Annotated in this window: 64 protein-coding genes and 1 pseudogene (2 of these 65 only partly in view); 9 read left to right on the top strand and 56 right to left on the bottom strand. The window is 33.3% G+C overall.

Annotated elements, in window-relative coordinates; all coding sequences use genetic code 11:
* From csx2 to Q2T46_RS09175, 8 genes are all read right to left on the bottom strand, one after another.
* On the bottom strand, positions 1–20 hold the 5' end (the start) of the coding sequence (gene csx2 / locus Q2T46_RS09210) for a TIGR02221 family CRISPR-associated protein (RefSeq protein ID WP_303263198.1). 1,276 nt of this gene lie to the left of the window's left edge; only the first 20 of its 1,296 coding nucleotides appear in the window; it begins with the start codon at positions 18–20; its stop codon lies off the left edge, out of view.
* Complete coding sequence (gene csx20 / locus Q2T46_RS09205; protein WP_303263200.1) at positions 20–415, bottom strand: CRISPR-associated protein Csx20; 396 nt, start codon at positions 413–415, stop codon at positions 20–22. The genes csx2 and csx20 overlap by 1 nt, the downstream gene beginning before the upstream one ends.
* A 184-nt stretch (positions 416–599) precedes the next feature.
* A complete protein-coding gene (sufU, locus tag Q2T46_RS09200) occupies positions 600–1,013 on the bottom strand; it encodes a Fe-S cluster assembly sulfur transfer protein SufU (RefSeq protein ID WP_303263201.1) in 414 nt (137 codons plus the stop codon).
* A complete protein-coding gene (locus Q2T46_RS09195) occupies positions 1,010–2,236 on the bottom strand; it encodes a cysteine desulfurase (protein ID WP_303263202.1) in 1,227 nt (408 codons plus the stop codon). Before Q2T46_RS09195 ends, sufU begins: the two co-directional genes overlap by 4 nt.
* Positions 2,236–3,402 carry a Fe-S cluster assembly protein SufD gene (gene sufD, locus Q2T46_RS09190; protein WP_303263203.1) on the bottom strand — a complete coding sequence of 389 codons (1,167 nt, stop codon included), beginning with the start codon at positions 3,400–3,402 and terminating at the stop codon, positions 2,236–2,238. Before sufD ends, Q2T46_RS09195 begins: the two co-directional genes overlap by 1 nt.
* Before the next feature lie 13 nt (positions 3,403–3,415).
* Positions 3,416–4,819, bottom strand: a complete 1,404-nt coding sequence (gene sufB, locus Q2T46_RS09185) for a Fe-S cluster assembly protein SufB (RefSeq protein ID WP_303263205.1) — start codon at positions 4,817–4,819, stop codon at positions 3,416–3,418.
* A gap of 13 nt (positions 4,820–4,832) precedes the next feature.
* Positions 4,833–5,585 carry a Fe-S cluster assembly ATPase SufC gene (sufC, locus tag Q2T46_RS09180; protein ID WP_303263207.1) on the bottom strand — a complete coding sequence of 251 codons (753 nt, stop codon included), beginning with the start codon at positions 5,583–5,585 and terminating at the stop codon, positions 4,833–4,835.
* 238 nt (positions 5,586–5,823) lie between these two features.
* Positions 5,824–6,120: a hypothetical protein gene (locus tag Q2T46_RS09175; protein ID WP_303263208.1), complete on the bottom strand. Its 297-nt coding sequence runs from the start codon at positions 6,118–6,120 to the stop codon at positions 5,824–5,826.
* Between the two features lie 551 nt (positions 6,121–6,671).
* On the opposite strand from Q2T46_RS09175, the gene Q2T46_RS09170 reads away from it, so the two are divergent.
* From Q2T46_RS09170 to Q2T46_RS09155, 4 genes are all read left to right on the top strand, one after another.
* Positions 6,672–6,821 (top strand): hypothetical protein, encoded by a 150-nt coding sequence (locus Q2T46_RS09170; protein WP_303263210.1) that lies wholly within the window; start codon positions 6,672–6,674, stop codon positions 6,819–6,821.
* A gap of 140 nt (positions 6,822–6,961) precedes the next feature.
* A complete protein-coding gene (locus tag Q2T46_RS09165) occupies positions 6,962–7,525 on the top strand; it encodes a histidine phosphatase family protein (RefSeq protein WP_303263211.1) in 564 nt (187 codons plus the stop codon).
* Between the two features lie 241 nt (positions 7,526–7,766).
* Positions 7,767–7,934: an RDD family protein gene (locus Q2T46_RS09160; RefSeq protein ID WP_311062232.1), complete on the top strand. Its 168-nt coding sequence runs from the start codon at positions 7,767–7,769 to the stop codon at positions 7,932–7,934.
* A gap of 236 nt (positions 7,935–8,170) precedes the next feature.
* Positions 8,171–8,716: a DUF5673 domain-containing protein gene (locus tag Q2T46_RS09155; protein WP_303263212.1), complete on the top strand. Its 546-nt coding sequence runs from the start codon at positions 8,171–8,173 to the stop codon at positions 8,714–8,716.
* 53 nt (positions 8,717–8,769) lie between these two features.
* Here Q2T46_RS09155 and Q2T46_RS09150 read toward each other — a convergent pair whose 3' ends face one another.
* Positions 8,770–9,054 (bottom strand): co-chaperone GroES, encoded by a 285-nt coding sequence (locus tag Q2T46_RS09150; protein WP_303263213.1) that lies wholly within the window; start codon positions 9,052–9,054, stop codon positions 8,770–8,772.
* Positions 9,055–9,093: 39 nt separating this feature from the next.
* Positions 9,094–9,672 (bottom strand): glutaredoxin domain-containing protein, encoded by a 579-nt coding sequence (locus Q2T46_RS09145; RefSeq protein ID WP_303263214.1) that lies wholly within the window; start codon positions 9,670–9,672, stop codon positions 9,094–9,096.
* A 179-nt stretch (positions 9,673–9,851) separates the two neighbouring features.
* Here Q2T46_RS09145 and Q2T46_RS09140 point away from each other — a divergent pair, with 179 nt between their 5' ends.
* Positions 9,852–10,043: an H-type small acid-soluble spore protein gene (locus Q2T46_RS09140; RefSeq protein ID WP_303263215.1), complete on the top strand. Its 192-nt coding sequence runs from the start codon at positions 9,852–9,854 to the stop codon at positions 10,041–10,043.
* Positions 10,044–10,087: 44 nt separating this feature from the next.
* Here the strand turns inward: Q2T46_RS09140 and Q2T46_RS09135 are convergent.
* The 3 genes and pseudogenes from Q2T46_RS09135 to Q2T46_RS09125 all read right to left on the bottom strand — a co-directional run.
* Positions 10,088–10,408: pseudogene (locus tag Q2T46_RS09135) on the bottom strand (PAS domain-containing protein); the annotation flags it as partial.
* A gap of 22 nt (positions 10,409–10,430) precedes the next feature.
* Positions 10,431–11,408, bottom strand: a complete 978-nt coding sequence (locus tag Q2T46_RS09130; RefSeq protein WP_303263218.1) for a spore photoproduct lyase family protein — start codon at positions 11,406–11,408, stop codon at positions 10,431–10,433.
* Between the two features lie 60 nt (positions 11,409–11,468).
* Positions 11,469–11,927, bottom strand: coding sequence for a hypothetical protein (locus Q2T46_RS09125; protein ID WP_303263219.1), 459 nt, complete (start codon positions 11,925–11,927; stop codon positions 11,469–11,471).
* 362 nt (positions 11,928–12,289) lie between these two features.
* On the opposite strand from Q2T46_RS09125, the gene adhE reads away from it, so the two are divergent.
* Entirely contained in the window at positions 12,290–14,869 is a 2,580-nt protein-coding gene (gene adhE / locus Q2T46_RS09120; protein ID WP_303263220.1) for a bifunctional acetaldehyde-CoA/alcohol dehydrogenase, read from the top strand.
* Between the two features lie 199 nt (positions 14,870–15,068).
* On the opposite strand, the gene Q2T46_RS09115 is transcribed toward adhE, so the two are convergent.
* From Q2T46_RS09115 to Q2T46_RS09015, 21 genes are all read right to left on the bottom strand, one after another.
* Positions 15,069–16,187 (bottom strand): hypothetical protein, encoded by a 1,119-nt coding sequence (locus Q2T46_RS09115; RefSeq protein WP_311062231.1) that lies wholly within the window; start codon positions 16,185–16,187, stop codon positions 15,069–15,071.
* A gap of 75 nt (positions 16,188–16,262) precedes the next feature.
* Entirely contained in the window at positions 16,263–16,712 is a 450-nt protein-coding gene (locus tag Q2T46_RS09110; RefSeq protein WP_303263222.1) for a hypothetical protein, read from the bottom strand.
* A 204-nt stretch (positions 16,713–16,916) separates the two neighbouring features.
* Positions 16,917–18,557: a hydroxylamine reductase gene (gene hcp / locus Q2T46_RS09105; protein ID WP_303263223.1), complete on the bottom strand. Its 1,641-nt coding sequence runs from the start codon at positions 18,555–18,557 to the stop codon at positions 16,917–16,919.
* Positions 18,558–18,720: 163 nt separating this feature from the next.
* Complete coding sequence (gene mgrA / locus Q2T46_RS09100) at positions 18,721–19,704, bottom strand: L-glyceraldehyde 3-phosphate reductase (RefSeq protein WP_303263224.1); 984 nt, start codon at positions 19,702–19,704, stop codon at positions 18,721–18,723.
* A 228-nt stretch (positions 19,705–19,932) separates the two neighbouring features.
* The gene (locus tag Q2T46_RS09095) at positions 19,933–21,144 is read right to left on the bottom strand and encodes an MFS transporter (RefSeq protein ID WP_399388584.1); all 1,212 of its coding nucleotides are present in this window, start codon (positions 21,142–21,144) and stop codon (positions 19,933–19,935) included.
* A 227-nt stretch (positions 21,145–21,371) separates the two neighbouring features.
* The gene (locus tag Q2T46_RS09090) at positions 21,372–21,542 is read right to left on the bottom strand and encodes a zinc-ribbon domain-containing protein (protein WP_015312673.1); all 171 of its coding nucleotides are present in this window, start codon (positions 21,540–21,542) and stop codon (positions 21,372–21,374) included.
* 158 nt (positions 21,543–21,700) lie between these two features.
* Positions 21,701–21,907: an XkdF gene (locus Q2T46_RS09085; protein WP_303263228.1), complete on the bottom strand. Its 207-nt coding sequence runs from the start codon at positions 21,905–21,907 to the stop codon at positions 21,701–21,703.
* A 47-nt stretch (positions 21,908–21,954) separates the two neighbouring features.
* A complete protein-coding gene (locus Q2T46_RS09080; RefSeq protein ID WP_303263229.1) occupies positions 21,955–26,217 on the bottom strand; it encodes a 2-hydroxyacyl-CoA dehydratase in 4,263 nt (1,420 codons plus the stop codon).
* Between the two features lie 210 nt (positions 26,218–26,427).
* Complete coding sequence (locus Q2T46_RS09075) at positions 26,428–27,105, bottom strand: hypothetical protein (RefSeq protein WP_303263231.1); 678 nt, start codon at positions 27,103–27,105, stop codon at positions 26,428–26,430.
* Positions 27,106–27,177: 72 nt separating this feature from the next.
* Entirely contained in the window at positions 27,178–28,320 is a 1,143-nt protein-coding gene (locus tag Q2T46_RS09070) for a hypothetical protein (protein WP_303263232.1), read from the bottom strand.
* A 347-nt stretch (positions 28,321–28,667) separates the two neighbouring features.
* Positions 28,668–29,000, bottom strand: coding sequence for a hypothetical protein (locus tag Q2T46_RS09065; protein ID WP_303263233.1), 333 nt, complete (start codon positions 28,998–29,000; stop codon positions 28,668–28,670).
* A gap of 286 nt (positions 29,001–29,286) precedes the next feature.
* Positions 29,287–29,835 (bottom strand): response regulator transcription factor, encoded by a 549-nt coding sequence (locus Q2T46_RS09060; protein ID WP_311062230.1) that lies wholly within the window; start codon positions 29,833–29,835, stop codon positions 29,287–29,289.
* On the bottom strand, positions 29,763–30,047 hold the full coding sequence (locus Q2T46_RS09055; RefSeq protein WP_303263236.1) for a hypothetical protein: 285 nt from the start codon (positions 30,045–30,047) through the stop codon (positions 29,763–29,765). The genes Q2T46_RS09060 and Q2T46_RS09055 overlap by 73 nt, the downstream gene beginning before the upstream one ends.
* A gap of 43 nt (positions 30,048–30,090) precedes the next feature.
* Positions 30,091–30,291, bottom strand: a complete 201-nt coding sequence (locus Q2T46_RS09050) for a hypothetical protein (protein WP_311062229.1) — start codon at positions 30,289–30,291, stop codon at positions 30,091–30,093.
* A gap of 6 nt (positions 30,292–30,297) precedes the next feature.
* Positions 30,298–30,864, bottom strand: coding sequence for a VanZ family protein (locus Q2T46_RS09045; protein ID WP_303263237.1), 567 nt, complete (start codon positions 30,862–30,864; stop codon positions 30,298–30,300).
* 44 nt (positions 30,865–30,908) lie between these two features.
* Positions 30,909–31,574, bottom strand: coding sequence for a hypothetical protein (locus Q2T46_RS09040; RefSeq protein WP_303263239.1), 666 nt, complete (start codon positions 31,572–31,574; stop codon positions 30,909–30,911).
* The gene (locus Q2T46_RS09035; protein WP_303263240.1) at positions 31,567–32,223 is read right to left on the bottom strand and encodes an ABC transporter ATP-binding protein; all 657 of its coding nucleotides are present in this window, start codon (positions 32,221–32,223) and stop codon (positions 31,567–31,569) included. The genes Q2T46_RS09040 and Q2T46_RS09035 overlap by 8 nt, the downstream gene beginning before the upstream one ends.
* A 21-nt stretch (positions 32,224–32,244) precedes the next feature.
* Positions 32,245–32,967, bottom strand: a complete 723-nt coding sequence (locus Q2T46_RS09030; RefSeq protein WP_303263241.1) for a hypothetical protein — start codon at positions 32,965–32,967, stop codon at positions 32,245–32,247.
* A gap of 62 nt (positions 32,968–33,029) precedes the next feature.
* Positions 33,030–33,782 carry a hypothetical protein gene (locus tag Q2T46_RS09025; protein WP_303263242.1) on the bottom strand — a complete coding sequence of 251 codons (753 nt, stop codon included), beginning with the start codon at positions 33,780–33,782 and terminating at the stop codon, positions 33,030–33,032.
* Between the two features lie 220 nt (positions 33,783–34,002).
* Positions 34,003–34,620 (bottom strand): hypothetical protein, encoded by a 618-nt coding sequence (locus tag Q2T46_RS09020; RefSeq protein ID WP_303263243.1) that lies wholly within the window; start codon positions 34,618–34,620, stop codon positions 34,003–34,005.
* A gap of 79 nt (positions 34,621–34,699) precedes the next feature.
* Entirely contained in the window at positions 34,700–35,098 is a 399-nt protein-coding gene (locus tag Q2T46_RS09015) for a DUF2712 domain-containing protein (protein WP_303263245.1), read from the bottom strand.
* Between the two features lie 261 nt (positions 35,099–35,359).
* Here Q2T46_RS09015 and Q2T46_RS09010 point away from each other — a divergent pair, with 261 nt between their 5' ends.
* On the top strand, positions 35,360–35,497 hold the full coding sequence (locus Q2T46_RS09010; RefSeq protein WP_311062228.1) for a hypothetical protein: 138 nt from the start codon (positions 35,360–35,362) through the stop codon (positions 35,495–35,497).
* A gap of 510 nt (positions 35,498–36,007) precedes the next feature.
* On the opposite strand, the gene Q2T46_RS09005 is transcribed toward Q2T46_RS09010, so the two are convergent.
* Together Q2T46_RS09005 and Q2T46_RS09000 are read right to left on the bottom strand one after the other, a co-directional pair.
* Positions 36,008–36,373 (bottom strand): hypothetical protein, encoded by a 366-nt coding sequence (locus tag Q2T46_RS09005; protein WP_303263246.1) that lies wholly within the window; start codon positions 36,371–36,373, stop codon positions 36,008–36,010.
* Positions 36,374–36,393: 20 nt separating this feature from the next.
* Positions 36,394–36,969, bottom strand: coding sequence for a hypothetical protein (locus Q2T46_RS09000; protein WP_303263247.1), 576 nt, complete (start codon positions 36,967–36,969; stop codon positions 36,394–36,396).
* Between the two features lie 357 nt (positions 36,970–37,326).
* On the opposite strand from Q2T46_RS09000, the gene Q2T46_RS08995 reads away from it, so the two are divergent.
* Complete coding sequence (locus Q2T46_RS08995) at positions 37,327–37,836, top strand: hypothetical protein (RefSeq protein WP_303263248.1); 510 nt, start codon at positions 37,327–37,329, stop codon at positions 37,834–37,836.
* Positions 37,837–37,936: 100 nt separating this feature from the next.
* Here the strand turns inward: Q2T46_RS08995 and Q2T46_RS08990 are convergent, their stop codons facing one another.
* Positions 37,937–39,100, bottom strand: coding sequence for an amidase domain-containing protein (locus tag Q2T46_RS08990; protein ID WP_311062227.1), 1,164 nt, complete (start codon positions 39,098–39,100; stop codon positions 37,937–37,939).
* Between the two features lie 293 nt (positions 39,101–39,393).
* Between Q2T46_RS08990 and Q2T46_RS08985 the strand changes: the two genes are divergently transcribed.
* On the top strand, positions 39,394–40,461 hold the full coding sequence (locus tag Q2T46_RS08985; RefSeq protein WP_303263250.1) for an ERCC4 domain-containing protein: 1,068 nt from the start codon (positions 39,394–39,396) through the stop codon (positions 40,459–40,461).
* 7 nt (positions 40,462–40,468) lie between these two features.
* On the opposite strand, the gene Q2T46_RS08980 is transcribed toward Q2T46_RS08985, so the two are convergent.
* The 19 genes from Q2T46_RS08980 to Q2T46_RS08890 form a co-directional block, all read right to left on the bottom strand.
* The gene (locus tag Q2T46_RS08980; protein ID WP_013299076.1) at positions 40,469–40,867 is read right to left on the bottom strand and encodes a PIN domain nuclease; all 399 of its coding nucleotides are present in this window, start codon (positions 40,865–40,867) and stop codon (positions 40,469–40,471) included.
* Positions 40,854–41,063, bottom strand: a complete 210-nt coding sequence (locus Q2T46_RS08975) for a type II toxin-antitoxin system VapB family antitoxin (RefSeq protein ID WP_013299077.1) — start codon at positions 41,061–41,063, stop codon at positions 40,854–40,856. Before Q2T46_RS08975 ends, Q2T46_RS08980 begins: the two co-directional genes overlap by 14 nt.
* Positions 41,064–41,190: 127 nt before the next feature.
* Positions 41,191–41,910: a hypothetical protein gene (locus Q2T46_RS08970; protein ID WP_303263252.1), complete on the bottom strand. Its 720-nt coding sequence runs from the start codon at positions 41,908–41,910 to the stop codon at positions 41,191–41,193.
* A gap of 192 nt (positions 41,911–42,102) precedes the next feature.
* Entirely contained in the window at positions 42,103–42,459 is a 357-nt protein-coding gene (locus Q2T46_RS08965; RefSeq protein ID WP_303263253.1) for a helix-turn-helix domain-containing protein, read from the bottom strand.
* Positions 42,460–42,643: 184 nt separating this feature from the next.
* On the bottom strand, positions 42,644–44,503 hold the full coding sequence (locus tag Q2T46_RS08960; RefSeq protein WP_303263254.1) for an FtsX-like permease family protein: 1,860 nt from the start codon (positions 44,501–44,503) through the stop codon (positions 42,644–42,646).
* The gene (locus Q2T46_RS08955; RefSeq protein ID WP_303263255.1) at positions 44,490–45,254 is read right to left on the bottom strand and encodes an ABC transporter ATP-binding protein; all 765 of its coding nucleotides are present in this window, start codon (positions 45,252–45,254) and stop codon (positions 44,490–44,492) included. Before Q2T46_RS08955 ends, Q2T46_RS08960 begins: the two co-directional genes overlap by 14 nt.
* Before the next feature lie 132 nt (positions 45,255–45,386).
* Positions 45,387–46,349, bottom strand: coding sequence for a HAMP domain-containing sensor histidine kinase (locus tag Q2T46_RS08950; protein WP_311062226.1), 963 nt, complete (start codon positions 46,347–46,349; stop codon positions 45,387–45,389).
* Positions 46,350–46,414: 65 nt separating this feature from the next.
* Positions 46,415–47,089 carry a response regulator transcription factor gene (locus tag Q2T46_RS08945; protein WP_303263258.1) on the bottom strand — a complete coding sequence of 225 codons (675 nt, stop codon included), beginning with the start codon at positions 47,087–47,089 and terminating at the stop codon, positions 46,415–46,417.
* A 195-nt stretch (positions 47,090–47,284) separates the two neighbouring features.
* Positions 47,285–47,764, bottom strand: a complete 480-nt coding sequence (gene rlmH / locus Q2T46_RS08940; protein ID WP_303263259.1) for a 23S rRNA (pseudouridine(1915)-N(3))-methyltransferase RlmH — start codon at positions 47,762–47,764, stop codon at positions 47,285–47,287.
* Positions 47,765–47,777: 13 nt separating this feature from the next.
* A complete protein-coding gene (locus Q2T46_RS08935) occupies positions 47,778–47,945 on the bottom strand; it encodes a CxxH/CxxC protein (RefSeq protein ID WP_303263260.1) in 168 nt (55 codons plus the stop codon).
* A gap of 11 nt (positions 47,946–47,956) precedes the next feature.
* Positions 47,957–49,078 (bottom strand): S1C family serine protease, encoded by a 1,122-nt coding sequence (locus tag Q2T46_RS08930; protein WP_311062225.1) that lies wholly within the window; start codon positions 49,076–49,078, stop codon positions 47,957–47,959.
* Between the two features lie 82 nt (positions 49,079–49,160).
* A complete protein-coding gene (locus tag Q2T46_RS08925; RefSeq protein WP_303263262.1) occupies positions 49,161–50,411 on the bottom strand; it encodes a UDP-N-acetylglucosamine 1-carboxyvinyltransferase in 1,251 nt (416 codons plus the stop codon).
* A 120-nt stretch (positions 50,412–50,531) separates the two neighbouring features.
* Complete coding sequence (locus Q2T46_RS08920; protein ID WP_303263264.1) at positions 50,532–51,350, bottom strand: two-component system regulatory protein YycI; 819 nt, start codon at positions 51,348–51,350, stop codon at positions 50,532–50,534.
* A 15-nt stretch (positions 51,351–51,365) separates the two neighbouring features.
* Positions 51,366–52,619, bottom strand: coding sequence for a hypothetical protein (locus Q2T46_RS08915; protein ID WP_303263265.1), 1,254 nt, complete (start codon positions 52,617–52,619; stop codon positions 51,366–51,368).
* Positions 52,620–52,631: 12 nt separating this feature from the next.
* On the bottom strand, positions 52,632–53,027 hold the full coding sequence (locus tag Q2T46_RS08910) for a hypothetical protein (protein ID WP_303263267.1): 396 nt from the start codon (positions 53,025–53,027) through the stop codon (positions 52,632–52,634).
* A 146-nt stretch (positions 53,028–53,173) separates the two neighbouring features.
* On the bottom strand, positions 53,174–54,871 hold the full coding sequence (locus Q2T46_RS08905; protein WP_311062425.1) for an ATP-binding protein: 1,698 nt from the start codon (positions 54,869–54,871) through the stop codon (positions 53,174–53,176).
* On the bottom strand, positions 54,861–55,559 hold the full coding sequence (locus Q2T46_RS08900) for a response regulator (protein ID WP_303263269.1): 699 nt from the start codon (positions 55,557–55,559) through the stop codon (positions 54,861–54,863). The genes Q2T46_RS08905 and Q2T46_RS08900 overlap by 11 nt, the downstream gene beginning before the upstream one ends.
* Before the next feature lie 6 nt (positions 55,560–55,565).
* Positions 55,566–56,381: a peptidase MA family metallohydrolase gene (locus tag Q2T46_RS08895; protein ID WP_303263270.1), complete on the bottom strand. Its 816-nt coding sequence runs from the start codon at positions 56,379–56,381 to the stop codon at positions 55,566–55,568.
* 146 nt (positions 56,382–56,527) lie between these two features.
* On the bottom strand, positions 56,528–57,671 hold the 3' portion of the coding sequence (locus tag Q2T46_RS08890; protein ID WP_311062223.1) for a LysM peptidoglycan-binding domain-containing M23 family metallopeptidase. The gene runs 122 nt beyond the window's last position; only the last 1,144 of its 1,266 coding nucleotides appear in the window; the start codon falls outside the window, past its right edge; its stop codon occupies positions 56,528–56,530.

Below are 57,671 nucleotides of genomic sequence, written 5' to 3'. Positions count from 1 at the left end.
GAAAAAAACTTTGTTGCCATCACTTCCACCTCTCATATTTTCTAAATCTGACGTGTTTAAATGTCCTCTGCACTTTTACAGTGCCATCAGCAAATGTTTTTTCGTCTGCATCTCGTGCAGTCGTAGAATATACGGGTATCAATCCGCTTTCAAAGCAAAAATCTACTAATAAAAATGTAGCTCCAAAATCGCCCTGCACAAGAACATAATCACCTTGACTGGAATTTTGCTTTATCCACTCAGCAATCTTGTCCACGCAAAGGCGTATAGATTTTGCCTCCGGTGGTATAGATGCCCATATTTTTTTAAGTTCATCTGGAAGAGTTACAAATTCATCAATGCCAAAATTAGAAACAGCATCTTCCCTTTGACTTTGAGTCAAGGAATGAGAGAAAATCAAAAACATCTTTTTCATTTGTGTACTGAACCTCTTTCTGTTACATTATGGAAATTAGACTAAAAGAAATGACAATCCTCATAGGTAAACTAAATGTGACATTTATATTCATACTTCTACATAAATTAAAAATTTCCTGCAAAAAAATTAAAATTTTAACAATAAAAAAACGCCTTAACAAATTGTTAAAGCGCAATATATTCTATATAATCTTCTCTAGTGTCTTCCACGCCAGTAGCGCACATTTCACTCTGGCTGGAAAATCTGACACACCTTGCAAGATTTGTGCATCTCCTAGTTCGTCAAGGTCCACATCTTTTTTGTGAATCATATCGATAAACTTCTCAACCAATTTTAAGGCTTCTTTTTTATTTTTCCCTTTAATTAGATCGCACATCATAGATGTAGAAGCTTGGCTTATGGCGCAGCCATGTCCCACAAATGAAGCGTCTTCTATCACATCGCCATTCATCTTTAGCTCCAGCGTTATGTCATCACCACAGATGGGATTGTGGCCTCTCTCTTTTATCGTAGGGTTTTCCAGCTCTCTTCTATTTGGTGAGTTTTCATAGTGTTCCATTATTATCTCTGAGTAAAGCTGATTTAAATCGCTCATCTAAACCACTTCCTAACATCTTTTAATCCATCCACAAATGCATCGACTTCGCTTTTGTCGTTGTAGATGTAAAAACTTGCCCTCACTGTAGCTGGAACACCTAAATACCTCATGAGAGGCTGACAACAGTGATGACCGCTTCTTACCGCTATGCCATCCTGGTCAAGTATCGTGGCAACGTCATGTGGATGGACATTTAAAACGTTAAAAGATATTATGCCCGTCCTATTTTCAGCATTTTTCGGTCCGTACAGTTTCACATAGTCTATCTCAACTAATTTGCTTAGTGCATATTCTGTAAGCTCTTGCTCATGCTTTAAAATATTGTCAAGCCCTATACCCTCAATATACTCAATCGCCTTTATAAGGCCATATACGCCTTCTACGTTTGGGGTCCCTGCCTCAAATTTAAGAGGTGATGGTGCAAATGTAGAATGGTCCTCAAAAACCTCATCTATCATTTCTCCTCCACTTAAAAATGGAGGAACGTCATCCAGCAGATCTTCTTTTATATACAGCACACCTATTCCCATAGGTCCTAACATTTTATGACCGGAAAATGCGTAAAAATCGCATCCAAGCTTCTCTACATCTATCTTCATATTAGGTATGCTTTGTGCACCATCTATTAAGACTTTTGCACCATTTCTATGAGACAAATCTATGATTTCATCGACTGGATTTATTATGCCTAATACATTCGATGCGTGCTGTACTGCAACTAATTTCACATGCCCTGCTGAGATAGTCCTTTTAAACTCATCTAAGTCAAGCCTAGAATCTTCATCAAGGTGGACATACTTAAGCTTTGCACCTTTTTTCTCCGCAACCATCTGCCATGGAAGGATGTTGCTGTGATGCTCAGCTATTGTTAATACTATCACATCTCCTTCACCAATATGTTTAAGCCCCCATGTGTAGGCAATGAAGTTTATGGACTCTGTAGCATTGCGAGTAAAAACTATTGATTCAGATGTTTTCGCATTTATAAACCTTTTTACGGCTTCTCTGGCTTCTTCATAGCTTTCTGTCGACAAAGTGCTTAAATAGTGAGGGCTTCTGTACACATTGGCATTGTACTTTTTATAGTAGTCAGCAACAGCCTCTACAACCTGCGTTGGCTTTTGTGTCGTTGCCGCATTATCAAAATAGATGAGCTTTTTCCCATGTGGAGATGTCTTTAAAATAGGAAAATCGTCTTTTATCTTTAAAATATCAAGCATCAGCCCGAAATCCTCCTTCCAATGTAGTCTCTAATAGATTCCCTCATAGTATCACTTGGCAGTGTGTCAATAACAGGATTAAAACTTGCCTCAACCATTAAAAGTTTTGCTTCGTCAATGCTTAAACCTCTTGACATCATGTAGTAAAGCTTATTTTCGTCGATTTGTCCTGCACTGGCAGAATGGTTTGCTTGGACATCGTCCTCAGAACACCAAAGAGCAGGTATGGCATCAGATCTAACTGTCTTATCAAGCAAAAGAACTACTTCGCTTTCATTTCCCTTTGCCTTTTTAGCACCTCGCTTCATATCTAAGTTTCCTCTAAATACAGCCTTCGACGTATCCTTCAAGGCACCTTTTACATCAACATTGCTTTCCGTTCTGGGCGCTATGTGATTTACCTTGTATGACATGTCATGACTTTGATTCTTTGTACCTAAAAATATTGAGTTTAAGTAAGCGCTGCTACCAGTCCCTTCAAGTTCTGCCGTTATATCGTATGCGTCTACTCTTGAACCAAGATCAACCTGCGTCCATCTAACTGATGCATCATTTCCTGTTATTATTATATTATTGTCAAAATTCGAAGAATCATCACTGAGCCTTTGGATTTTTACGATGTTTACATTAGAACCGTCTTTGGCTATGACGACGGTTAATCCATTGTGAAACCCTCTTTTTTCAGAGCTGTAGTCAAACACTACTGTCATGTTTGATGCCCTCTCCGCTATTATGAGATTTAAGTCTATTATCGTATCATCGTCACCATTTACAGCGTAATTAACCGCGATAGGCAATTTTATATTTGAATTAGGCAATGCCCTTATACTGAAGCCAGTATTGTAAAATGCCAATACCATATTTTTAAATTTATCATCTACGCCGAAATTCCGTTTTAAGGCTGTGTTTAATGAGTTTAAGTCATCATCCATCAAAGCCTTTGTTATAAGATTTGTAACAAGGCCATCTTGCTCTTCATTCTTTATTATTGCACTTTTGTATTCTTTGTAGTAAGGAATATGGACATCATCAAGCTTTACTCTCTTCCACATAGGCATAGGCACTTTTGAAAAAACTTCGTATCCCTTTACTCTAAGTTCTTTCTCTTCGCTTCCACTGCTTTTTATAAGCTCTTGTATTGTATTGTAATCTAACGATTTAATCATAGAAACATCTCCTTTATCCGATTGTGCCTTCAAGCTCAAGCTTTATAAGACGATTAAGCTCAACTGCGTATTCAAGTGGAAGTGACTTCGCCACAGGCTCTACAAATCCTCTAACTATCATTGACCTTGCTTCATCTTCACTTAAACCTCTCGTCATAAGGTAAAATATCTGTTCATCGCTGATTCTTCCTACTTTTGCCTCATGTCCTATATCAACATTGTCATTTAATACTTCTATAATAGGCATAGTATCTGATCTCGATATCTCATCAATCATAAGTCCTTCGCATTGTACAGACGCCTTTGCACCTTCGGCATTTGGACCTATTTTTAAAAGCCCTCTGTAGTTTGTAATTCCTCCATCTTTTGAAATACTCTTTGCCAACACCTTTGATGATGTGTACGGTGCTAAATGTATCATCTTTGAACCCGTATCTAAATGCTGACCTTTTGCTGCAAATGTTACACCCGTGTATTCAGACTTAGCACCTTTTCCTCTTAGGACAGAACAAGGATAAAGCATCGTCTTGTGGCTTCCAAATGAGCCTGATATCCACTCTATTACGCCATCTTTATCAACCAGTGCTCTCTTTGTATTTAAGTTGTACGTGTTCTTGCTCCAGTTCTCAATCGTTGAATATATAAGCCTTGCGCCTTCTTTTACAAAAAGCTCAACACATCCTGCATGTAAATTGGATACTGCATACTGTGGTGCTGAACACCCTTCTATGAATCTTACTTCGCTTCCTCTATCAGCTATTATAAGGGTGTGCTCAAATTGACCTGTTCCAGGTGCATTCATCCTAAAGTACGCTTGCAGCGGCACCTCTACTTTTACATTCTCAGGGACGTACACGAATGTTCCGCCGCTCCATATGGCACCGTGAAGGGCTGCAAACTTGTGGTCATTTGGTGTAACATTCTTAGTCATGAAATGCTCTTTTATTATGTCAGGGTACTTCTTTAAAGCCGTATCCATATCTTCAAATATTACGCCTTGTTTAGCAAGATTATCTTTTATGCTGTGATACACGACTTCCGAATCGTACTGTGCTCCAACGCCGGACAGCGCTTTTTTCTCTGCCTCAGGGATGCCAAGCTTCTCAAACGTATTTCGTATGTCTTCAGGCACTTCATCCCATGAGTTTTTCATCTTCGTATCAGGGCTTAAATATGCCACAATTGAATTTATGTCAAGCTGGCTTATATCAACGCCCCAGGTAGGCATAGGTTTACTTTCATATATTTCAAGAGACTTTAAACGAAAGTCCCTCATCCATTTAGGCTCATTTTTTCTCTCCGATATCTCCTCAACGATCTTTTTAGAAAGACCTTTCTCTGTCTTGTACGAGTATCTAACTTCGTTTTTGATATTGTACCTGGAAAAATCTATATCATTTACAATGGTTTTTTTCATTTGATTCACCCCTTTACGACAGGACTTCGTCTAAGATGCTTTCATATCCTGTCTTCTCAAGCTCCTTTGCAAGATTTTTATCTCCTTCTTTTACGATTCTACCATTTGCAAGGACAGAGATAACATCCGGCTCCAGATAATCCAGTATTCTATTGTAGTGAGTTATTATAAGTATTGACATATCATCTGTCTTCAACTTCCTGACTGTCTCAGCCACAACCCTTAAGGCATCTATGTCAAGGCCAGAATCTATCTCATCTAGTATAACCAGCTTCGGATTTAACATGGCCATCTGTAAAATCTCGCTTTTCTTTTTTTCACCGCCAGAAAAACCCACATTTAAATATCTTGTCCTGTATTCCGGTTTCATATCCAGCATATCCATTTTTTCCTTCATGCTTTTTGCAAATTGAAGCATAGGCATATTTTTATTTGTAACTGCACTTAATGAAGTCCTTATGAAATTATCTACCGTAATCCCCGGTATCTCTTCCGGTGACTGAAAAGACAAGAATATTCCCTTCTTTGCCCTCTCATTTACTTTAAGTTTGACAATATCCTCGCCTTCAAACAGTATCTCGCCGTTTGTTACTTTGTAATGAGGATTTCCCATTATTACATTGCACAGCGTGCTTTTTCCACTGCCATTAGGCCCCATGATAGCATGTATTTCACCTTTTTTAATAGTTAAATTTAACCCCTTCAATATCTCTTTGCCATCCACTTCTGCTTTAACATTTTTTATTTCTAACAAATTATCCTTCATATTTACACTCCCTTTTTAATTCCTACTATTTTAATGGGATTACTTCCATGTTTTAATTATACCCTAATATAAAAAAAAATCAACAAATATATGAAAAATATACTCATTGTTTATTTTTGCCTTGTGTGACACAATCTATAGCAGAGAAAAATAATATGAATTTAAAAAAACACATACCACAAGGGTTGCTATGATATACCATCACAATCCATTTCCTGATTTTAGATTGAAACATTTTTCATTTTTTATTATTGTTTAGTTTTTTAAAGACTAATTTAATACCGTTCTTTTTATTATAACGATGAATCCAATATATAAAAAATAAAACAATTAAAATTATATAGGCGATAAAAATATGTATTTCTAGAGAATTAAGCTTATTTTTACTTAAGTTAAAGAAATGTAAAATTCCTATTGCCACAACGAATAATATTGTAATTAAATCTGCACCTATCATATCAATTTTTCTCTTTATTACTCCCCTTATTAATTGAATCAGTATAACTAATGCCATGAAAAACCACACATATGCCATGTACTTACAGCACCCTTTCTATTTTTAACTTTTAATGCCCGTAACTATTCCTATACTTTTTATAAAGCTGCAACCAATATGATAAATATCTGTCGACCAAGCTAAGGGTCCTGAAATGCAGTTTAAATGTCATATATTAACCATTAGACTGTCGCTTTAAATTCTCTCTTAATACTATTTATTCTTTATCAAATTTATTGACTTAAATTTTATTGTTTTATTGCTTTCTTGTCAAGAATTATTTTTAACAGCACGTCTAATTTCTCGAAAAATGCCGAAATTTGCGAAAATTTTTTTTGCAATCATAACTAAAGCTGATAAAAAAAATAACCGAAATAAATAACATAAAATTACTGAAAAGGCTAATTCACATATTTTTGGAATTAAACTAAGCATATTTTTTAACAATGGAACAAAAAATATTATAAACAATTCAAGGATTGACACACTTGCAGGAGATTTAAGCAGAAATATATATATGGGGAATACCGGGACAATTTGATCCTTTTTCTGATTTCTGGTTAGAACAAAATGAAGAAGGAATTTGGATAGTGTATGACCAAGATGAAAGAGGTAATAAATATACAATAAAAACTTTTACATCAGAGGAAGAAGCATGTGAGTTTTTTTACGATTTAGTGACCAAAGAATATGAAAAGGCGAAACCGTATATAGGAAAGGAAAAGATTTATAAAGTTTAGCACCATAGTTTTAAGCTATGGTGCTGTTTTAAAAATATTTCATTACCACATAAAACAAATTTTTTATCAGTATAGTATAATATAAGTAGTATCTGAAATGCAAAAAAACAATAATATCTATAAATAAAGGAGTAAATCATATGACAAAAGTATATTTTGTAAGACATTGTAAACCAGATTTTTCAATTAAAGATGATTTAATGCGTCCACTCACTAAAGATGGTCAAAAAGATTGCAAAAAAGTTACAGAATTTTTGTCAGATAAAAATATTACAAAGATATTTTCAAGTCCTTATAAAAGAGCCATTGACACTATAAAAGATTTTGCAGAAAGTGCAAACTTAAAGATTAATGTTATTGACGATTTTAAAGAAAGAAAGATTGGCAATGCCTGGATAGAAGATTTTGATAAATTTGCAAAAGAACAATGGCATAATTTTGATTATAAATTGCCTGGAGGAGAAAGTTTAAATGATGTTCAAAGAAGAAATATAAAAGCACTTATGAATATACTTGAAGAAAATGTGGATCATAATATTGCGATATCTTCTCATGGAACTGCTTTAAGTACGATAATAAACTATTTTAATAAAGAATTCGATTATGCTGAATTTGAAAAAATTAAAGATCTTATGCCATTTATTGTTTGTTTTACTTTCGACGGTCAAGATATTTTGAATATCGAAAAATTTATTTTTGACTAACAATTAAAAAATTTATTTCTTTTACTTTTATCAATATAAAATCTTTGATAAAATAAAATTAAGTTTTTATTTTTCAAAATTATACAAAAACGGGGTATGATGATGGAAAAGCCATTAATTAGAATTTTAATTGATCGACTATTATATTTGTTAATTGCATTATATGGAATTATCAAGGTATTTATCGTTAAAGGTGTTATAGACAAAATATTTTTATTTGCAATATTCATTACATTCTCTTATGAATTTTACAAAACTTTTAATCAACAAGCCAAATTCAAGTGATAAAAGAATTGATTCTATTTTATCCACTGTAATAATTTTCATAGGTTTTGCTATGGCTGGCTGGACGAGATACAAGCAAGCTTTGCACGATATAATTGCTGGTACCTTTGTAATAAAAAGTTGAATTTTTCAAATGAAGGGATGAACAAAATGTTCAAACTTTTTATAAGAGCATTGATTTCTAGTTTAATTTTTACACTGTTAATGTTTCTGTTATTTAAAAAAGAAAAAAGTGACTTTAAAAAGAAGAGTTTAAAGCAATTCGTCTTTATGTTCTTAGTTTATTTCATTACATATATGATTATTAGCTTACTCATCAAGTAAAAATTTTAAAATTTTTCTGAAGGAGTATCATTGTAAATGAATAGAAAGAACATTATAACAATAATTATTGCTGTATTAATTATGGCTTTTGGATTAATTATAGGATCATTAAGTAGATATAACATCTTAGAAAAATTTTTTTCTGTTCTCTTAGTGGCAGTAATACTTGCTGTAATATGTGATATATATCTTCTTTTCAAAGACAAAAGATATTTTGGAAAAGCAAAATGGATAGTAAAAACAAGCAATAATACATTACTACTTACAATCAGTTTGTATTGCATCTTAATACCAAATTTAAGCAATAATTCTAAAAACTTTCTCCACACTATTCTTATTTTAATCATCTTTGTATCTGGGCTAATTCCCTTTTTTCATTCCATATTAAAAGACGGAATAAACGAAAAAGGCATATTTCATTGGGGCACTTTATACACATGGAATAAAATTCAAAGCTACAGTTTTACAGACAATTTCTTAGTCATTGCTTTAAATTTCTCCACCAATAAAATCAAATTAATTGTTAAAAAAGAAGATAAAGAAAATATTAAACTTTTATTAAAAGAGCATATAAACCGCTAACGTCAATCAACAAATAAAAAAATAGGTCGAAAAAAACCGAGAATAAGTCTCGGCTATATCTCATCAACATCAACATATTTAGCTATTATATCATCTACTGGCACTATCAAATACTCAACATCTCCGTGCTTTATTTTTGTGCCAGAAAATTCTTTGTATATGACTCTATCACCTATGGATATCTCGTCTGTGGCACCTGCAGCAAGGCCTTCCACAATACCTTCATGAAGCTTTTCTTGGGCATTCCTTGGTATTATTATGCCACCTACTTTTTTGTCACCTTCTGTGTCTTCTAATCTTATCAGCGCATTGCCGTTAACTGGCTGTATCTTTTCCATAATACATCATCCTTTCTTCATTGTTATTATAAATAATTTTTATCCTTGAATACCTAAAAGCGCATTTAATCTTGACTTATCAAAGCCTACCACAATAGTTCCATCAATGTCTGTCTGCGGTACGCCTCTCTGTCCACTTCTCCTTACAAGCTCTTCAGCAGCAGCAGGATTTTTCGTCACATCGACTTCTCTAAATGGTATATTATTCTGCCTTAAGTATGACTTTGTGGCGCTGCACCACGGGCACGAAGGCGATGTGTATACTATGACCCTATGATATTTTTTTGACCCATCGCTTGACTTTACAGGGGATGTAGAAAGAAGTCTCTCATAATAATCTTCTGTCTGTACACCGTAGACTACCTGCTGCACTTTTCCATCACCATAAGCAATTAAAGCAGGTACAGCAGTAATGCCAAATTCTGTATGAACATCTCTAACATCTGATGCATTTACTGCATAGACTTTTACATCTTTGTTTTTATCACTGAATTTCTTTAAATTATCTAATGCCTCTAAGCTTTTCTGAGATTTATTAGAGTAAAACAACAGCATGAAAAAATCTGCTGACTTTTTTATGTCTTCAAATTCACTCCTATCCTTTATGAAGCTTAACATACGCAACACCTCTTACAATTATATATAAATCGCGGGATTATACCCCCCAATGGTAGCTGGCCAATCTACAATATATTATATTCACACTGCATTAAAATGTCAACATATCAAACATCATGAGAAAAGTATATGTTTATATAAGCTAATGTATACTATCTATAAGGAAAGGAGTTGTTTTTATGAAATATGAAAGAGCTGAAGAAATATATAATTCTCCATCGAATTATGAAGTTATTTATGATGGCAATCCTGTATGGATAAATTCTCTAAATCCAAATAAAAAATCTGCCAATATCAAATTTTTAAATGATAACGCAGTAATGGATGTGCCTGTTGGTTTTTTAATAGAAGGAAAAAAATTAAGCTCATAATATAAGGGCAGCCTATTCTTTTATAGAATATAGCTGCCCTTAACTTACGACATAAGTCGCTTCTCACCTTCTAAAGCTTTAATTGGTGCTATGTCTTGCGTAACTTCCAGTGTCCCTAAATAATCTCCATTTTCATCTCTTACAGCAAAATATCTTATATATACGTATTTGTCCCCCATCATTATCCAGAAGTCTTCATGGCTCTTTTCCCCCGATTTAAAGTCCCTCAACAGCTCTTCCACCACATGGACACTGGCAGGTGGATGACAATACTGGACTTTCCTTCCTATTACAGCCTTCGTCCTTGCAAATATCCTGTCATTGCTATTTGAGAAATATCTCACTACATCATCTTTATCAATGAAATTATTACTGTGATATAAATCACTATTTTACAAATACTCTTTCTTTGTCAATGTATTTTACTAATTCGTTGTAGACAAAGTCTTTCATGTATTCGTCATTTTTATACGTGCAAATGCCATTTTTTATTTCTGTCTCATAACAAAAGATAGGAGATGTTTCCCTGAGCTTTTCTATTTTTTTGGCCTGCCCCTTTACCATCCTGAATGCACCTATATTAAAGTCGTGTATGCTTTCAAGTGGTAATTCACTATGCAATTTATCTATAAAATCTGAATATATCTTTTCAAAACCCTCCAGGTACATAATAGGTTCTAATGATATTCTCACTTTTACACCTTTTTCAATGGCCTTTTTTATTGCCAATATCCTTTTATCAATGGATGGCGTAAGTTTCTCATACATCGAAATCACTGGTTGAGGTAAAAGGGACCAAGAAAATATTACATTATCAGGAATTTCTATGTTTTCAAATATGTTGACATTGGCGCTTTTAGTCCTTACCTCCATCGTCAAATTCTTATTTTTCTTTGCATAGTCTATCCACATCGACAAAAACCCCGTAAATGGCTCAAATGCCATTAAATCCGTCTCATACGATATGCTTAAATATATTTTCTTATTCTTCGTCAGTTTGTCCACTTCATCAAAAAAATCCTCTATGTTTACAAATACAACAATGTTAGCAGATGGATACATCCCCTGAAGATAACAATAATCGCAAGAATAGATGCAGTTTAAAATGTTTGAAGTGTGGTAAAACTCATCGTTACCAAAATCTTCGCACATATAAGAGCCTCTGTATATAAAATCGTACCTTTTCTTGGCAAGTATAATATTTAAAGATTTTTTCTGCATCAGGTAGCTTTGCCTCGGCCTATTGAAGAAATGCCCATACCTTTCTATTTCAATTACAACGCTTCTTTTTAAAGTATTTAAAATCTTCTTAGCTATTGGATTATCAACAACATCTTTCTCAACGTAAACATGAGAAAACCTCATACCACCTTTCCATCCTTTCACAGTACATCATGATAAACAAAAAAGCGCCCATAGCGCCACTTAAACATCATTAAGATTGTGTATATCTAAAAGCAGCTTTACATCTGCTTCTCTTTCTAAAATATGATCATTTAAAACGTCAAATTTCTTATCTATTCTCTTAAAATTCAATTCAAATTTGGCAAGCAGGCTTGTATGTTTTGTAACCTCTTCAAATGTCTGTTTTAAAATATAGTCAACATCGCTTTGCTGTCTTTCAAGATTGCCAAGCCTCTTATCAACACTGTCAAGTCTTTTGTCTACAGCGTCAAGCCTATTTTCTACATTGTCTAGCCTCTTCTCTACATTGTCTAATCTCTTTCCAACATTTTCCAATCTTCTATCTACGTTGTCCAATCGGTTTTCAACATTTTCCAATCTTGTATCCAAATTGTCCAGTCTTTTATCTACGCTATATAGTTTTTCATCGATTGAGTCAAATCTTTGAAGCACAAGGGTCATGAATTCTTCATTTGTCAAAATCCCTTCCCTCCCCTTTACCTTTTTGTCCATTATACCATACTGCAAATTCACAAGCAACAATTCAGAAATACAGTATTAAAGCGTGTGTAAAGAATTTCAATTCATTTTAAGGCTTACTATATAAAAAAAAATTTTTTAGTTAATCGTTTATAAAAAATTTTCTATATTGACAAAATAATATTGATAATATATCATATAAATGTAAGGTGATTGTTAAATGTATAACAAAATTTATTTACATCATCCAGTTCAAAGTTCAATTTATTCAAGCAATTCCTTGTTAAAACGCTTGAATAATTGGTACAATCGCCTGTAAAATAAGTGTTTATTGTTAATTTATTAACACGGAGGTGTTTATTATGGCAACGACAAAAACGGAATTAAACATTCAGAAGCAGATAGATTTACTTGTGTCAAGAGCACAAGAAGCCCAGAAGAAATTCATGTCTTACACTCAAGAGCAAATTGACGCCATCGTAAAGGCAATGGCTTTAGCAGGTGTTGACAAACACGTTGAGCTGGCAAAGATGGCCTACGAAGAGACAAAAATGGGTGTGTATGAAGATAAGATTACAAAAAACCTTTTTGCAACAGAGTACGTGTACCACGACATAAAAAATGAAAAGACAGTAGGCATAATTAATGAAAACATAGAAGAAAACTACATGGAAGTAGCAGAGCCAATAGGAGTCATTGCAGGCGTCACACCTGTCACAAACCCAACATCCACAACAATGTTTAAATGCTTAATATCCATAAAGACAAGAAATCCTATAATATTCAGTTTCCATCCAAAGGCTATAAAATGCAGCATAGCGGCAGCAAAAGTCATGTATGAAGCAGCGTTAAAGGCAGGTGCACCTGAAGGTTGCATAGGCTGGATAGAAACACCATCAATTGAGGCAACACAGCTTCTCATGACACATCCTGGTGTATCGCTAATCCTTGCAACAGGCGGTGCGGGAATGGTAAAAGCAGCATACAGCTCAGGCAAACCAGCATTAGGCGTAGGTCCTGGCAATGTGCCATGCTACATCGAAAAATCAGCAAACATAAAGAGAGCTGTATCAGACCTCATATTAAGTAAGACATTTGACAATGGCGTTATATGCGCATCAGAACAAGCTGTGATAATAGACGAAGAAATAGCAGATGAAGTAAAGAAGCTTATGAAGGAGTACGGTTGCTACTTCTTAAATAAAGACGAGATAAAGAAGCTTGAGAAATTTGCAATTGACGAGCAAAGCTGCGCAATGAGCCCTGCAGTCGTAGGTCAGCCGGCAACAAAGATTGCTGAAATGGCAGGTTTTAAAGTCCCTGACGGCACAAAGATATTAGTTGCAGAATACGAAGGTGTAGGTCCAAAGTATCCGCTGTCAAGAGAGAAATTAAGCCCTATACTTGCTTGCTACACTGTTAAAGACTACAATGAGGGAATCAAAAAGTGCGAAGAAATGACTGAATTTGGAGGTTTAGGACACTCCGCTGTAATACACTCTGAAAATCAAGACGTAATAAACGAATTTGCAAGGCGAGTCCGCACAGGAAGACTTATCGTAAATTCACCATCATCACAGGGAGCAATAGGAGATATATACAATACAAACACGCCATCACTTACGTTAGGCTGCGGTTCTATGGGAAGAAACTCAACAACAGACAACGTAAGTGTCAATAACCTTTTAAATATTAAGCGTGTTGTGATAAGGAAGGATAGAATGAAATGGTTCAAGATTCCACCAAAGATATACTTTGAAAACGGGTCACTGCAGTATCTGTGCAAAGTAAAGAAGAAAAAGGCTTTCATAGTGACAGATCCATTCATGGTTAAGCTTGGCTTCGTAGACAAAGTGACATATCAATTAGATAAAGCAAACATCGAATACGAAATATTCTCAGAAGTTGAGCCAGATCCATCTGTTGATACAGTAATGAACGGCGTAAAAATAATGAATTCATACAATCCTGACCTAATAATCGCTGTAGGCGGTGGATCTGCAATAGATGCAGCAAAGGGAATGTGGCTTTTCTACGAGTATCCTGATACCGAGTTTGAAACATTAAGACTTAAATTCGCAGACATCAGAAAGAGAGCATTTAAATTCCCAGAGCTTGGCAAAAAAGCGCTGTTCATCGCAATACCGACAACAAGTGGTACAGGTTCAGAAGTGACAGCATTTGCCGTTATAACTGATAAAAAGAGAAACATCAAATACCAACTGGCAGACTACGAACTCACACCAGATATAGCTATAATAGATCCTGACCTTACAAAGACAGTGCCACCATCTGTAACAGCAGACACAGGTATGGATGTGCTGACACACGCCATAGAAGCATACGTATCGGTAATGGCATCAGACTACACAGATGCGCTGGCAGAGAAAGCCATAAAGATCGTATTTGAATATCTGCCAAGGGCTTATAAAAATGGCAACGATGAAGAAGCCCGCGAAAAGATGCACAATGCTTCCTGCATGGCTGGTATGGCATTTACAAATGCATTTTTAGGAATAAACCACAGTATGGCACACATACTAGGCGGTAAGTTCCACATACCACACGGAAGAGCTAATGCTATACTTCTGCCGTATGTAATAAGGTACAATGCAGAAAAGCCTACAAAATTTGTGGCATTCCCACAATATGAATATCCAAAAGCAGCAGAAAGATATGCAGAAATCGCCAAATTCTTAGGACTGCCTGCATCAACTGTTGAAGAAGGCGTGGAAAGCTTAATCGAAGCTATAAAGAACCTTATGAAAGAGCTTAATATCCCACTTACGCTTAAAGACGCCGGCATAAACAAAGAACAATTTGAAAAAGAAATCGAGGAAATGTCAGACATCGCCTTCAATGATCAGTGCACAGGAACAAATCCAAGAATGCCTCTCACAAAAGAAATCGCAGAGATTTACAGGAAAGCGTACGGCGCATAATTAAAAAAGGACGGCTTTTAAGTAGATGAAACCAAAAGCCGTCTTTTTTCATCACCTTTTAGACACATACATCAAAATCTTATACAGCAAATATATTACAAAAGCCAGAGCACCGACATTTATTATTAAAAAAATAGTTGTAATTAAATCCATAGAATTTCCCCTCAATCTAAAATTGTATTATAAGTTTAAAAATTTGTCAGTATTTAAAATCGGCGATGGTTTTATTTTTTTTATTATCAGTATCTACTAAAACAATACTAAAACCATTTTCATCTTTTTTAATTTGAACTATTTCATTTAAATCTAATGGTATATTCCTATATATGTCAATGCTAAATTTCCTGTCAGAATCCGTATATGGAATAAAATTCTTTAATATTTTAGAAGTGCCATCTCTTGTATCAATAAGCTCAGTGTAATCTGAAGAAACAAATTTAATTGATATATCTCCATTCCTTGATAAAACAGGAAAAACATCTATATTACCTGAACCATTCTTTATTGAAATGTGTTTCGATGTCTTTAAATTTATCAATTCATAGTCAGCATATCGCATTCCTTTATCGCCTTTCGTCATAGCAATGAATAAGTTGCCGTAAATTCTGTTGTAGATAACCGGTTCATCTATATATGCAATTTCTTTTTCGCTGCCATGCTTATCTACTTTATAAATTTTTGTTTCTTTCATGTTAAGATTGCGATATAAATATATATTATATTTATCATCAACAGACAACAAGTATCCATTTGTTATAAATTGCGGCTGTGAATCATTTGCAATTTTATATATTTTCCCCTTGCTTTCGAAGTACAAAAGACTGCCGATGCAAATAGCATTCTGCGCTTCTACATCAAGATTTTTCGTATTTGTTTTCAGAGTCCTTAAGTCAACAATTTTAATTGTATTTCCTTCTGCTAATGTAAGAAATTTATTATCAGCAGACCATGGGTAATACTTAGTTGTGTACAATATGATATCTTTATCTATCTCAGTTTTACTCCCATCATTCAAGTTGACAACGTATGGATTATCGATATTGCCTATAATAGCATAGTTGCCATCACAGCTTGGCAGAAAAACTACATCATCTTTTCTAAAATCGTAAGATATATTGGGGATTTTGTACAGCTTGCCTTCTCTTTCTAATACCACATTGTCGCCATCGTTTAAGATGATTTTACCATTGTCTACATAAAGCAAAATAGGATCCGATGATTTATTAAAACAGTACCTGTCCAATTTAACATCAGAACAAGAAACAAAAAAAAATGAAAGAACTGTCAATATAATAAGAAAATATAACTTTGCCTTCATCATAACAGCAAATAATAACCTCCCCTCAAATTTCATCATCAAACATACTAAATTCACATGACTATTTACATAAAATCAATATAGATGGTATATATACCCTTCTTCACTTCCAGGTAATGCACCATACCTTGGGTTTATCCATATATCATAGTAATATCCTAAAGCAACATTATAATGTAAAACTTCTTTATATATATCACTTTCGTATGCCCATACGTCATATCCTGTTGATTCATATAAAGAAGCACCGCAATACTTACATGTCCACAATGTATATTTTGAACTCATAGTTTTTCCATTTTCTATCCAATATAAAATATTGTAACCTCCAGGGCTTGGCCACATCGAGTGATACCCGTCTGGACTATTTGGACAGAAAGGAACCCACTCAGGATTAATTGTATTATTTTTGTCATTCTTAGTTATGCTATTATTATGTTGTGTATTATTATCAATATTTGCTAAAACTGCTGTTGTCTGAAATAGCAAAACGAAACACAATAAAAATAATACAATTTTTTTCATACTATCAATCCTTCCTTAATTAATATTTTATCTATATTATACACTATTCTCACTTTTTGGCAACTAATTTTAATTGAAAATTTTGCGACATTTTTCAACAATTTAATGCATTAATAAATAATATTCTTCAATAATAATGAAAATTCTTAATTTAGCCATCATTAAAAAAAACGGCTCATTTAAAAGCCGTCTTTTTTTCTATATTTAATTCCCCATAAACATCCTTATATCGTCTTCTACGTTTGTAATTCCGCCAATGCCGAAGTTTTCAACTAAAACTTTTGCAACATTAGGTGACAAGAATGCTGGAAGTGTCGGTCCTAAGTGAATATTCTTTACCCCCAGGTACAGAAGTGCTAGTAATACTATTACAGCTTTTTGCTCATACCATGCAATGTTAAATGATATTGGAAGCTCATTTATATCTTTAAGTCCAAACACTTCTTTAAGCTTCAGAGCTATAACAGCTAATGAATACGAGTCATTGCACTGTCCTGCATCAAGTACTCTTGGTATGCCGTTTATGTCGCCAAGATTTAATTTATTGTATCTATACTTTGCACATCCTGCCGTCAATATAACTGTATCTTTTGGAAGTTCTTTTGCAAATTCTGTGTAATATTCTCTTGACTTCATCCTTCCGTCGCAGCCTGCCATTACAAAGAATCTCTTTATAGCTCCAGTCTTTACTGCATCAACTACTTTATCTGCCAGCGCCAAAACTTGGTTGTGGGCAAATCCTCCTACTATCTCTCCACTCTCAATTTCAACTGGCGGTTTGCATCTCTTTGCATGCTCTATTATCTCTGTAAAGTCTTTTTTTCCATCTGGGCCAGCATCAATATGCTTTACACCTTCAAATCCTACAACACCAGTTGTGTAAAGTCTATCTTTATAAGAATCCTTTGGCGGTGTTAAGCAGTTTGTGGTCATGAGTATTGGACCGTTAAAGCTTTCAAATTCTTTATCCTGCTGCCACCATGCATTGCCGTAGTTTCCTGCAAAGTGTGAATACTTCTTAAATGCCGGATAGTAGTGGGCAGGAAGCATTTCACCGTGTGTATATACGTCAACACCTGTTCCCTCTGTTTGTTCAAGCAGTTCTTCCAAATCTTTTAAGTCGTGTCCGCTTATTAAGATACCAGGATTGTTTCTGACGCCGATATTTACCTTTGTGATCTCAGGATTGCCGTATGTGGATGTATTTGCTTTGTCCAAAAGTGCCATCACATCCACGCCGTATTTACCAGCCTCTAATGCAAGTGATACATAGTCATTTGCACCTAAGCTGTCATCCAATGTTGCAACTAACGCCTTTTCAATAAACTCTGATATATTAGGATCTTTAAAGCCAAGGTTTGCAGCATGGAATGCATAAGCAGCCATACCCTTTATGCCGTAAGTTATAAGCTCCCTTAATGATCTTATGTCTTCATTTTCAGTAGCAAGAACGCCCACTGATAAAGCCTTCTCATCAAATTCGCTTTCATCTTTTGTCCATTTAGCTGCATCATGCAAATTATTTATTTCAACTCCATTATCTCTCAATTTACTTTTTATTGACTCTCTAAGATTTAAGCCTTCTTTTATTTTGCCAACGAAGTAATTTTTGTCAAAGTTGACGTTTGTTATAGTCGAAAATAGTCCATCGATTACGAAAGAATCTGTATTTTCACTGTTTAAGCCGTGTTTTCTAGCTTCTTGATTTACTATTGCTAACCCTTTTAATGTGTATATGAGCAAATCCTGAAGTCTAGCTGTATCATCAGTCTTACCGCATACGCCTCTTAATGTACAGCCAACGCCTTTTGATGCCTCTTGGCATTGATAGCAAAACATTCCCATGTTTTTTCCTCCTTCTTATTTTAAATTTATAAATAGCATATTGTTCACTATATTCAATACGCTTATTATTATATGGCACTCTATCCATTATTTCTGTGACAAATATCACAAAGCATAAAAAATAGAGGGCAAACTGTAATCCCTCTATGCTCTAACGCATAATCTATTTAGATAATATCTCATCTATTTCTTTCAATTCATCATCGCTAAATTCAAGATTATCTAGCGCTCTTACATTTTCTTCTATCTGACTTACTCTGCTGGCGCCTATTATTGCAGATGTGACTTTTCTCAAGTCCCAAGCCAAAGCCATCTGAGCAATGCTCTGGCCTCTTCTATCTGCGATTTTTTTCAATTCTCTAACTTTATTTATGTTCTCTTCAGTGAGATTTCCTTTTAAGGATGTATTTTTCTTTGCAGCTCTAGAATCATCAGGGATTCCATTTAGGTACTTATCAGTCAATAATCCTTGTGCCAATGGGCTAAACGCTATGCTGCCAATACCTTCTTCTTCAAGGACATCTGTAAGTCCATCTTCTATCCATCTATTAAACATAGAATAACTTGGCTGGTTTATTAAAAGAGGAGTTCCAAACTTTCTCAGTATTTCTGCAGCTTTTTTAGTGTCTTCAGCATTGTAGTTTGAAATACCGACGTACAAGGCTTTACCTTGTCGTACAGCCTGATCTAGTGCCATCATGGTCTCTTCTAATGGTGTATTTGGATCTCTTCTGTGGGAATAAAATATGTCAACATAGTCAATACCCATTCTTTTTAAGCTCTGGTCTAAACTAGAAAGTAAGTATTTCCTTGAACCCCAGTCTCCATAAGGGCCGGGCCACATAGTATAGCCAGCTTTTGTAGAAATCAATAATTCATCTCTATAACCTCTAAAATCCGTCTTTAAAATCCTGCCGAAATTTTCTTCTGCAGAACCTGGTGGCGGTCCGTAATTGTTTGCTAAGTCAAAATGCGTTATACCAAGGTCAAACGCTCTCCTCGCCATTGCCCTCATGTTTTCAAACACATCATATCCGCCAAAGTTGTGCCATAGTCCAAGAGATATTGCAGGAAGCATAAGGCCACTTCTTCCGCATCTTCTATATATCATATTGTTGTATCTATTTTCATCAGGTATGTAGCTCATTTTTCTCCCTCCTTAAACGATATCTTAATTTAATTATATAATAATTATTATTAAAAACAAAATATTAAACTGTAGTTTTTAAATCATAATGACGTCATAAACTTATTTCGCATTTTCTTATAAATTTCATAATCGTTACTGCTAATATTATATTTACAAAAAATAGTACAATATTAAAGACTACAAAAATAATAGGAATAAATAGCATAAAGGTGCCATAAATAACATTTAACACTGATTTAATTCTACATTTTTTCTTTCATCGTATCTCTCTAGACCATACATCAGCAATGTAGCAAAAGATACGAATGCACCGAGTATCATCCATGCAGGTTTTACTTCAACATAATTTAGTACATTTCCCATTACCAGTGGTCCAATCATATATCCTGCTCCCATGATTATTTGCAGAACTGCATTCATCCTGCCTCTGTGAGATGATGGTGTACGATTTGCTATAAACGGTGATGTGCTTATAGCCAAAATTATTTCGCCAAGCGTAAATATAAAAGTTGACAAGAAGAAAAAAGGCAATAAATTGACAAAGCCCAGCATGCCAAAACCTACCGTATACATTATTCCGCCAAGTACCGCCCGCATTAGTTCATTTATTTTTTCTGTCATCTTTGTTATTACAGGCGTAAAAGACATAACGACCAATCCATTCAAGCTTGCCATCATTCCAAAATACTTTGCACCTGCATCTTTAAACACATCAACTACCTGAATAGGCAACATAAAAGACCACTGACTATATACAAAATTGTAGCAGAAGAGAATCAAAGCAAAAAAAATTAATATAGGTCTTTTTAAAATAACTGATACAATTGAACCTTGCTCACTTTTCTCTGATGCTCTCTCATTTCCAACTATGCCTTCATCTTTAATGTGAATAGTTTCTTTCACAAAGATGATAATAAGGCAAAGGGCTATCAGTGCTGTCGTTGCATCACCTATAAAAACAAGCGGAAGGTGGTCTTTAAATAAAAAGCCTCCTATAGTAGGTCCTACTGCATACCCTGTATTCCACCCCATGTACAAAAGAGAATAAGCACTTTTTCTATTTGCTGGATTTGTGATATCTGCCACCAATGAATCATGGGCAGGACCTGTCGCAGTAAAACATGCTCCAGCTATCATTATCAAGTACACCATTGTGATCGATGGCCTTAAAAATCCAGCAATAATATATAAAGTAGCTCCTACAATATTAAAGACAGCAATTATAACTTTTCGGCCACATACATCGGCCAGCTTTCCTCCAATTATCAATGCAGGTATATATAAAATCCCTGAAATGCTTATATAATATCCAGCTTTGCTGTCGGAAAGACCTATTTTTTCTGTAAGAATTAATGTAAGCAATGGCATGACAAAACTGCCCATTGCATTGATGATTTTTGATATAAATAATATATAAATTTCTCTTGGAAGACCCATATACGGTTTGAACAACTTTTTTATATACAATTTTATACCTCCAAGGATTTTTTAAACATTTGTAACTATTGTTGTTTCATATAAAAGTGCAAAGCAGTATTTCAAAAATAAATATAAACTATTACCATAAGTGCATTAACTAATATTTTAATACATCTGCCAATTTTTATCAATAAATTAGATAACAAAAAACCTTATAGAAAAATCTATAAGGTTTTTTACGCTGTTTATCTTCTATAGCCTCTGTTGTTATTGTACTGCTGCTTTCTTGCTCTTCTGCATTCAGGACATCTTTGAGGCTCATTCTCGAAGCCTTTTTCTTTGTAGAAAGCTTGCTCGCCTTCTGTAAAGACAAATTCCTTACCGCAGTCTTTGCATACTAATGTCTTATCAGCCACAACACTTTCCTCCTTTTTAAGATTTTAAGATTTAAACAGACCACATTTCATCCTAAAAAGGGGAAATGTTGTTAAATCTCTTGTTTAAACTACGAGTTACAGTATACCACGTTTCATCACAATATGCAATACTTTTGTTTATGAAAACCAAATTTTTCTTATTCCTCACTGGTAAAATAGTCCATAAACGCCTTGTCAGCGGCGCTTACTTCCATTCCGTTAAATACAATAGTCTTTTTGTCACCATCTTCTGATATGAGAGTAAGCTTAGAATCAAATGTTGCAGGTATGCTTTTGCTGGGCTTAAAATAGTACGGTTTATAACCATCTTTAATAAGTTTCACTGCATAAGAAATCTTATCCATTCATAAAAACCTCCCATACTATTTATGATGCCCACATTTTAAAAAAACTATATTTTCTCTGTGGCAGCAATCTGCTCAAATGCTTCGCTGCTTTTTTCTAATTTTTTGAAAGCTACAGACAGCATAAGCTTGATTCTATTTAGCTGGTTCACTTCGCTGGCACCGGGATCGTAATCAACTGCCACTATGTTTGCTTCTCTGTAAAGCTCTCTTAAGGCTTTGATAACCCCTTTTCCTGTTATATGGTTTGGAAGACACGCGAAAGGCTGTATGCAGACAATGTTTGATATGCCCTCTTTCAATAATTCCACCATCTCCGCAGTAAGATACCATCCTTCGCCAGTTATGTTACCGAGAGATACTATAGGTGCTGCCAACTCTTTTAGCTCATTGAGAGTTTTCGGCGAGATAAATCTTTTACTTTTTTCTAAAGCCTTTCGCATCTCCTTTCGATAAAACTCAAGTCCTGCAATTCCTATATTTTGTAAAACTTGCCTTATCTTGCTACCTGAAAGATATTTATACTTTTCATTTGCATGATCCAGTATAAACAGCAAAAAGTCAATGAGATTAGGCAATATAACTTCAGCACCTTCTTTTTCAAGCACATCCACAATGCTGTTATTTGCGGTAGGATGGTACTTCACAAGTATTTCCCCCACAATACCAACTTTAGGCTTAATAACATTGTTAATCTCCAGATTTTCAAAATCTTCGACGATCTCATGGACATTTCTCTTAAATAATTTTAAATCACCACTTTTTACAGACTCTATGCACTTAACCACCCATTTTTCGTAAAGCTTATTTGCAGAGCCTGGTATTTTTTCATATGGCCTCACTCTAAGCAGCACGTTTTGCAAAAGGTCACCGTACACAAGACCGATAAAAGCCTTATTCAAAAGACCTGGTGTTATTTTAAATCCAGGATTCTTCTCCATTCCTACAAAATTCAATGATATGACGGGTATATTTTCAAAACCAGCATCTTTTAAAGCCTTTCTTAAAAAACCTATGTAGTTTGTAGCTCTGCAGCCACCACCTGTCTGCGTGATTATGACAGATGTATTGTTGAGATCGTATTTTCCAGATTTCAATGCTTCAATCAATTGCCCTACAACTATTATAGAAGGAAAACATGCATCATTATTAACGTATTTTAAGCCTTCTTCAACCGCTGGCTTATCAATAGCAGGAAGAACTTCCAAATTATAACCTGATACATTAAATGCTTCCTGCAAAAATTGGAAATGTATCGGCGACATCTGTGGTGCTAATATAGTGTGCTTCTTCCTCATTTCGTCCGTAAACAGTATTCTCTTCATTGTATATGAAGTCTTACTTCTTTTCTCATCTTTTCTTTCATTGATAACAGCTATCAATGACCTTATGCGTATCTTTATTGAGCCTACATTTGTGCCTTCATCAATCTTTATAAGCGTAAATATTTTTTCTCTGGAGCTTAAGATTTCCTGCACCTGATCAGATGTGACAGCATCGATGCCACAGCCAAATGATGTAAGCTGTACAAGCTCTAAGTTTTCACTGTCAGCCACAAAGCTTGCTGCTTCATAAAGCCTTGTGTGGTACATCCACTGGTCAACTACCCTAAGCTTTCTCTCAAGTTTGCCTAAATGTGCTACAGAATCCTCCGTCAATACTGCCACACCCAATGACGTTATTATTTCTGGTATGCCGTGGTTTATTTCCGGGTCTAAATGGTAGGGCCTACCTGCAAGGACTATTCCTCTTTTCCCTGTGTCATGCAAATACCTCAAGACTTCCTGTCCTTTTCTTGCGATATCATCTTTTACTCTTTTATCTTCATCAAATGCTTCTTTTAAGGCATTTTCCACTTCACCTTTTGATACGCCGAAAATTCTCAATTCTTCGTAAAGCCTTTTGGCAAGCTTCTCTTTGTCATCTAAAGCCAAAAATGGATTCATAAATAAAATGTCTTTTTCTTTCAACACATCCATGTTATTTCTAATTACTTCAGCGTAAGATGACACAATTGGGCAGTTGTAATGATTGTCTGCATCTTCATAAACATCTTGCTCGACAGGTATGCATGGATAAAATATCGTCTTTATACCTTTATTTATCAAGTTGACTATATGTCCATGGACAATTTTCGCCGGATAGCATGCGGAATCTGACGGTATTGTATCCATACCTGATTCATAAAGCTTCTTTGAAGACCTGTCAGACAATATGACCCTAAATCCAAGCTTTGTAAAAAATGTAAACCACAGCGGATAGTTTTCGTACACGTTTAAAACTCTCGGTATACCAATAGTACCTCTATATGCCTCGCTTTCACTTAATGGTTTATAACCAAATATCTTTTTGTATTTATAGTCGTAGAGATTTGGTATATCTTTATTAGTTATCTCCTTTCCCGCACCTCTTTCACATCGGTTGCCAGATATAAATACTCTTCCGTCATTGAATTTATTTATAGTAAGAAGACATCTGTTTGTACATTTATTGCATCTACCGCTTGACACTTCCGCGGTAAAGCTTTCGAGCTTGTCTTTCGTAAAGATTGTGCTGATGCCGCCACTGTACCTTTCCTTTGCAATAAGAGCTGCACCGTATGCACCCATTAGCCCCGCAATCTGAGGCCTTACAGCGTTTCTACCTGTAATAAGCTCGAAGCTTCTCAATATGGCATCATTGAGAAATGTGCCGCCTTGAACGATTATCTTTTCTCCCAGCTCTTTCGGATCTCTTATCTTTATGACTTTGTACAAAGCGTTTTTTATGACAGAGTATGAAAGACCTGCAGAAATATCCCCCAATGATGCTCCTTCCTTCTGTGCCTGCTTTACCCTTGAATTCATAAAGACAGTGCAGCGGGAGCCTAAATCAACTGGGTTTTGAGCTGTCAATGCAGCTTTCGTAAACTCATCGATTGACATATTTAGAGATGATGCAAATGTCTCTAAAAATGAGCCACAACCTGATGAACATGCTTCGTTTAACATTATGCTGTCGATTATGCCGTCCCTTATCCTTATACACTTCATATCTTGTCCACCTATGTCAAGTATGAAGTCGACGCCAGGCAAAAAATGCTCTGATGCCTTGTAATGAGCGATTGTCTCTATCTCCCCTATGTCTACCATCAAAGCTGCTTTAATAAGGCTTTCGCCATATCCTGTGACAGTGGAATTGGCTATAAATGCGCTATCAGGCATCTTTTCGTATATGTCTAAAAGAACTTTTATAACAGAATTTAGCGGATTTCCTTCGTTGCTGCCGTAGTAAGAATAGACAATTGCACCATCTTCATCTATCACAACTAATTTTGTTGTAGTAGAACCTGCGTCTATTCCTAAAAATAGGCCACCTTTAGCATCCTTTATGTCTTTTTCCAAAATATCAATGCCTTTGTGCCTATCTTTAAATTCATTGTACTCATTTTCGTCTACAAACAGCGGTCTTAATCTCTCCACATCATTTTTCACTTTGTATGGAATCGTATGTACTCTATTGTATAAATCTCTTAATGTAATGATCTCATCATTTTTTGTAGAAAGTGCAGCACCTATTGCAACTGATAATTGTGAATTATCAGGGACGATGACTTCATCTTCTTTTAAATCTAAAGTCTCTATAAACCTCTTTCTAAGTTCAGGTAAAAAGTACAAAGGACCACCTAAAAATGCCACATTGCCCTTTATAGGCCTGCCACAGGCTAATCCGCTTATTGTCTGGTTTACAACTGCTTGAAATATTGATGCTGCTATATCTTCTCTTGCAGTGCCTTCATTTAAAAGAGGTTGAATGTCTGTCTTTGCAAAAACACCACACCTTGCTGCTATTGGATATATAACTCTGTAATTCTTGGCAAGCTCATTTAAACCTTGTGCATCAGTCTTTAAAAGCGATGCCATCTGGTCTATAAATGCACCTGTGCCGCCAGCGCAACTGCTATTCATCCTCTGCTCAATAGTACCATCAAAGTATGTAATCTTGGCGTCCTCACCGCCTAATTCTATGACCACATCTACCTCAGGGAAAAACCTCTCAACAGTCTTTGTACCTGCGATTACTTCCTGCACAAATGGCATATTAAGCCATTCGGATACAGCCATACCGCCAGAACCAGTAACCGCGGCAGATATGACAAGGTCGCCAAACTTGGAATACGCATCATCCACCAAGTTTACTATAGTATCTTTTATGTTAGAAAGGTGTCTTTCATATCTTTTGTATATAACTTCATCATTTTCATTTAAAATGACTATTTTGGCCGTAGTAGAACCTACATCGATCCCTAAATAGTGCAAATTTCTATTCACTTCAATTTCTCCTTTAAATAAATGTATGTAATTATCAATATATAAATAGATTTAATTATAAATAATTCCTTAAGTTTATGTTAGCACTATTTAGTACAAAAACAAAATTCTTATTTACATATCACTCTAAGCTGTATCTAAAACCTAGCAGTTAGAAAAACCGTTCAATGTCAAATGAACGGTTTTCTTACATTTATCTTGAGATTGTTTTTACTTTAGTCTAACCGTAAAATCGCATGATATGGGAGAGTCAATCTGTGGACCATCATTTACAAAAGAAATGTAGTAATTGTATGCAGGATCCAAATTGTAAAATCTTGTTGTCCACCAGCCAGTATTAGAATTTGTTGAAAATTGATCCGAGCTCATTACAAACTTATTCGTGCCGGCTTGATAAACATTAATGTGCCATAACACATTAGCAGGATAGTCAGCTTTTACATTCCAGTCTACATATAGCTGTGTGGAACCATTTGTGAAAAAATAGTAGTTTGAAAAAATTTCAGTGTTAACTCCACTGAAAGAACCATCATAAGGAAGATTTGTTCCTTTAGTCGGCCGACTAAGGGACATAGGATTAGCTGCATTTAAAGAATCCGCTTTTTGTAATGTCATTTTTGTGGTTTCAGAAGCTGGTTTAGCATTTTCTTCAGTTGAAACAGTTATTTGGTTACTGATTATATCCACATTTGAAGGAACTTGCCTCGAATATGTCATTTTTGTCGTCTCAGACGATGGTTCAAGATTTTCTACATTCGAGACAACAAATTGTTTACTACCTGTATCCATTTTTCCTCCTTTTGAAGCAAATGAAGTCCCACTTAAGCTTAAACTTAAGATAAACATCAAGATTAAACATATTGATACTCGGATTGATTTTCTGTTCATTTTAATTTCACCTCCTTTCGGTAGTAAAATATTTCGCAAACATTATCAGTAAATCTTTGATTTTATTATATGCTAATAACTTATATCTTCCCGACCTGGAAAGTACATCAAATCTGCATTAAATTCTTTGTACAGATTTTTATCTTTCACATCCATCGAAGATGTAACTTTTTTATCAGGACCAATTACATCCCACGTATCATCGCTTTTTAAATGTATTGCACCTAATAGCTTATTATCTTTAAAGGCGCATATTAAAGGCTCTACATTTGTATCTGTACTTATAGGAAGGCTTAAAATCAATACGTCTTTGTATTTTCCAACAGGCGTTATATCTTTAGAATAGTCTGGTTTAAAGCTTCCTTCTTTCACGATGCTTCTACATTCTTTCGCAACATCATCAAGCAAAATTGCTTTTTTTGTCTTAAGATCGACTTCACCTAATGTTTTGAAACATTGGATGTAGTATTTAGAACCCACAAGCATTGTATTATTTGGACAAGGTGTATAAACAACACCATCACCAGGAAGCCTTATCTCATCCCAGCTTATCTTGTCAATGTTGTCTACATTGCACTTGGCAATATATATATTGGAATGTGTCTCAAATGGATAATCAAAGATAAATGTTATATTACCTGTTTTGCTGTCATAATCTATAAAGCATGGTTGATTATATTCACCTACTGTAATGTCATTGCCTTTGTCATCCTTCGTTTTATACAGAAATGGTACATTCTTTTCCATTACATCGCTACCATTGTGTAAGTATAATGTATAGTTTTTTACTTTTTTAATTGGTTCAGGATTGTCATCCAAATTCCCTTTAGCTTCAATGTCCTTGCCGTATACCATACCCACATCATTGCCTTTGACAAAATCTACCTTGTCTTTATATTCATCTGTTGGATAAGAAGTCTTTCTCAATACTATCCTGCCATCTCCATCCCAAAATAAAGGTGTGACAAAATTGGGGTCTTCTGAGATATAGACCGTCTTTTCAGTTAAATTTACTTTAGCGTTATTCAAATCCCAATAAGCTAACATTGCCGAATGTTTATTATCTGGCTCATTTGTATATATCAAAAAAGGTATTTTTATCTCTTCAATGTCGCTCTTAGGGCTTTCTTTTTCTGTGACTTTAGTATTGTCTACAGTATAACAACCTGTAGCAATAAATATAAGTGCAAAGACCATCAAAAAAAACTTTTTCATAAAGAACAAAAACTCCTTCCTAAAAAATTCATATAAAGAAGAAGCAAAATAAGCTTCTTCTTTATATGAATTAAAAACTCATTAATCTTAATTCCACAGAACATAATATTCATAGCCTGATACATTTGAGTAATTTACTTGATTCCTATCATTTGTATGTCCACTAAATTGCCTTGTTAAGGAGATTTCCAATTGATGATAAAGATAAACGACAAAAACAAAAGATTTAAAACTAATACAACCAAAATGATAGATAACAACCATTTAAAAAATTTATCCAAACCCATTCACCTCAGTTCTTCCAGACATCGCCGTTTCGAGTAACGCTTACTCTTAGATCAACATACTCATCTTGTATTCTGGAAAAAGCGTTTTTCCAAATCTTTTAATTTCGACCTTAAAATGCTTTCATCCATATGTTTTATCTCAGCAATCTCGCTAAATGTGATTAAAGACATGCCTATGCCCCAACGCATTCTTAATAATTCTTTTTCTTCTTCGGAAAATTCTTTTGTTATCTCAACAAAATTTTCTTTGATAAATTTCAACAAGTTTTCAAATCTATCCTTTTCATATGGTTCCGTTGGCTGTTCATCTTCAGTTATAACTATATTTTCTGATTCAATACCATTTTCTATTTTTTGAAGTATTACTTTTTTCCTTCCACAACCCTTAATCACAGCTATACACCGCCTACATTTCTTTATGGCCAAATATGTATTTGACCTTATATCTTTTTTAGGTTCTTTGTGAAAATTAGCACTCCGTTTAATGACTTCATTTTCCCAGTTTCCAGCACTAATTTGTTATTTCCCTTTTTTAAACCAATTATGCAAAAACAAGAACAATTTATATAGAAAATATAATATTATTATAATCAGAAATAAATTAACTGTGGTAAATATAATAGTCACAATGTTCATTGATGACATTAATGCAGCCCTCCTTTAAGGATTTGTAAAAGTATTATATCAAGTCCATCTTTGTCGCTTTATATATACAGTCCTTTACATTTTTCACGTTTAATATTTCAAAAATCTTGTTTTTATGGTATTTTACATTGCTTATTGACCTCATGATTATTCTTGCAATCTCTTCATCCGTCTTTCCTTCCGAAGTCAGCTTAAGAATCTTTAGCTCTACTTCTTCAAATTTTCCTTTTATCATCTCTTTTTTAAGCGCTGCATAATTGTATTCTATATATTTTGCCATCAAAAACACCATAAACACGCATTCATCAGTAAGTCCATTCATACATGAAATATCGATTACACCTATCAATTGCCCTTTATTGTCAAAGACAGGTACAGCTATGCAGTCTATCTCCCTGAGGCACTTAAGATAATGTTCATTCTTTTTGACAAATGCAGCTTCTCTTTCGTTTAAAGCGATCGATACTGCATTTATTCCTGTAAATTCTTCTTTCAATGGAACACCTATATTTAAATAAGAAAAACTACTTTTGTTAGCACAATCAAATCTATTATTACGCCATTTTCGTCTGTCAATAGACATGTATAACTTTTAAATTCGCCATTAATCTTAGATATTTCATGAATGCTTTTTCTAAAGGCTTTAATTAGCAACTTCTTCTCATCGGAAATGTAAAAATCTGATACAAACATAAACGGTTTTGCGTCTTGATGAAGTCCCCTTCTTGTACATCTTCTCCATGCTTCATCAAACAAATGTTTATGAGTATCATATTTTATAACTTCATATTTCATCTCGATCTCCCTTATTACAATAAAGTTAAAATATTAACAACTTCTAAAATGTGCCAAATTTATTTTTGTATTTTTCTATAATCATATTTCTATAAAAATTTTTAAATTCCTTTTTATGTAACCAAAACTTAACATTTCTTAATAAATTCTTAATGTTTTTAATAATTTTTTTAATTTTTCTGCCGGCATAAATAAAGGACAGATTAATATCTGCCCTTTGGAAATAATCATTAATTGCTACCATATCTGATTAGTGAATTTTATTTGCCACATTATTTATATAGTCCGCCATAAAAGATACTTTTCTAATTCCTCTTTGAATCATAAACCCCAATATTAATCCAATAATATTCAATATGACATCATTGACATCAGATGTATGATTGGGATACTTTGTCAAATAATCAATAGTAAATTGAGCAATTTCTATAAATACTGAAACACACAAACCCAACAATAGCGTATAATTAAATTTGTTCATATTTCTATATATTATCGGTACAAAAAAGCCAAACGGAATAAAAAGTATAATATTCCCAACCACATTTTTTATAACTATATTAATTGGCTGTAATCTCATAAGAATTATTATATCTTTCATAGGAACAATATTTACATTTGGAGTATAATTAGGCATAGGTGGATAAAATGTAATCGGGAAAAACACTATACTTATTAGTTCAATTGCATATATAATAAACCCTGCCATAAATGTGACTATAACAATATTTTTTGTCGACTTAAATTGTTTTATAATAAAAGGAATGAAGAAAATAAACAAAATAGCTTTTAATCCTATCGGAAAATTTATCCCCAAAATAATCCATCTCCCGAATATAACTTAAATTAAAATGACATGGTTCATTTAACTTGTACAAAATAATTCAAAACTTCGCTTTTAACTTTATTGTACTTATTTACTTCATCTTTGCTGTATCCGCAAAAATCGTACTGTGATATTTGCCCGTAAAATTCCTGGCTATCCGATACGACTTTAGTAAGCAGATGGTCATTCACACTGTACTTATCAATTCCATTGTTATGAGATAATACGTAAATATTTTTATTCTTATAATACGGATTGTATCTTAAGTAATTGGTGTATGGCCATTTCTTCAAAAACAGTATGTATTCCTCACCATCCTTCATGAGGTTATATCCGCAGTATATGTAAAATAAATTATGAGTAAAATCAAAATAAGACGGTTCAAAAATATAAACAGTAGTATCTTTGATATCTTTATCACCTTTAAATACAATATCTACTTTAAATTGTCTCATCGTCGCACCATGCAAATACATCTTTTCATCTAATGCTTTTCCTCTAACTACGACATCAGAATCATTTATAAGATTCGAAAGTGATAAATTGTCTTCGCTAATTGTACCTATACGCATTATCTTAAACTTTTCTATGTCATTAACTCCCACACTATTAGCATTTATAAAGGATGTGCGCACTGCAAAGCCCACAATAAAAGCTACAGCAATAAAAATTAACATTATCGAGATATATTTTTTATTCATCTCTTATTTCACTTCCTGCATCGTATATTTTCCCATCATCTACCTTATACTTATAATCGCAAAGAATATCAATGTCCTCCTTTATATGGCTTGCTATTAATACAGTTGCACCTCTTTCCTTTTCTTCTAATAATATCTTTCTTACAATATTTACTCCATCTTCATCAAGAGCGTTTGTAGGCTCATCGAGCACAATTAGCTGTGGCCTCTCCATTATTACCTGCGCTATTCCAAGCCTCTGTTTCATGCCTAGTGAATATTTCTTATACGGTCTTATATCATCAGGGTCTAATCCCACTCTTTTTATAGCATTTTTAATCTCCTCATCATCAATAATATTTTTTATTGACGCTAAAAATTTTAAATTCTGAAATCCTGTCCATTGGTTCCAGAATCCTACATTTTCTATTATCAATCCAAGACTTTCTGGAAATGAAACATCTTTACCAATTCTCTTGCCAAATACTATAACTTCACCTTCAGTGGGTTTTATCAAGCCACATATAGCTCTAAAAAGCATTGTCTTTCCCGAACCATTTCTTCCATGAAAGCCGTATATTTTTCCACTTTCAATCTCAAGATTAACATCTCTTAATATATGTCTACCACCTATTGTCTTTGTCAAATGTCGTATTTCTATAGCCTTCATACTAAAAAACACCTCTTTACTTTAATATTTATCAGTTATCTCTATCATTCTTATAACTTTGATTCCCGTAAAAGCCGCTAATATCAAATATGCACCCAATATAAACAAGGACCACCAAACATTAAATCCAGATATTGTAGACATATTGAAAAGACTATTGTATTTTGCTAAAAAACTGTCATCATGCCATACAAGTACTGTCTGAAGTGCAGGATCTAATTTTATAATTAAATTTTGAAAGTTACCTATCCAAACAAATGCAGGTATATGAAATACCGCGAAAATGAACAAAGTAAATACCATAGACATTTCTGCATTTGCATAAAGTGATAATATGTTTGCTAATAAAGCAAATATCAACGTTGTAATTACATTAAGAACAACAGTCGCCGCAAATATCAACAAAAAGCTTCCAACTGAGTCAACATTAAACCCTTTTATAATCCCAACAATTGATATGACAGCAGTAATAGAAGCATAATATGCCAATATATACCACATCAATTTAAATAATTTGTTTATAAACCAGAGTGACCTGTTGTCTTTTCTTGTAAAGACATACACAGAGCAAATTCTAAAATCCTCATAGAAAAAATCTCCCATGATAAAAAACGTCAATAACTTAGGTGCAAAATATATGATGTACAATGTAAACCAAAAAGTCATATTCTCTTTCGGATACGGCAAAAAATTATTTGTGAATGATACCAGCATCTCAAGCGACATATCTCCAAAAGATTTCATGTAATTTACCCAAAATAAAGCAGATAAAAAACCGATAATTACTGCGGCAACAGTAAAAATAATTACCTTTCTAATTTCAAATCACCTCTATATAGATCAATTCTCTTTAATATTTCACCAGATGCGCAGTATAAAGATATAAACAGTGAAACAAGGTAAACAATGTATATCGCTGACAGCAATAAAAATCTTACTGCAGAAAAATTAAATGACATAATAAGCTGAGTCATCATTCCGGAAACTATCACAGCATATCTATCAAAATGCAAAATCATCAAAATATAGTCAATGGCGCCTGCAAAAAAGCCTGCAGTAAATCCTATGTACTGCTTTTTAGTCACAAATGATGAAAAAAGGAATATGAGCCCTACTATCAAAAAAATCATGTATTTTATCACAAGATCTACAGCTATAAAAACAAGTGATTTTGCATTTAAAATATCTAGCTTTTCTACATGCATGATAACAAGTATAATTATAGGTATCTCAAGAAGTATAACGTAAAGCAACGTATCAAGTGATAAAAGTTTAATCTTGTCTTTCCACCAAAAGTCAATGTTATTAAACTTTGAAAATATCAAATAATCATTTAAAATATCCTCCATACCAACTATTATAAGAAATACAGGTATGTAATAGAGTGCAAAATATCTTACGTGCGAAAACTGCATATATAGCTCACTAACATGAGTTTTACTTATTAATTCCATCTGTTGGCTTACAAGTATCATCATTCTCACAGTAAAGATTGTTACAAGTAAATACGCAAATATGCGATTTTTCATGCCTATTAGCAATATTTTACGTAGCTTCATCTAAATCTCATCCCTATTAAGCTTATTGAAAAGTACAATAGTACACAGACTAGCTATCATTAAAGCTATTAATGAAAATGCAAATACTGCATAATTTAATCCTTTAATACTTGACGTAATATTTAAATAATAGATCAGTGAATAACGTGCTTTTCCGAAAATAGCAGCTACAAAGTTTTCTATGAAAAAGAAGACTGTAGGCAAAATAATAACTGCATACCTAGTTTATATTTTTCAAAAACGATATGGCGTAAGAAAAAATCGCAATCGCCCCGCCAAAAAGGCCATCCAAAAAAATATACAAAAGATTGTGCAAATATGGATTTAAAGTATGAAGCTGACTAAAATAAAACCTCGTAAGGTAGTATTTATCATATGTAGGATTACCGGCGATTACTTCGGAAGCAGTATATAAAGGCAAAGTGACTACGCAAAGAAGTTGATGTATAAGTAGTGGCAAAAAAATCACTATAAATCCTGAGAAAAAGACAACAATTCCTTTACTCAATATGTACAAACCTTTATTGCAGCGTGATACGATAAAATTAAGTACACGCTCTTTCCTATCTTCCAAAAAAGTATCTGAATATGCTATACATGCTGGTAGAGTGAGAAAAAACAGATAATATATAAATTTTATAAAGTTAAAATTTGCATTATCGTAACCAATCCACAATTGATATGCAGAAGGCAGCTCAGAGGTAGGACTTTTGTATAAAACCATAGATGCACAAATAAATGCAATTGAAATAAATGCAATCTCTAAAGTTAAAACAATATTAAATTCTCTTCTTTTAAAAAGCTTATTAAATTCAAATTTTAATAGATTAAAGAACATACTTGCCTCCTTAAAGCAAATCTTATGCTGTAGCAAATCGTTGCCACAGCATAAGAAAAATCATTTAATTAATGCCTATTTATCTCAAGTCAGCATATCCTTTCATTGTAACATTTACAGCAGTAATGGCATTATTTTGTGTATAAAGTTTTATAAATGTTTTTGAATTCTCATTGGTGTTAAAACTTATTCTATATGTTCCTTGTCCCTCGTAACATGTAAAATTATTTGAAATTCTTGTGCCATCATCTCTAATTACCCAAAAATCCGCTGCATCGTAATCACCACCTATATAATCAACTTTATTAGATACGTAATCATCATTAGTTACCTTTTCACCGCTCATTGCGACTGTATCTCCCTTAAATGTAGGTAAATTAACTGTATATGGCAAACTATCTGCCATTGCGACTGTAAACGACAGGATAACAATTACTAAGCTTGTACAAATTATAGTTTTAATATTACTTTTTATCATTCATACCTCACCTCCTTTTAACATAGACTGTTAGAGGCTACCGGCAACTCTCTTAACTTCATAATATATCCACTTCATAAATATGTCAATTGACCAAAAGTACTAATTTTTTTAATACGAAAGTACTAAAATGGTACTTGTGGCATGATAAAAGTTGTAATAAACTTCTACTTATAATAAAATAGATGTGTAATAAATAATTTTTTTGCGAAAAAGCTTGTAAAATAGTCCATATCCTCATGTTAAAAACACTGTATTAATATGAAAAGAGACAAAAAAGAATGTACAAAAACAAATGATATTGCTTATCCAAATAAAGGAAAAATGTATAGTGCATTCGAGCTTTTAGGGACAGACAAAGACAAAATTTACATCTGGTTAGTTAAAGAAGAATTATAAAGACAGGAACTAATCTTGAAAGGGGGGCAAGGTGTATCATTACCTGTAGTTCTAAAAATTAAAAAAAGCAGTAAAGGCATTTCAATTATCAGCCATGACTTTCCTAAAGATGGAGTAAACTATAATAAAGATGTAAAAAAAATTATTTCCGGCTAATATTAGATTCCCAAATAATGAAGAAATCAAAAATCTTGTAAAAGTTACTAAAACTCGGGCAGAAGAAGATTTAAAAAATAGTCCTATAAAATAGCCGAATATAAGAATATTTTCTTATGTCCGGTTATTTCGGAATATATAGCTATATGGTTATTGTTTTAAAATACATATATTAGCAATGTAAAGTTCTAAAGCTTAAACATCATCATAGTCAAAAAATTTTTTACTTGTCTTTCTGCTTGTCACTTTTATACCTTTTCCAATTTTAAAAGTATTTATAGATAAAACTACAAAAAGCAAGAGCAATAGCCAATTTGTTGTTGTAAGTGATTTATTTAATTCGTGTAATGCTTTTTAATTATCTCCTAAAACTAAATTACATAAATATGGTAGAATGTTCTCTCTTCTATAGCATTCGAAGAGAAAGTTTAGTTCATTTTTTCTTTTAGGTAAACGTCTATTAAACTCTTCAATAAATTCTTCTTTACTTAAATTATTTTCAGTGCTTTTATTAAATGCCCACTTTAACAATCCCTCAAGTTCTTGTATTTCATAAGCTGTATATTTATTGAGAAGAGCATATGTGCTGAAATTTTTTGCAAGTGGTTCTCCTTTTTCAGAAGCTATGCGAAGCAATGCATCGATTAATAATCTGTTTTGTGATTCCAATTCCAGCACTCTCTGTTCTAACTCCAGTACTCTCTGTTCTAAGCTATCCATAAAGTTATCCCTCCTAAAGATTAAAAAACTCCCCAATCTATAATATATTTTAGACCAAGCCCTATTCCTTTTGCAATGCTATAAGGTACACCCAATCCATTCAAAAATCCCGTTACTTGATCTTCAATCGCTTGAAGTGCCAAATCTTCCCATGTAGAAAGCTCATCCAATTTATTTGCAATCTTGATAGAATATTTTCTTAGATATTTTGCAGCTTCTTTATTAATATAAGTTTCCATCCATTCAGCTATTTTATCTATTGCACTTGATCTTAACATTCCAGCAATTCTTTTTACAGATAGTTTTAAAGCTTTACCTTTTAAACCTTGTGGTTTAATAGTGCCACTTTCTTCTACACTTGTGTCCTTTTTTTGTACATATTCTGCAGTCATTGATCCATTCTCAACTTTTTGTTTGTCAATTGGAACATTTTCAATAGTTGTATATGCTCGGTTGTCATTAATTGATTTCTTTAAATTTGCATCATTGAACCTTGGATCAGCAGCATAAACTGGACTCAAAGTTGAAATTGAAAGAAGTGCTACAACTAAAAATAATGAAATGAATTTTTTCAAAGTTAAAAACCGTTTTATCATATATTAACATCTCCCTCCCTTCCTTTTAACATAAACTGTTATATGCTACCAGTAATTCTCTTAGCTTCATAATATATCCACTTCATAAATATGTCAACTGACCAAAAGTACTAATTTTTTTAGTACGAAAGTACTAAAACGGTACTTGTCGCATGAAAAAAGTTGTAATGACCTTATTATTATAATAAAATAGATGTGTAATAAACAATTTTTTTGCGAAAAAGCTTGTAAAATAATAGTCCATATCCTCATGTTAAAAACACTGTATTAATATGAAAAAAGACAAAAAAGAATATTATATATGAATACACAAAAACACACAAATATAAAAAGATTATTGAGGGAGATGTTTTTATTATGAAAATTAGATCTTTTTTAGTATTTGTTTTGATATTATCAATTATTATTGTTTTTGCAGGATGTAATTCGAGCCAAAAAATTACAACAACTAATCCTTTAAAAATTACTCAAAATGATAAAAAAATTATATTAAATTATCTGGATACAAAAACAAATGACATTGCTTATCCAAGTAAAGGAAAAATGTATAGTGCATTCGAGCTTTTAGGGACAGACAAAGACAAAATTTACATCTGGTTAGTTAAAGAAGAATATATAAAGACAGGAACTAATCTTGAAAGGGGGCAAGGTGTATCATTACCTGTAGTTCTAAAAATTAAAAAAAGCAGTAAAGGCATTTCAATTATCAGCCATGACTTTCCTAAAGATGGAGTAAACTATAATAAAGATGTAAAAAAATTATTTCCGGCTAATATTAGATTCCCAAATAATGAAGAAATCAAAAATCTTGTAAAAGTTACTGAAACTCGGGCAGAAGAAGGTTTGAAAAATAGTCTTACAAAATAACCGAATATAAGAATATTTTCTTATATCCGGTTATTTTTGGTGTATATAATATTTAGGTATGTTTCTAAAGACCTATAACTTAGCTCTATGCTTTTAATATTTAATAAGAAATAAATTCTATCTCGCTATAATTTGAGATTGCACTAAGTAATGGATAATTACGTCTATTATTTGAGTGTCCTGAAAGTAAAAAATCTTTATTTGTTGTATCATACCCAGAAATAATCATTGCATGTGATGGATAAGTAATCCAATTTGCTATTCCTGAGTAAAATATAACAGAATCCCCACGATATATTGGTAAGTTATAAATTGTTTCATGCCGAGTTACATAATCATCATGTGAGTAATAACTTACATTAGCTTTAGGAGTCCAAAATTCTGCAAACTGTCCAACACTGATCCAAGGGCTTGGATCAGATACGGACCAACTATAATTCAATTGATCTGCATTAATTGGACTCGGGTACGTAGAATTCTTCTTATAACAGTACCAATTTCCCTGCATTGGCATACCACCACCCACATGCATAGCTTGTGACACAAAATTTGTGCAGTCAGAATAACTGCCGTTTGGATTATTAAATGCTGGATAATCAGTGCTATATGTGTTGTAATGATTGTAAGCCCAATCAGCCGCTGCTCCTCCTGAATATGATCCAGCATACGATGAAGCAGTGATTGCCGAATTGGCATTTACAGACTCTTTATTTTGTTTGAGTAAATCTTCTTCTTTTTTTGTATTAGTTGATTTTATTGGTTGAATAAGTTTATTCAAAAATGAGATTGATACATTGTCCTTTGAATCCCTTGCGTATCTTTCTAAATATGCTACTAATATTTTTTTCTCATTTAGATCATTAACGGAAGGATATATTTTTTGTATAGCATGCATTACATTTATTTTGTCATTTTTTATTAATGATGTTGTTTCCTCAATTAATTTTGTATCCTGACAATATTTTTTTATGATATTAGCTACTTTTATATCTTCATTATAGTACTCGGTTAAAGTAGCTATAGATGTCTTTTCTTCTAATTGCGGATCAACCAATGTTTCCGAGGTTGCATTTTCCTGTAGCGACACATTTTCCGTTTTTTCTTTAAAGTACTGCTGTACATATGGATTTTGAGGTATATTTTCCAATGAACTTGCCGCTATGCTTATTCTTGCAGAAACAAATAAAATTGCAACTATTAAAATACTTCCTAAAATGTATCCGATTTTTTTCATACTAACCCACATTCCTTCCTTTTCACTCATGCACAAATAGTAATGTTAGTGTGCTACTAAGTGATATTTTCTGATACATTGTCATTATTAAAATTTTCAGAAATTTCATATGATGCTTTTTTTGTACGCGTAACGAGAACTTACCGGTAATTCTCTTAGCTTCATAATATATCCACTTCATAAATATGTCAATTGACCAAAAGTACTAATTTTTTTAATACGAAAGTGCTAAAACGGTACTTGTCGCATGAAAAAAGTTGTAATGACCTCCTTCTTATAATAAAATAGATTTGTAATAAAATTATGTTTAGGAAAGGGTCATTATGAGCAATCTTTTATGGGTACTTGAATCAACAAAAAGCGATAAATTTCCATACAGGCTTAGTATCAAAAAAGGCGATACGGTGCTTTTATCGCTGTTTGTACAGAATAAATGGCCTGGTGCGGGAAGTCAGATATTTTGCCTTAAAGATACCAATGAACAATCCAATGATTATGACGTCGTTGAAAAAGTTCCTATTATATCAATTGATCGATATGGAAAGCGTCTGTCTGTAGTTTTAGATCGCGGTGTAAATAAAAGGTGTGAATTTCTCTTTCTGAAAAAGAAATACAAAAATAAAGAAGGGGAATACGAACAGATATTTTGGAGGACACAACAGGGTTTAAAGGAGCACAAGCCTCGTGTTAAATTGACTGCAAAAGGAAGCAATGATCTCCATATATTAATTGATGCAAATGAAAAATATCCTTGGAAATTTACCAATTGCATTGTTGAAAGAGTGCAGTTGCCAGCAGGTGATTACGCATTGTTTTACAATAATGAAATAGAGGCCGTCGTAGAAAGAAAAAGCTTTGAAAATTTTAAAGCCGACATCGCTAATTTGCCAATTTTACATCAAAAACTGGGTGAATTGGAAAAATATAAGCATTCGGCACTTGTCATTGAAGCCAACTATTCTGATTACTTAAACCCTGACAAATTAAGCATTTATACGCCATCATATATGGCAAAGGTGATAGCTGAGCTTTTCACATTGCATCCAAAATTTCAAATCATCTTTGCTGGCAATAGAAAATTGGCTAATGAATGGACATTAAGGTTTTTCCAAGCCATTATATCACACGAAAGCGAATCAATACCTGAAGCTGTTGCAGAAGAAATATCAAAATATCAAACGAAGAATGATTTTACAGGCGGAATTTATTATGACATTAGAAAAGAAATTCTTGAAAATATTAATGGAGATTTTACAATAAGCGATTTAAGAAATAGATTTGCTAATACCCCAGACTCTACAATTAGAAAGGTACTGAATGACCTTAAAAAAGAGGGTTTAATAATTAGTCAAGGCAGAGGTAAAGGCAGCACTTGGACAAAAGTACAATAAAAAGATATTAATATTCTTTTAAGTTTTTGTCAACTTCAGCAATATAAGAAAAATCTTTGTCATCATGTAGAAGGTATAAATTATTTTCAATTGCAGTCTCTGCTATAAGCAAGTCAATGGTACTACGTATTGTAATTCCTTTCTTTCTGCAAACAAAATAAAGTTTTGCTGCTGCTTCGTAAGATTTCATACCATTTTTTAAATCATAAAACCTCTGTGTACTTAAATATTCTTTCAATAATTTAAATTCTCTATCTGATTTTGCTCCTTGCAAAACTTCCTGATATATAAAAAAATTTATACCAAATGGCACACCATTTTTTATTACGTCTTCTAATTTTTCTACTTGCTTATTATTTATACCTTTAAAAAAAGCTATCAAAACTGATGTATCAACTAATATCATGATTTTCCCTCATCTTTTTATAATCATAGTTTTCGTCAAATTGTATTTTCCCTTTTAAATCCATTAGATTCTTCCTTTTATGGTTTTCTATTAATTCTTTTAAAGCTATATTAACAATTTCTTTCTTTGTCTTTATCCCAGTTATCTTCAAAGCTTCTTTAATAAGTTCGTCATCTATAATGATATTTGTCCGCATAATAATACACCTCCGTATGTGTATTATAATACACATATACTTTTATGTCAATGTGAAAGTTTTGAAGAATAGTTCTTAAGCATAATACATTATAAAGCCAACTGCCCATATTATCACCAATCAATTTCTAATACAAGCTGTAACGATAGCCTAATTCTACGATTTTTCTTAAATAATATGTGCTGCCTGGTATTGACAATACACTGCGGGCTGAACTGTCTAATAAACCAACTGTAAATAATGTAGCTTTCATTTTAATAGTCGTGGTTCCGCTTGTCTCGATCTCTGTTGTAGGAAAGCTTCCTGTCGTTGAAATAGCACTTGCATGTGGATTTTCCAGCTTCCAATCGCCATCGCTTGCTTTTTCCCAGTATGCTTTATCAATGCTTTCTATCTGCCTGAAAGAGCCGTCAGAATAAACAGTTAAAACTGTATAGAGTCTCGTCACTGCAGATCCGTCAGTCCGCTCTTTGTAAATGGTCAGCTTTGAAATTTTACTAATATCATTTAAATTATCTAAGATATCTGATTTAGATACAGTTTCTGCCTTTTCGCCATATGCCTCTAAAAACTTGCCCGTATTCTTATCAAAAACCTCTACTCGCGAAAACCCATCTGACTCTGTCCTTGAAATGTTTACTTGAGAAATATCATACGGCACATTCGTATATACATCTTTCTTCAATTTTATCTTATTTTCATTTGCCGTTTTAGCTTCCTTTGCCAAAGTGTTTTCAGTGCTTACATCTGTGCTACTTTTTTGAGAATTGACATCAACTAAATCATAGGCTATGACAATCAATAGAGCCAAAGCAATTAATATCAAAAAATATATTATCTTTTTCACTTAAATCTACCCTCACAAAGTTTTAGATTAATTTCATCATATATTTACTTCATAAATATGTCAACTGTCCAAAAGTACTAATTTTTTGTAAAATAATGCCTTATTTTAAAACTTTACACTATCACAATATGTTTAAATCTTTAATAAAAGAAGGCAAAAAAAATAAGATGCTATGTAGTAACTGCATCTCGACTATTTTATATATGTAACCAAAAGTTTTAATATTTCTTCTGCAATTTTACGCTCCCTGTCTGTACATTTATTAAGCAATTCTATTAGCACATCTTCTTTTCCATCGTTATTTTTATTTTTTGCTTCGTTTATCCCGAATAAAAGATAATCTGTACTTACATGAAGGCTCTTTGCAATACGTACAAATGTCTTTAAACTCATTACTCGTTGAGCACGCTCTATATGCCCAATATACATAGCAGAAACACCTACTGCTTCTGCAAACTGCTCTCTTGTTAATCCCATCCGCTCTCTTTCTGCTCTTATACGCATTCCTACTTCTTTTAAATCAAAATCACCATTCACCTTTTCATTCACTCAACTTCCACAAAAATTTAATACATAATATATATTATTCTGTATTACTGGCTTTATAAATAAACTAAAACGCACATATTTTTATTGCTAAATAGTTTACTTTTTTTCTATAATTGCCTTATAATAAGGAGAAAAACAGCCTCATAACAAGGCTGTTTTAAATTGCATCTTCATCTTCCATCTACTATATTTCTGTGATGAACTTTCTTGTTGTAAATACGTAGAATATTCCATATACCAGCGCAAAAACTAATACACTTATTGCTGTTGGCACAACTAAACTGTAGTTCATCATATCACTTAATACTGAAATAGCAACAGCGCTGTGAATTACTCCTACTATCAATGGCAGTATAAAGAAGATGCCTACTTGCTTTGAAATTGAGCTGTATATTTCAAAATCTGTAGTTCCCAATTTCTTTAATATCTCATACTTATTTTTATCCCTAAAAGATTCACTCAGAATCTTAAAATAGATTATGCTTCCGGTTGCAAATACAAATACTAAAGATAAGAAGGAACCTACAAAATAAATAATCCCTGCAAAATTATAAAATGATGCGCCGGCCATCCAATAGGTATACAACCTGGACTCCCTCGGCAATACTCCTGCAAGCTCATAAGTTAAACCTTTTGTTTCATTCGGATTGTCTAATATAATTCCATTAAACTGCTGCTCATAAAAATGTAATTTCAATTGATCATACTCTTCATCATTGACGACAATGCATGGATATGGCAGTCCATTCCCAAAAAGAGGGACTTTAGTATTTACTTTTATATCGTAGTTTTTCCCATTTAACTTAATACTATCTTCTTTTTTTAAAATACTCATCATTGTAGTAGGTCTCTCTATATAACCTACCTCATCATCTGATAAATCAAACTTTGATATTATATTTTCTCTATTTTCAACTTTTAAATCTGATAAAATGGTTTTTAAATCTGTAAGTCTTGCTACTACGAGTTCATCATCAGGTACAAATAAGAAATTCGCTTTCTCCTTAATCTCCACTTCATGGCCTGAATCCTTGATAATTTTATCAACTTTTGCGATTATATCTTTGTCTTCTGAAATATAAGAAACAGTATAGGGAACTTCTATTTTGTGATTCTTTTCTACATAGTACTTAACAGAGCTTACAGTTCCAAAACAAGTAATACATGTTGTTATCAATATTGCTACTGCCGCCAGTGTTCTATAATTATTTTTTATCCTAAATGCTATATTAGAAAAGCTTACAATGTTTACACCTTTATATAAAAAGCTCTTTCTATTTATATAATGCCTGATTACCATAGAGAAAAAAGAACCGAATAGCCAGTATGTACCCCATGTAATTAAAAGTATTGTTGCCAACAGTGCTTTTCCAAAGCCAAATTTCAAATAATTGTGGGCGATGTAATACCCTATCCCGATTATAATTATTGAAGCTATCCCTTTAAAGTAGTTGACTTTTGGCAGCTCTTCTTCTTTTTTTAGTGAATTCAACAATTCTATGAGGTTACTTCTGATAACATCAAAATACCCTTTTAAAAATGTAACGGCCAAGATAATCGAATAAGCAATTATTGTTTCAACAATAGCTTTCATTGATATAAAAAACTTAATTGTTATATTTAAAATAGCTACTTTTGCAAGCACCATCATGAACAATTTGCTAAATAATATTCCGATTATCAGTCCGATAGCTAAAGATAATATTCCCATCAGCAGCCCTTCTGAAGCGAAAATAAAAGCTATCTTATAGTTATCAATACCCATAAACGCATATACGCCTATTTCCCGTTTCCTCTGATTTAAGAAAAAATTGCTTGAATACACTATAAAAAATATCAAGAACATCATCATAAGCGTAGAGGCACTCACGGACGCCCCTCCTATATAACTTGATATATCTTTATATTCTAAAAACTGAGGATTATACCTCATCGATAAAAAATTATAATAAGCAGCTACGGAAAAAGTCATCGCCATAAGGTACAATCCGTAAGTCTTTGCATTTCTCTTGAAATTTATGATAGCCATTTTAAAAGAGTTCATCTGTGCCACCTCCCATAGTGCCAAGAAAATCTATTATCCTTTTAAAGAATTCTTTCCTGGATGAATCTTTGTCTATTCTTGCATGTATTTTCCCGTCTTTAATAAATAAAATTCTCTTACAGTAACTTGCTGCAAATGCATCATGAGTAACCATAATAATAGTTGTACTGAATTTTTCATTCATCATTGACAAACATTGCAAAAGTTCTTGAGAAGACTTTGAATCCAACGCGCCAGTAGGCTCATCTGCAAAAACTATCGAAGGTGATGTAATAAGTGCCCTAGCCGCTGCGGCTCTTTGTTTCTGACCTCCTGACAATTGATACGGATATTTTTTTAATTGCTCATGAAGCCCAAAGAAACTGCTTAATTTCTCAACTTTTTCTTTTATTTCTTTTGCATTTACTTTTGAAAGAGCAAGCGGCAGTGCTATATTGTCCTCAACAGACATACTGTCCAATAGATTGAAGTCTTGAAATATAAACCCTATGTTGTTTCGCCTAAATATAGATAGCTCCTTATTTTTCATATTTAATACACTTTTTCCCTCATAATATATTTCTCCGGAAGTAGGTCTATCAATTGTAGATAACATATTCAAAAGCGTAGTCTTTCCCGCTCCTGACGGACCCATAATGCCTAAAAATTCTCCTTTATATACTTCTAAATCGATATCGTCTACAGCTCTAAAAACCATTCCTTTTGAGCCATATTCTTTTCTTAAATTTTTTGTCTCAAGTACTACATCCATATTATACCCCTCCACATTCTATTAGAAAAATTCTCTCCCAATTAAGGAGAGAACAATCATTAAATACATTTATATTCTATATTTTTTACTGTACCTGTACCATCGCTTATGGTGACAAAATTAATGTTAATATTACAATTTTGTCACATTGAAGTAATCAGCCATTTTATAAAAAATTATCGTAAATTCTGTATACTGTGAGACTTGAGACGATACTTCAAGTTTTATGTTCAACTTATCTGCAATCTTTTTGCATATATAAAGTCCCATACCTGTTGATTTGCTCGTCTTTCTTCCATTATCTCCTGTAAATCCCCTGTCAAAAATTCTTCCTATATCTTTATAAGGTATCCCCATCCCATTGTCTCTTATGAAAAGCCTTGTACATTCATCGTCTTCTTCTGCATAAATCTCGATTCTCCCTTGTACATCCACATATTTACAAGCATTATTGATTATCTGCTCTATTATGTAGAAAATCCATTTGCTATCTGTGAAAACGTTGAAATCCAAATCGTGCATTTCTAATTCTATCTTCTTAGATATAAAAGAATTGATATTATTTTTTATTACACTTTTAACTATTGAATTAAGATTTACCTCTTCGATTATAAAATCTTCTGAATAGCTTGAAGCCCTGCTGGTATATAGCACTTGACTCACAAGAAAATTTATCCTTTCTAGCTCCTGTCTAAGCTCTCCCGCTATATTAGATAAACCCTCTTCTTCAATTTCATCAGCTATAAGCTCACATACTGATAGTGGTATTTTTATTTCGTGGATCCATTTTGTAACATAGTCATTAATCTCATTCAAATTTTCTTTCAATTCTTTTATTTCTTTTAATTTCTCTTCATTTTTTAAATTCACTGTTTCTCTTATAAGCACTTCTTCTAATTTTTCGCCATTTGGTAGAAATCCGTCAATATTTTCTTTGTTATGTAGAGCATTTCTAAAGTCTTTATAAGTATTTATCCATTTTATATAGCCTACGATTAAAAATGCAAAGAAGATAGAAAATATGAGCACATTCATATAAATAATATCGTCTATTGTTTTATTCAAAGCTGTACTGGATATCAAAATCAAATTCATAATCAAGATTATTGCTAGAAAACACAGGATTGTCCAAAATAAATCTTTTAGGTATCTTGAAAAGCTCATGGTATCATATATCCCTGAGACTTCTTAGTTACAATGAAATTTTCTAATCCCGCATCTTCTAGCTTTTTTCTCAGCCTATTTACATTAACCGTTAAAGTATTCTCACTAATAAAATACTCACTTTCCCAAAGTGCCCTCATAATCCTATCCCTTGATATTATTTTGCCTCTATTTCTCATAAGTAATTGAAGTATTTTAAATTCATTTTTAGTCAGTTCTAGTCTCATACCTTTATACGTCAGTGTTCCATCATTTATATTTAAAATAGCTCCATTACATTCTATTATTAGTCCTTCATTTTCCCCATAAGAATAAGTTCTTCTAATGACAGCTTGTATTTTAGCCAGTAATACATCCATGGAAAATGGTTTTGTAACAAAATCATCTCCCCCCATATTAACTGCCATTATGATATCCATATTGCTATCCCTGGAAGACAAAAATATAATCGGCACTTTAGATATTTCCCTTATTTTCTTACACCAATAAAAACCATCGTAATATGGTAAGTTTATATCTATAATCACCAAATGAGGATTATGATTTGCAAATTCTCCCAATATGTTATCAAAGTTTTCTATAGAGACCGTATCATAGCCCCAATTTGTAATGGCCTTTTTTATATTGTCACAAAGAGCCTTATCATCCTCAATTATAAGTATTTTATACATATTTTCATCAACCTTTTTATGGTTTATTTAATTTAGGCTCGGCAACAATTCCTCGTTCTCTACTTCCAAACATAACCCTATTGCTTATTTATTTCTTATGAGCAATTTCTCATATGTTTTTGCCTTGGCATAATACAATTATCACACCAACATTATTATAGCACAATAAAATCTAATAATGTTTCCATATTTGTATCACTTATGGTACGTCTCACCCTTCATTATCTTAAATGCTCTGTAGATTTGTTCTATCAATATAAGTCTCATAAGCTGGTGTGGAAATGTCATTTTTGAAAATGACAGCTTTAAATCTGACATGGACTTTATATCGTTATGTAAGCCAAGAGATCCTCCTATTACAAATGTAATATTAGAATTGCCCGCTGTCATAACATCTTCTATATAGCGGGCAAATTCTACTGAGTCCATTTGTCTACCTTCTATGCAAAGAGATATTATGAAGCTTTCTTTTCTAATCTTATCGACAATTTTAACACTTTCTCTTTGCATAACACTTATTTTTTCTTTATCACTTAAGCTTTCAGGTGCCTTTTCATCGTTCACTTCAATTATGTTTATATTGCAATATGGCTTCAATCTTTTTACATATTCCTGTATTCCATCTTCTATAAACTTCTCCTTTATCTTTCCAACTGCAATTATGTCTATATTCAAAATTCTCCCTCCATCAAACTACAAGATACTTAGGAATGTCTTCGCAAAAGTCACACTTATGAGGCACCAGCCAATCTGTAAATGATACCTCATCAAGCCTGTATATATCTGGCGGCTGTTCATATACATCCACAAATTCTTCAATGGCATCCTCTAAATGTTTCTCACATACAACATACATAATTATTCTCCTCATTTCCCAAGTGTTATCGTAGTTGTCCCTATATTCCCCGTCAATGTTCTGTATTTTACACTTACCTTGTCTCCTATGTTTTTTGAGTATATCACCGTCTTAAGCTGAACCATCGTATCGACAGGTTTACCATCAACTTCCAGCAGTATATAACCTTTTTTGATGCCTGCTTTTTGAGCCGGGCCTTTAGGATCTATATCTGCAACGTATATTCCTTCTGCTATAACTATATCTGCATTTATATAGCTGGCTATCTCTCTATCATATCCTACTATGCCTAAGTACGGTGCTTTAAATGTGCCTGTAGCTATTACTTTATTAATAATAGGCTTAACAATGTTGATTGGTATGGCAAAGCCCAATCCCTCTGCTGTTGTAACTTTTGCCGTATTAATACCTATAGCATTGCCCTGCGCATCGACTAATGGTCCACCACTGTTCCCTGGGTTTATTGATGCATCTGTCTGTATAAGATCTTCCATTATCTTTTGTTTGTTGTTCTCCTCTATTGGCAAACTTCTATTCAATGCACTTATTATACCAGATGTCACAGTTCTTTCAAAGCGCAGCCCCAAAGGGTTGCCTATAGCTATTACAGTTTGGCCTACCACAATCTTATCTGAATCTCCTAATGAGATAGTAGGCAGATTTTTGGCATTTATTTTAACAACTGAAAGATCTAAAGTAGAGTCAGACCACAAAACTTTCCCAGGCAATGTGCTGCCATCACTTAAATAGATGGTAAGTTTCTTTGACTCAGGGCTTGCTACATGATTATTTGTAATAATGTACCCATTTTTATCAACGATAAATCCTGAGCCTACACCTTCAACCTGTTTTTCCAATATATAGTATTGTCTTTCGTATTCGACAGAAGATATGCCAACAACAGCTTGGGTATCTTTCTTTGCCACAGCTTCCGCAATCGTAGAAGGCTCTGCTTTAGAGATTACCACCTCTTTCTTAAGGGGGCCTGTACCTGTATATGGAAGCGGTATTATTTTCCCCCAAAGAAATTTTGGTGCAATGTATGAAAATACGAAAGACGTAATTACAGCAATTATTATGACAGTCGTAAGATACGACGGCCTTTTTATCCTTCTATCGTCGCCATTTTGCATCATATCACCTCTTAATTATCATGTGTATTATGAGGTGATTTATTCTATATTTTATTATACAAAAAATAAGCCCAAATTGGACTTATTTTACTCTTTTTATGTCTGCGCCGAGTTTTTGTAGCTTTTTTTCAATTGCTTCATATCCTCTATCGATGTAGTGAATGTTTTTAACCTCTGTAACACCATTAGCAGCAAGACCGGCTATTACCATAGCCGCCCCGGCTCTTAAATCAGTGGCTTTAAGTGGTGCACCTGTAAGCTTTTCAACCCCCTCTATAACAGCCGTCCTGCCTTCTACTTTAGCATTAACGCCCATTTTTTTAAGCTCGTCCAAGTATTTGAATCTACCTTCATACACATTTTCAGCAATCATACTTACACCATCAGCCAGTGCTAAAAGTACCGCCATCAATTGCTGCATGTCAGTTGGAAAACCAGGATACGGCTGTGTTTTAATATCAACTCTCTTTAATCTTCCAGCTGTAGTAACTCTTAAATCTTCATCGTACTCTTCAATTGTAACGCCCATTTCAGACATTTTCGCTATTATTGATTCAAGATGCTTTGGAATAATGCCTTTTATTGTTACATCACCGTGTGTAGCTGCAGCTGCAACCATATAAGTTCCAGCTTCTATTTGATCAGGTATAACAGTATGCTTGCAACCGTGAAGCTTGTCTACACCTACTATTTTAATCATATCAGTGCCTGCACCTTTTATATTAGCACCCATCGCATTTAAGAAGTTAGCGACATCCACAACATGTGGTTCTTTTGCGCAATTTTCCAGTATAGTTGTGCCTTCAGCTTTACAGGCAGCCAACATTAAATTTATCGTAGCTCCCACGCTTACAACATCAAAATAAATATGATTCCCCACTAATTTATCTGCTTTTACCTTTATGATTCCATGTTCAATCGTAGTTTTAGCACCTAATGCCTCAAAGCCTTTAATGTGCTGATCAATTGGCCTCACTCCAATATTGCAACCACCAGGCATTGCAATAGCAGCCTCATTAAATCTACTTAGAAGAGCCCCAATAAGATAATACGATGCTCTCATTTGACTTGCCAATTCGTGTGGTGGGCAAAATGAATTAATACCTTCAGGATCTACAATTATCTCATGTTCTTTCTTTATAGTTTTGCCACCAAGGTATTCAATCATTTTACTAAGCAGTTCTATATCGTTTATTTCTGGCAAATTGTCAATAGTACTAGGAGTATCTGCTAAAAGAGCAGCAGGAAGTATGGCAACAGCAGAATTTTTTGCCCCACTAATCTCAACTGTTCCTTTTAAAGGTATTCCTCCATTTATAACAAACTTCTCCACTGTTTGATCTTCCCTTCAAGAAAACTAAAAACACACAATTACACATATATACTTTAATACAATTTCAACAACTTTACAAGCATTTTATTTAAAACAAGCGCAATAAAAAGGAGGTAATTTTTACCTCTCTTCAATGGTGCCGGTATATGCGTTCACATAATAAACAGAGTTTTCTGTTGTTATCCTCCAAGTAGGTATTGCTTCGCCTGTGTCGGCATTTCGCCAGCTGAAAAAGTAGACAGGTTTTATCTCTTTTACAACAATATTATGATGTCCCTCATCCACATCGAGAAGCTTAAGAAGTGCATTTATAGGTGGTATAATCTCTTTTCTTTCTTTTTCTTCTCGTATTGGAATAAGCCATGTGGATTCAAACAAAAACGTATCATTGCTAATAACGCCTTTCATGTAACTTACATCTACATTAATACCGTTGTAAACTTCTGTATACTCAACAGTGTATTTGTTGCCATCAGCATATTCATTTACGACAGAATACTTCTCTTCGAGGTTTTTACTTTTTACAAATGACTTTATATAATTAAAAGCATCATCTTTATCCATTTTTGTAAATTTCTCATCTCTTATTTTATAATAAAAAAACCCATTCTTTACTTCTATTGTACCATTTTCAATGTTATAAAATGATCCGTTGTCATATGAAATATATCTAGAGCCATTCAAAAAATTGCTCTCAATATATGCTTTGTTGTAATTTTTTAGCTTCACCAAAAGCATAGGCATCGGCTTATAATCTTTAGGAATCTCCCCTTTTACAACAATATTGTTTTCTTTTAAGATATCGTTCATCTTTTTTATCTCTGAAGGAGAAGGTATTGAATTGCTGGTTTCTGCAATATTCAAATTTCCTAAGTAAAGTATCATGTTTAATACTGCAAATATCAAAATCAAGATTGTTTTTGCCTTTGACCAGTCCATATTATAACACCATCATCAAATTATTTTACCATCTAAAGCATTTATAAGGTACTCATTGTCTTTGCATTTAACATCCCATGCAGGGATTAGCTCAGTCCCATCAAATACATACACCAGTTTTAACGATTCAACACCTTTTATCTTATTGTCAACTATTGCTTTCTGTATATTATAAAGGTTGTTCTTGTAATCTCCAGCATAATAAATATCCATGAAATTCACTTTAGCAGTCTTTATAATCCCATTTGATACAGAAATGTCTATAGGATCTGATTTTTCTCCATTTTTTATTACGTATATAGGATAATCATATATGTAATTAAATGAAAATTTATAATCCGTACCACTGCCACTAACGCCCGTTATGTATACATCTTCCACATTGATTCCAAGATCTTTTATAAATTCTAATGCTTTATCTAATGACTCAATTTTGCTCATAGTTAATTTTGAGGATGTTGTTGTAGTATCAAAGTACTCTATTAAGCCACTTCTGTAAAGCCTTAGCCCTCTTATGCCATCAGTATACATATATGAACCATTATTTTCCTTTATCTCTCTCACAACAGATATGTTTACAAATACATTCTTAATTATAGTCCTATAGATGCTATCATTTGCAAACCCTTTATTTACATATTTACCTAATGTAAAATTTTTCAAAGTAAACACATTTTCGCTGTAAACATCATTTGCAGTCGTTACTGCATAGTCGATTGAATTTTGAAATTGTTTGCCAATTAACTCGTCAAAATAACTGGAATTCTTTAAATTCATGGCAAAGTAGCTATTGTAATCCGTAAATATGATTTGCGGCTTACTTCCAACTTTAATTATAATTTGTTTTATATATGTGTCAGAGTTTATCTTATTTAATTCAGATAAACTATCTAAGTTCAAAGTATCAGCAAATATATCTTTTGTTATACCTTTGCCCATATCAATATATATCAAATTGTCTATAAGTTTTACGCTGCTTTTGTCAACCTGCGATAATGCAATTCCTTTGTCCAAATTATCTTTTAAAATTTTTATTGTATTTTCCCATATTGAAGTTATATCATTTGACGATGTTATGTCCTTAAATCTGCCATTAGTATTTATCTCAATCGACGAAGGTCTAACTATACTAAAAATATCCACACTTGATGGTGTGGACTTAGTCATAAAAAAGCTTTTTTGTGGAAAAGACGTCCACAATGTATAGCTTAAATAAAGGCTTGTTGAAACAAGCAACACCAACACAATTGTTTTTATATGCTCTTTCATAAGAACACCGCTCTACTTAAAAAGCTTATTCCACAAGCCTTCTAATGTGTCAACCGTAACCTGAATAATTCCATCCTTGTACTGAAGCGTTATATGTCCTTTGACAGTTTGTACTTTTCCGTCTTTAACAGCCTTCAATGTAACATAGTTATCCCCTAAAGCTAATGTTATCAATTTTGCGAAAAGACCAGTATCGCCTATTACCCACTTGTCATTTAAATTATCGTTTAAAATAAGCTCAACATAAGTATCTGGCTGCCCATTGCCTGATATTACAAAGTATTTGTTGTTTGTTGTGACATTATTTATGTCTGATTTAACCGTGATTAAATTATCAGCGAATCCATACGTCATAAAAAACGTCATAAACATTACAGTGGCAATGATAAGGGCTAAAACCTTTTTCAAAAGTACCACTCCCCATCATAATATAACAAAAAGTTATATAAATTTACACATAATTCCTAATATAACCATTTTCACTTATAGTTAAATTATAGAATACCATTATTACAACAATGTTACAGCAATATTAAAATATAATTACGGTTTATTTAGTATCTAAGCTTTATGTAGACAGATGTACCAATTCCTACTTCGCTTTCGATATTTATTTCCCCTCCATGTGCCGTAACTATCTCTTTCGCAATTGCAAGGCCAAGTCCAGTACCCCCCAACTCTCTAGATCTTCCCTTATCCACTCTATAAAATCTTTCAAATATCCTTGGAATGTCCTTCTTTGGTATCCCAATGCCATTATCAGAGATAGTTATATAAGCATAGTCGTCATCATAATTTGTAAATACCCTCACATATCCGCCTGGATTTGTGTACTTAATAGCATTGGACACTACATTAAGCAGCACCTGCTCCATTTTATCCCTGTCTATATTTATGTTTCTTTTTTCTTCTCCGGCACAAAATGCAAGTTTTTGATTTTTTTTCTGCGCTTCAATCTTTATTTTATATAGGATATTTTCTATATATTCATTTAAATTTGTTTCTTCTAGACTTAACTTGCCGTTTGAGTCCATCTTTGACAGAAGAAGCAAGTCCTTCACAAGCCTTGTCATCCTGTCTACTTCTTTATCGATAATGCTTAAAAATCTGTTCCTGTATTCTTCATCAACACCATCATTTAAAAGAGTCTCAGTGTAGCTTTTAATGGTTGTAAGAGGCGTCCTCAATTCATGGGAGACATTTGCCACAAATTCTTTCCTCATGTTATCGAGGTTTTGCTGCTCTGTAATATCGTGCAGTACAAAGACATTTCCATCTATATTCTTATCAGCTTTAATTGGGCTTACAAATGATTTTAAAATTTTACCATTACAGTATATAAGGCTTTCAGTATTTTTAAGCTGACCTTGAGCAATCTTTTCTAAAGGTTCATCCATCGCAATTTTTTCGCCTATCATCCTCTCAGCAGCATTATTAAAAAGAATCACCCTGTTTAATTCATTTGTAGCAATAACTCCGTCAGACATATAGCTTATAATAGCTTCTACCTTGCTTTTCTCATTTTCCATCTCATTTAAAGTTGATTTAAGCCTTTTAGACATAAAATTAAACATGTTGCCCAATTTACCTATCTCATCATCAGATTTTATATCTATGTGCACATCAAAGTTACCTTCCCCTATCTCATGAGCGTACTTCGTAACTTCTTTTATCGGGTCAGTTATTGTCTTAGCTAAAATATATCCAAGTATAACGGTTATTATGACAGCAATAAAAGTTGCACTTAATAAAATGAAATTTACATCAGATAGCGTGTCATATACGCTTTTTAAAGATCCGCTTACATATACCACACCAGATATTTTACCATCGCTATCTACAACTGGCATTGCGATGCTCCTGATTTTCCCATTTGAATTATTGTCGTTGCTGGTTTCCATACCTTGTTTCCCAGATAATGCCTTTATAACTGCAGGTGTCAACATTTTTCCTCTTTCACCTGTAGAGCTTGCTAATATATTTCCATCTTTATCAAGTATGTACACATATTTTATATAAGCATTAGGGCCTAAATACATATTTATTATGTTATCCATGCTGGACTTTGAATTCATGTTATCTTTTAATGTAAAGGCAATTCCGGTAGCCTGTGCTTCTATGTAATTTTCAAAATTAGTCATGTGATAATTTTCCAACGATTTGAAAAGGTATACCCATATGATTTCCATTGCCACCAATATTAAAAGTCCATATATAATAATTATTTTCCACTGTATGCTTTTATAGTTCACTTTCTTCGCTAAAATAATAACCAACCCCTCTTTTGGTATGTATATACCTTGGGTTTGCTGGATCATCCTCAATTTTTTCCCTAAGACGCCTTATAGTTACATCAACCGTCCTCACATCGCCAAAATATTCATAGCCCCACACCTTTTCCAAAAGCATTTCTCTTGAAAAAATGAGCCCTCGGTTGGCCACTAGGAATTTTAAAAGGTCAAATTCCCTTGATGTCAACTCTATAGGTTTTCCATTTTTTTCAACTTTATACTTTGATAAATCTATGCTTAAATTACTGACACTTATGATATTAGACATGCCCTCTCCATTGATTACCCCACTTCGTCTCAGGTTAGCCTTCACCCGTGCAATAAGTTCCCTCATGGAAAATGGCTTCGTCACATAGTCATCGGCGCCTAATTCTAATCCCAACACTTTATCTACTTCTTCTTCTTTGGCCGTCAGCATTAAAATAGGCGTCGTCATTGTCTGCCTTAATATCCTCAAAACAGTAAAACCATCCATCTTTGGAAGCATGACATCAAGGAGGATAAGGTCAGGATTTTTCTCCTGCGCTAATTTAAGACCTTCCTCCCCGTCATACGCTTCAATTGTACTATAGCCATTTTTTTCTAAATTGTATTTCAAAATCTCTACAATAGGTTTTTCATCGTCAATTATTAGTATCCTGCTACTCAACTTCACTCACTCCTTAGCGTTGTTGACAAAGACATCGAGTCTTGAGGCTGTCTCTTTATAAAAGCTTGATTCTATACCCATTCCACTTCCTAAATCTCTAAGCATTTCTCGTATTGTTTCCATTCCATATTTATCGCTTATAGCCTTTGTCACTTGAAAAGCCCTTTTATAAGCAAGCATTTCGTCAAGCGAATTAAAATCGTTCTTCAATTGTTCATAAGTGTACGGTGCACCATTATAGCTTAAATCCTTTCCCCATTCGTAGCCATCTTGTCTGTACTCTTCTAAAAGAGCAATACCTTCTGTAAACCATATTGGATAATTTCCATTTGCAATATCATCCACAACAAGATGCGTAAACTCGTGGACAACAGGTCCTTCATATTGAAATACTTTTACCACATCCTGCCCAGGAGATATCCAAAGCGATGGCGATTCTATGCTAATTACGCCATTTAAGTATATGCCCATAGCATTTTCCCCTTTTGCAAGAGAAAAATCTTTGTTCATCTCATCAGGATTGTTATAAACTATAATAGTTGATTTGCTATTTGGAGTATATCCCAAATCTTTTGTAATATCATAATAATGTTTTTCAGCCGTATTAATAATAAGGTCAACGTATTTGCTATCTGGTTCTGTGTACCTTATAATAAAATGTTTGCTTTCCCTTGTCTTAAAATCCTTAATACTATTTTCAATTTTATCTTTTCCAATTACTTTATACACCGGATATGCTTTTGTCAAGATATTGCCATTCAGTAAAACAGCAAGCACAAAAACAATAAATATAATAGCTGCCAAATTTTTATTTTTTCTCATAAATGTATCACCTCACAAAATACTAAAAATATGTATATATTTAAATATATGAGGTAATACAATTACATTATAACCCAATGTCATTTATATTGCAAAGTAAATTTAAGGATAAAAAAAAGAGCCCTGCTAATTTCTTTGGGCTCATGTTATTTTAAGTATTTTTGAGGATTTACAGGTACACCATTTTTCCTCACCTCAAAGTGGACATGTGGTCCTGTCGTATTTCCTGTCATTCCTACCAAGGCGATTTCCTGTCCTTTATAAACTTTATCTCCTTTCTTCACAATCAGCTTGCTGGCATGTCCATAGTAAGTCACATATCCATTTCCGTGATCAATTTTTACGAGATATCCATATCCACTTTCCCAACCTGAAAATATTACTGTCCCTCCATCTGCAGCATAAATAGGGTCTCCAATCGATGCAGCTATATCTATACCTGCATGAAGTCTTCCCCATCTTTGCCCATATCTTGATGTTATTGTTATGTGACCTCTAATCGGGTAGTTAAATTTACCTGTCGCATATGCCACTGGAAGCGGTTTATCTCCTACGGCAATAACTTCATTAACTGGCTCACATACCACACTTTCATTTATTACATTTTTATCGACAATTTCGCCATTGTAATACTTCAAAATAGCAGTAACTATTTTAGAACCAGCTTTGCCTCTAACTAGTACTTTTGAATCATTTATAAACATTTTATCATCTTTTTGCGTAACGGTTTCATATGGAATATCTTCGAAATATACTGATTTTTTCTCTGCTACAACAGTTAAAAGAGGCTTAGATTCTCTTATTTTAAGCAATTCCCCTGGATATATTCTTTCACTGATACCCGGATTTAGATTGTATATATCATTTAATGTTACATTAAATTCCCTCGAAATCGACCACAGCGTATCATTATCTTTTACCACATACGTCACAGATCGACTTTTTCCCTCAAGATCTTCTACCGCTTCTTCAATTGTTTTCAGATTTGTTGTTGGTGTATCAATTTCTATTAATCTAACATCGTTTTTAAAGTAAGCACTGATGGATCCTTTTTTATATTTGTCAAGCATGATTTTTAGTGCTTCCAAAGCATCTTTCTTACTCTTTAATGCTGCTACATATAGGCCGTCAACTGTAATTGCTGTAGGTTTTTCAATGCGCAAATTTTTATTATTTACAGTATTTAAATAAGTAATCAAATTTTCTTTTTCGCTTTTTGCATTCGTTATATATGAAGTGTTATAGTCATTTTCTACACAGACATACGAATATGCACTTTTGTCATTGTCC

The organism is Thermoanaerobacterium sp. CMT5567-10, assembly GCF_030534315.2.
Classification (GTDB): domain Bacteria; phylum Bacillota; class Thermoanaerobacteria; order Thermoanaerobacterales; family Thermoanaerobacteraceae; genus Thermoanaerobacterium.
The sequence above is the reverse complement of the archived record's forward strand: the minus strand, read 5'-3'. Positions and strand labels throughout refer to the sequence as shown.

Coding starts and splice junctions, on each gene's coding strand:
- csx20 (WP_303263200.1), bottom strand. CDS start 415: ATGAAAAAGATGTTTTTGATTTTCTCTCATTCCTTGACTCAAAGTCAA.
- sufU (WP_303263201.1), bottom strand. CDS start 1,013: ATGAGCGATTTAAATCAGCTTTACTCAGAGATAATAATGGAACACTAT.
- Q2T46_RS09195 (WP_303263202.1), bottom strand. CDS start 2,236: ATGCTTGATATTTTAAAGATAAAAGACGATTTTCCTATTTTAAAGACA.
- sufD (WP_303263203.1), bottom strand. CDS start 3,402: ATGATTAAATCGTTAGATTACAATACAATACAAGAGCTTATAAAAAGC.
- sufB (WP_303263205.1), bottom strand. CDS start 4,819: ATGAAAAAAACCATTGTAAATGATATAGATTTTTCCAGGTACAATATC.
- sufC (WP_303263207.1), bottom strand. CDS start 5,585: ATGAAGGATAATTTGTTAGAAATAAAAAATGTTAAAGCAGAAGTGGAT.
- Q2T46_RS09175 (WP_303263208.1), bottom strand. CDS start 6,120: ATGGCATATGTGTGGTTTTTCATGGCATTAGTTATACTGATTCAATTA.
- Q2T46_RS09165 (WP_303263211.1), top strand. CDS start 6,962: ATGACAAAAGTATATTTTGTAAGACATTGTAAACCAGATTTTTCAATT.
- Q2T46_RS09160 (WP_311062232.1), top strand. CDS start 7,767: ATGAATTTTACAAAACTTTTAATCAACAAGCCAAATTCAAGTGATAAA.
- Q2T46_RS09155 (WP_303263212.1), top strand. CDS start 8,171: ATGAATAGAAAGAACATTATAACAATAATTATTGCTGTATTAATTATG.
- Q2T46_RS09150 (WP_303263213.1), bottom strand. CDS start 9,054: ATGGAAAAGATACAGCCAGTTAACGGCAATGCGCTGATAAGATTAGAA.
- Q2T46_RS09145 (WP_303263214.1), bottom strand. CDS start 9,672: ATGTTAAGCTTCATAAAGGATAGGAGTGAATTTGAAGACATAAAAAAG.
- Q2T46_RS09140 (WP_303263215.1), top strand. CDS start 9,852: ATGAAATATGAAAGAGCTGAAGAAATATATAATTCTCCATCGAATTAT.
- Q2T46_RS09130 (WP_303263218.1), bottom strand. CDS start 11,408: ATGAGGTTTTCTCATGTTTACGTTGAGAAAGATGTTGTTGATAATCCA.
- adhE (WP_303263220.1), top strand. CDS start 12,290: ATGGCAACGACAAAAACGGAATTAAACATTCAGAAGCAGATAGATTTA.
- Q2T46_RS09115 (WP_311062231.1), bottom strand. CDS start 16,187: ATGAAGGCAAAGTTATATTTTCTTATTATATTGACAGTTCTTTCATTT.
- Q2T46_RS09110 (WP_303263222.1), bottom strand. CDS start 16,712: ATGAAAAAAATTGTATTATTTTTATTGTGTTTCGTTTTGCTATTTCAG.
- hcp (WP_303263223.1), bottom strand. CDS start 18,557: ATGGGAATGTTTTGCTATCAATGCCAAGAGGCATCAAAAGGCGTTGGC.
- mgrA (WP_303263224.1), bottom strand. CDS start 19,704: ATGAGCTACATACCTGATGAAAATAGATACAACAATATGATATATAGA.
- Q2T46_RS09095 (WP_399388584.1), bottom strand. CDS start 21,144: ATGGGTCTTCCAAGAGAAATTTATATATTATTTATATCAAAAATCATC.
- Q2T46_RS09085 (WP_303263228.1), bottom strand. CDS start 21,907: ATGGATAAGATTTCTTATGCAGTGAAACTTATTAAAGATGGTTATAAA.
- Q2T46_RS09075 (WP_303263231.1), bottom strand. CDS start 27,105: ATGAACAGAAAATCAATCCGAGTATCAATATGTTTAATCTTGATGTTT.
- Q2T46_RS09070 (WP_303263232.1), bottom strand. CDS start 28,320: ATGAAAAAGTTTTTTTTGATGGTCTTTGCACTTATATTTATTGCTACA.
- Q2T46_RS09060 (WP_311062230.1), bottom strand. CDS start 29,835: ATGTCTATTGACAGACGAAAATGGCGTAATAATAGATTTGATTGTGCT.
- Q2T46_RS09055 (WP_303263236.1), bottom strand. CDS start 30,047: ATGAAATATGAAGTTATAAAATATGATACTCATAAACATTTGTTTGAT.
- Q2T46_RS09050 (WP_311062229.1), bottom strand. CDS start 30,291: ATGGTAGCAATTAATGATTATTTCCAAAGGGCAGATATTAATCTGTCC.
- Q2T46_RS09040 (WP_303263239.1), bottom strand. CDS start 31,574: ATGAATAAAAAATATATCTCGATAATGTTAATTTTTATTGCTGTAGCT.
- Q2T46_RS09035 (WP_303263240.1), bottom strand. CDS start 32,223: ATGAAGGCTATAGAAATACGACATTTGACAAAGACAATAGGTGGTAGA.
- Q2T46_RS09030 (WP_303263241.1), bottom strand. CDS start 32,967: ATGAAATCTTTTGGAGATATGTCGCTTGAGATGCTGGTATCATTCACA.
- Q2T46_RS09025 (WP_303263242.1), bottom strand. CDS start 33,782: ATGAAGCTACGTAAAATATTGCTAATAGGCATGAAAAATCGCATATTT.
- Q2T46_RS09020 (WP_303263243.1), bottom strand. CDS start 34,620: ATGTTCTTTAATCTATTAAAATTTGAATTTAATAAGCTTTTTAAAAGA.
- Q2T46_RS09015 (WP_303263245.1), bottom strand. CDS start 35,098: ATGATAAAAAGTAATATTAAAACTATAATTTGTACAAGCTTAGTAATT.
- Q2T46_RS09010 (WP_311062228.1), top strand. CDS start 35,360: ATGAAAAGAGACAAAAAAGAATGTACAAAAACAAATGATATTGCTTAT.
- Q2T46_RS09005 (WP_303263246.1), bottom strand. CDS start 36,373: ATGGATAGCTTAGAACAGAGAGTACTGGAGTTAGAACAGAGAGTGCTG.
- Q2T46_RS09000 (WP_303263247.1), bottom strand. CDS start 36,969: ATGATAAAACGGTTTTTAACTTTGAAAAAATTCATTTCATTATTTTTA.
- Q2T46_RS08995 (WP_303263248.1), top strand. CDS start 37,327: ATGAAAATTAGATCTTTTTTAGTATTTGTTTTGATATTATCAATTATT.
- Q2T46_RS08990 (WP_311062227.1), bottom strand. CDS start 39,100: ATGAGTGAAAAGGAAGGAATGTGGGTTAGTATGAAAAAAATCGGATAC.
- Q2T46_RS08985 (WP_303263250.1), top strand. CDS start 39,394: ATGAGCAATCTTTTATGGGTACTTGAATCAACAAAAAGCGATAAATTT.
- Q2T46_RS08980 (WP_013299076.1), bottom strand. CDS start 40,867: ATGATATTAGTTGATACATCAGTTTTGATAGCTTTTTTTAAAGGTATA.
- Q2T46_RS08975 (WP_013299077.1), bottom strand. CDS start 41,063: ATGCGGACAAATATCATTATAGATGACGAACTTATTAAAGAAGCTTTG.
- Q2T46_RS08960 (WP_303263254.1), bottom strand. CDS start 44,503: ATGAACTCTTTTAAAATGGCTATCATAAATTTCAAGAGAAATGCAAAG.
- Q2T46_RS08955 (WP_303263255.1), bottom strand. CDS start 45,254: ATGGATGTAGTACTTGAGACAAAAAATTTAAGAAAAGAATATGGCTCA.
- Q2T46_RS08950 (WP_311062226.1), bottom strand. CDS start 46,349: ATGAATTTGATTTTGATATCCAGTACAGCTTTGAATAAAACAATAGAC.
- Q2T46_RS08945 (WP_303263258.1), bottom strand. CDS start 47,089: ATGTATAAAATACTTATAATTGAGGATGATAAGGCTCTTTGTGACAAT.
- Q2T46_RS08935 (WP_303263260.1), bottom strand. CDS start 47,945: ATGTATGTTGTATGTGAGAAACATTTAGAGGATGCCATTGAAGAATTT.
- Q2T46_RS08930 (WP_311062225.1), bottom strand. CDS start 49,078: ATGCAAAATGGCGACGATAGAAGGATAAAAAGGCCGTCGTATCTTACG.
- Q2T46_RS08920 (WP_303263264.1), bottom strand. CDS start 51,350: ATGGACTGGTCAAAGGCAAAAACAATCTTGATTTTGATATTTGCAGTA.
- Q2T46_RS08915 (WP_303263265.1), bottom strand. CDS start 52,619: ATGAAAGAGCATATAAAAACAATTGTGTTGGTGTTGCTTGTTTCAACA.
- Q2T46_RS08895 (WP_303263270.1), bottom strand. CDS start 56,381: ATGAGAAAAAATAAAAATTTGGCAGCTATTATATTTATTGTTTTTGTG.